The sequence below is a fragment of the Paraburkholderia antibiotica genome (genome assembly GCF_012927125.1).
GTDB lineage: Bacteria > Pseudomonadota > Gammaproteobacteria > Burkholderiales > Burkholderiaceae > Paraburkholderia > Paraburkholderia antibiotica.
In genome coordinates, this window is sequence record NZ_JABBFZ010000012.1 from 115,344 (window position 1) to 172,293 (window position 56,950).

Here is a 56,950-nt window from a genome sequence, read left to right on the forward strand (position 1 = left end):
GGGACCCTGTACGGAAATCACACGACGATGAATGACTTTTTTGCCCGTCTCTTTCATCTCCAACCGTCGCTGCTCGTTACGCTGACGCACGACGCCGTTCATATCGCGCTCGCCATGCTGATTCTCGTGATCGGCTGGTGGCTCTCGAACCGCATCGGCGCAATGTTTGCGAGGGCACTCGCGCGCACGCGCGCGGACCCGACGCTCGCACCGATGTTGTCGGCGATGGGCACGTGGGCCGTGCGTGTACTGGTGTTCATCGCGGCGCTCGGCGAGGTCGGCATCGCGACCGCCAGCGTGCTCGCGGTGCTCGGCGCGGCCGGCCTCGCGATCGGCCTCGCGCTGCAAGGCACGTTGCAGAACATCGCGGCCGGCATGATGCTGCTGTTGCTGCGGCCGTTTCGCGTCGGCGACGTGATCGAAGGCAGCGGCGCGGCGGCCGGCATCGTGCGCGAGGTTGGACTGTTCACGACACGCATCGAACGCAGCGACGGCAACGTCGTGTTCGTGCCGAACAGCCAGATCTGGAGCAATCCGGTGATCAATTACAGTTGCGGGGGCACCCAACGCATCGAGGTCGAGGTGGAACTGGCGCGGCGCAAGGACGTCGATGCGGCGATCGGGCAATTGCAGAAGCTCGTCGCCGAGGAGCCGCGCGTGTTGAGCGGGGCGACCCTCGCGCCGGTGGTGGCGGTGGCCGATTATCCGGAGGACGGCGGCGCGAAGCTGCGGATCGCGGCGTGGGTGAGGTCGCCGGATGCGTCGCTGGCCGGCGGGGACTTGCATCAGCGCGCGCAGGCGGTGTTGGCGGAGGCGGGGTGCGAAGTGGCGGCGTAGGGTGCATCAGGGCGTCAGGGGCGTCGGTGCCCTGATCGGTAAAGTCCCGATTGAGTGGTGAAGCGTTAGTCTTTTATTCTGACCGGATCGGGCATGACGGGGAAAATAGCGTGTCCAGAATCGCTGCCGTAAAAATGCCGACTAATATCGCGATGGGCGAATCTCGTAAATGAAAAATGTCATTAACGGTATAATCGGGCACCGACAGAATCCTCTGTATGTGAAAATGCTTCGGTGCCGGCATTAATGCGGATTCTTAAAATTCTAAAAAATCTCTTATGCGTTCGGCATTAAACACAAAAATGCCTGCTCATACTGCCTGTATTTTTAACGGAGCGCATACTGATAAACCTGTCATGGTGATAGAACACAGACTACCGTTCCGCCACACGGCCGCCTGCCGTGGCTCGGACAAACCCTGGTAAAACTCCACGCGCCCCATGTCTTATCACGATGCCCCACTCGCTCGCGACCTTCCGCCGCTGCTGACGCTGCGCGTCTTCGAAGCAGTCGCGCGCAATCTCAGCTTTATCCGCGCGGCCGATGAACTCGCCGTAACGCAAAGCGCGGTCAGTCATCAAATACAAAAACTCGAACAATATCTCGGCGTTTTACTTTTTGTTCGCAGAACGAGAAGTATCGAATTAACCGCCGAAGGTAATTCTTATTACGAAAAGGTACGCAAGGGACTGGAGTCGATTGCCGAAGGCACCCGGCAAATTCGCGGCATAAAAAGCCGAACCACGCCGTTGAAAGTCAGTCTCCTGTCGTCATTCGCCACGCACTGGCTCGCGCCGCGGCTCGTCGAGTTCAGCGCCGCCTATCCCGACATCCGTCTGCAGTTGATGCCATCGATCGAATTGGCGAATATCGGTGCGGGCGCGGCCGACATCGCGATACGGTATGGCGAGGGCCATTGGCCGAACGTCGCCTCGACGTTGCTGATGCGCGAACGTATCGCGCCGGTCTGCAGTCCCGCCTATCTTGCCGAGCACGGACCTTTCAAAAGCGTGAACGACATGCGCGAGGGTCCGTTACTGATGTCTTACGCGCTTCGTCATTTCGAGTGGGATGCATGGAGTTCGCATGTTCAGTGGGATCTGACGAGCGTTCCCAAAGTCATGCTGCACGACTACAACATCGTGCTGGAGGCGGCGGTTGCCGGCAATGGCATTGCGATGGGCCGGCATCGCCTGATCGAAAAACGCCTCGCGGCGGGCACGCTGGTCGAGATCTTTCCCGAGTTGGCGTATGAAGGAACGATCGGTTACTGGCTCGTCACGCCCGACGCTCCGCTCGATAGCGTCGTGAATCAATTCCTCGGATGGATTAAGGAAGCCGCGATCGCGCATGCACTCGCTCCGCTCAAACCCGCGAGCCATTAGCGGATTGGATGCGTTGAATTCAAACGTTTGATTTGTCGGCGAATGGTCCGCCTAGCTACGATGGCCCGTCAATTTAGAGAGACGGCCTCATGCCAACCACCATATCGTCGCGTCTATTTGCACTGAATCCCAAACTGCCGGTCGCAAGCAAGCCCGTTGCGAATTACCTTTCCTATACGCAGGCCGGCAATCTTCTTTTCATCTCCGGACAGATCCCGCTCAAAGACGGGCAGCCCGCCTTCAAGGGAACGGTGGGCGACACGTTGAGCGCGGAAGAGGGCGCGCAAGCAGCCGAGCTCGCCGCACTCGGCGTGCTCGCTCAGCTGATCGACGCAACCGACGACGAATTCGAACGCGTGAAACAGGTCGTGCGCGTCGGCGTATTCATCGCCAGCATTGATGGCTTCGATCGCCAGAGCGCGGTTGCAAACGGCGCATCGGATCTGATCGTCAACGTGCTGGGCAACCGGGGACGGCACACGCGGACGGCGATCGGCGTTGCCTCGTTGCCGTCGGGCGTCGCGGTGGAAGTCGAAGCGATCGTTCAACTGCGCGACTGAAGGGGGCGACATGTCTCGAGCCCTCACTCTCGCCGACGTGCAGGCGATGCGCGCGAAAACGCCTGGCTGTGCGCAGGTGGTCCATTTCAATCATGCCGGCGCATCGTTGCCGTCGGCCGCCACGCTGGACGCCATCACGTCGCAACTGCGGCTGGAAGCGCAAAGCGGCCCGATGGAAGCGTCGATGCAAGGCACGCAGGCGGCCGAATCAGCGCGCGCGAACGCGGCAGCCCTGTTCAATGCGACGCCCGCGGAAATTGCGTTCACGAGCAGCGGCTCGGCGGGTTGGGGCATGGCATTTGCCGCACTCGGACGCTGGCAGGCTGGCGACCGGATTCTGGTCGGCCGCCACGAATGGGCGGGTAATCTCGCCACGATGCATCACGTCGTAGACGCAGCGGGTGCGCACATCGAGACCATTCCCTGCGAGGACGACGGCACGGTGTCCGTGCGCGCGCTCGACAACATGATCGACTCGCGCGTGCGTCTGATCGCGTTGACATGGGTTCCCGCCAACGGCGGCGTGATCAATCCCGCCGAAGCCATCGGCGATATCGCGCGACGCCACGGCATTCCCTATTTCATCGACGCGGGTCAGGCGCTCGGTCAGATGCGCATCGACGTTCAGGCGCTCAACTGCGATGTACTGAAAGGAGCCGCGCGCAAGTTTCTGCGCGGCCCGCGCGGCACTGCGCTGCTGTATGTGAAGCAGTCGTCGTTGAAGCGGTTCGCGCCGCCTTATGTCGATGTTCTCTCCGCGCCGTTTGCTGGCGACACCTTCTCGATACGCGATGACGCACGGCGCTTCGAGACTAGTGAAGTGTCCACGGCGCTGCTGTGCGGTTTGTCGAACGCGCTCGCAGAAGCGCGCGAAATCGGTATCGATCGAATCGAGAACTGGGTGAGACCGCTTGCACGGAACCTGAGAGAAAGACTCGCGGCTATTCCCGGTGTCGTGGTTCGAGACCTTGGCCATGCGCATGCGGCACTCGTGTCTTTTACCGTCGACGGCATCGCGGCGGCCGAAGTCAAGTCCGAACTCGCGAGCCGCGGCATCAACGTCGGCGCGAACGGCGTCGCCTATACGCCGCTGGATATGCAGGCGCGCGGCCTGACCGATATTGTCCGAGCATCGATCAGCTATCTGAATGTACCGGGCGAAATCGACATCCTCGTCGATGCGGTGGCGGAAATCGCAGCCAGCTCGGCACAACGAATTGACGGGGTCCGCGAATGCATAAGCTGACGTTACTACCGCAGAACCTTGAAGTCCTGCTGCCTACGAATAGTCCCTTAACCGAACTGGAATTTGAGTTGCATGGTCAGGAGTCCATTCCATTCGGTTGCCGCTCGGGCGCCTGCGGTGCCTGTGTGATCGAAGTGCTGAGCGGCACCGATGCGCTGGGCACTCGCCATGAACCCGAAGCCACCTTTCTGCAAAAGCTCGGTTTCGCGGGCGAGCAGTTCAGGCTTGCATGTCAATGCCGCCTCGCCGGCGATGTCACGGTGTCCGCGGCGGCCGGCAACTGAGCTTGCTACCACCGCCGCGCGAATAAGTCGCAACAGTCGTTTGTTCCTGTCTTGATGGGACAGGCTCGGTCTTCGCTCGAGCCTCGACCTTTCTTTCTCGTGATTTTTATGGAGGCAATAGTGATGAATCGCGTCAAACACGTTGGTTTGGAAAACAGAGCGCCGTTTCTGAGCGCAGTCGCGTCGGAGAAGTTGCGCGCGGAAATCGACTCGCTGATCGATCGGCAGATCGAGCAATGGTACGAAACGGTGCCGTATGCCGCGCACCTCGAAGGCAAGACGATCGACTCCGATTATTACCAGCGTCACCTCATTGAAACCGCATGGCGCATTCGTCTTCTGCGCGTGTCGGAATCGAAAGCGCTGGCGGAGATTGCCAAGCGTAGCCCCGAAGCCGCGCAGATCTGGGCGAATTACGAACGCGAAGAAATGCTTCACGACGAATTGTTCATTCAGGATCTGGCACGTGCCGGCGTCACGCGCGAACAATTCCTCGCCACCGAACCCTATCTGTCGACCAAGCTGTTGACCGGCTTCTTCTCCTATCTGCTCGATCACGAAGGTCCGCTTGGCGTCGTCGCGTACTCGTACCTCGTCGAGTACGTGAACGTGAAACTGGAGCCGAAAAAGCTGCAGGCGCTGAAGGAATCGGTTGGTGAAGCGAACATCGCGGGGCAGGTGTCGCATTCGCATACCGACATCAACGACGATCATCCGGGCGAAGTATGGCAAGCCATTCGTCATCTGATCCGCAGCGATAGCGACGTGCACAGCCTGAAGCGTTATCTCGACGAACATCAGACCGTGCTCGCGCTGTACTTCAAGGAACTGCACGACGACAAGATCCTGAACAAGCAGTTGAAGGCCGCCTGATGGAGATCACGACAATGGCGAATGACGGGGTACTGCTTCTCAGCCACTGCGGCTTTTCCTTTCTGGAGGATCTGGTCGCGGCACTCAACGCGCGCGGCTTGCGCAGCTTCGTGCTGTCGTCGTCGCCGTTGTCGGAGCATCGGGAGCAGCGAATCGACGTGCTGTCGCGGCTGGTGGATCGGCTCATCGTCACCGGGTCGACCGAGCTGACGGCGGACGATGTCGACTCAGCGTTGAACACGTTGCGTGAAAACGGCTTGAACGTCGTGAGCTGCATCTCGGTTTGGGAGGGCTACCGTGAATTGATGGCGCGAGCGAATTCGAGGCTCGGTGTGCCGGATCTGACGGTAGCGCAGGTGAACGTGTTGCGCGACAAGCTTCGCCTGAGAAACCGGCTGGCCGACGCCGGCCTGTCTCAGGCGAGAGCGGTCGAAGTGACGCGCGAAAACTTCGAATCGCTGAAAAGCGACGGCCGGCGCTATTTCGTCAAGCCGGTGTGCGGGATTGCATCGTACGGTGCGTTCTCGCTGCGCGCCGACTCGGCGTGGAGCACGCTGGAGCGCATCGCCAGCGAAGCACAGGATGACGAAATTTATCGCTCCGCGTTCGGCTCGGGTCTGACGTTCATGGCGGAGGACTATGTCGCGGGGCGTGAATATAGTCTTGAACTGATTGTCGTCAGCGGTCGGATTCATTGCATGGCGATTCATGAGAAATGCGTGGTGACCGAGACGGGCGGCACGGTACTCGAGGATTGCTGCACGAGCCCGCCGGTGTCGATCGATGCCTATTCGTGCGCGACGGGCATCGAATGGATTGCGCGTGTATTCGGCGAACTCGGGCTGCGCTGGGGTTGCTTCCATGTCGAAGCACGACACGACGGTGTGCGCTGGGATCTGATCGAAATTAATCCACGCGTTGGCGGCTGCCTGATCTCGCCTAGCGTCAAGGCGCTGAATGGACTGTCGAGCGTGCTGGAGTTGTGGCTCGATCTTCTGATCGTATCGGCCACGACGGATCTGGCGGCGCTCAATGAATTCGAACGCGGCATTGCCGATCTCGCGTACAGGACGGACGGCTCACCCGCAACCGGATACGCGACTTTTTTCAGAGCCTATTTCGCGCGGCCCGGAAAGATCGAATTTGTCGGCTTGCGCAATATCGAGCCTGCGCCGATCGTCAGTCAGGTGTTTCTCAAAGCCGGCGACGAGATCACGCAATCCTCGCGAGAAGTCTTTCTCGGTCAATTGATGTGGTGCTTCCGGCGCGACCGGCGTGAGAACGACATTCCGAATCTCATGCGTCTTTCCGCCGAAGCCATCGAGGTGCGCTACGCGGATGCGACACATCCGGGCGCGCTGAATTCCAACGAAGCCGTCGAGGGCGCCGTATGACTTCACGTCGTGGGACCTTGCTGATCGTCGACTACAACCTGTCGCGCGTGGCGGACGTCATTCACATGGCCGACTACGCCGATCGCCGCTACAACATGGCGACGATTCTGATTCGCGCGAATCCGACTCAACTGGATCACGGTTTGTGCGATCACGTGATTGCACTCGACCCTCTGGCGCCGGATTTTGCCGAGGCGGCGTATGAAGCGCTGTCGCCGTGGTGTGACAGCATTCGCGGCGGTATCGTGTTTTCCGACAATGCGGTGCAAAGCGGCGCGGCACTGCTGGAGCGTCTTGGTTTGGATGCGGACTCCGCCGCATTGGCGCTCGGTGCATTCAGCAAGCTCGAATACCGGCGTGCCGAAGCGCGTTATCGCGAAGTACTGCAGGCGCAGCGCGTGATGGTGCCGGATTGCGTGCCGATTACTTCGTTAGTCGAATTGCAGCAATTCGCCGAAACGCATCCGGAAGGTTTTGTGATCAAGCCTTCGTGCGAGGGAAACAATCGCGGCGTCGTGATGGTGAAGGGCGGCGACGATCTGCCTCGCGTGCTCGACGAAGTCGCGCCCTATCTTGCGGGCGGCGTGATTTGCGAGCAGACGATTCCGTATCGCAGAGAGTTCTCATTCGACGGACTCGGCAGCCTGTCGTTTATCACCGAGAAGGTCAGCGCGTCGGGCCGCTATCCGGTCGAGGTCGCACAGATCATTCCCGCACGCGTCAATCAGACCGAGCGCGAAACCTTGCGACGCGCCGGCAGCCTCGCGAACTGGCTCGTCGGTCAGCGTGACGGACCGTTCCACAACGAAATCAAACTCAGCGACGACGGCCGGGTCGCCGCCGTCGTCGAGCCCAACCGCCGTCCGGCCGGAATGAAGATATGGACACTCGCGAACATGGTCTACGGGGTCGATTTCTATCATCTGTGGATCGACGCGGTGCTCGGTGACGGGTTCAAGCCCAGCACGCTGGAAGCGCGGTGCCATGCGGCGACCGTCATGCTCGGCGTGAAAAACGACTGCTGGTTCGTGCCGTCGGACGTGCCGGGCAGCAGGAAGCCGTTCGTCGAAGCGCTGGCGGAAACGGCATATCGACACCGGTTGCCCGAAGGTGCGCTGCGTCCGAACGAGTTTGCATGGTTGAGCCAGGAGCGTCGGTTCGTGGCGGCCATGCCGAAAGACAACGGCGACTTCGTCGCCTGTGCTTGCGTGTCGCTTCATGCCGGCAGCGCCGATATTCGCGACATCGTGTCGACCTTGCGCGAATGCTGGACAGAGGCACTCGAACGCGCGCTGTCGCCGGCGCTTCCGGCCACGTCGTCCAGAAGCGAGCGCACGGGCAGTCCGCTCCGGACTTTTGCCTGATAGAAAGGAAGGCTAATGAAAATCCTGATCCTGCATCGTATTCCCTATCAGAAGATCGATTATCACCGCGGCATCGATCACGAGCGCCACGACGTCGTCTACTTTGGCAAGAAGGAGGCGCTTCTCACGCTACCCGCTGCGTTGCGCTGCACGGCGGTCGAACGTCCGGGTGTAGCCTCTGCCCTCGATGAAGCGAGGCAATGGCTGCAGGCCAATCCACAGCATTTCGATCGAGTGATCTCGCTGTCGGAATACGAATTGCTCGATGCGGCTCATCTGCGCGAATGGCTCGACGTGCCCGGCGCGCCGGTTGAGCAGGTGCGGCTCGCGCGCGACAAGATGTTGATGAAGGAAGCGGTGGCACGCGCGGGGCTTCGCGTGCCGCGCTTTCTGTCGCTACCGGAATTTCTCGCCTCGGGCGGGCGCGCGCCATGGCAACCGGCGACCGTGCTCAAGCCGCATAGCGGCGCGTCGAGCGAGGACGTCGTCATTTTCCCGACCGCAGCCGAAGCCTTCGATGCGCTCGTTGCCAGGCGCTCGGGCGTGGTGTCGCTGGACACGTCGCAAGGCGATCCGAGCGGATACGAGGTCGAAGAATTCATCAGTGGTCCGATCCTTCATTTCGATGGCCTCGTCGACAACGGCCAGGTCACGGTGATGACCGCAAGTGAATACGTCGGCAATTGCCTGCTGTTCGCGAACGGACATCCGCTCGGCTCCTATCACTATCCGCTCGACGACGAAGAGCGCGAATGGGTGTGCAGCGCCTTGCGCGCAACGGGGATCAATAGCGGCAGCTTTCACCTTGAAGCGATCCGGCATGGCGAAGATCTGGTGTTTCTGGAAGTGGCGAATCGCGTTGGCGGGGCGGATGTCGTCAGGACCTTCGAGTTGGCCACGGGCATTCATTTGCCGTCGCAGGAGCTGAAGATCTTCATGAACGAAGCCGCTTATGCATCCGTGGCACCCGTGTCCGTTCGAGCGAACGACCGGTGGCATGGCTGGTTCGTCTATCCCGGTCACCATCTGAGCGACGAGTCGAATCCCGGCGTCGTCGGTACGGATGCGTTCCGGTATAGCGAGTCCATGGTCCATTGGCACGAGCTCGAGCAAGGCGCCGTGCTCAAGCGTCATATCACCTATCAGGCGCACGAGGTTCCGTTGGCCGGCGTCGTCGTCACCACCAGCGCGCAAACAACGCGCGCATGGATGAAGACGCTGTTCGACTCGGTTTCATATCGCACCACGACTTTGCCGCGCCACGCTGCGGAGGTTCAATGAATCTGTTTTTACTGGCTACGTTCGTCTATCGCTTTGCCAACGGTCTGCTGTTTCTGGCGGTCGCGTGGAGTCTGGTTCGCTCGGGCGACGGCGGCGCGATGCCGCTGGCGTTGTCCGCGATTGGCGGCTTCGTGCCGGCCGTGGTGGCCGCGCCGTTCGCGCGGCGACTGCTCGAGCGGGTCGATACCTGCAAGCTGACGCTGTGGGGCATAGCTGGGCTCTGCGTTTGCGCGTTGTCGTTCGTACCGCTGCTGCACGTTCCTTTCGCCGTGTTGGCGACCAACTTCGTCGTGCTGTCGATATTTTTTCTGCTCGAAGGCGCATGGGATGCGCTGCTGGCCGTCATCGCCAACGGTCTTCCGTCGGCTCAAGGCGATAAGCTCAATTCGCGCCAAAGCGCCGCGACCCAGGCGGGGCTCATGCTCGGCGGACTGCCGCTCGGCCTGCTGATCCGGACGGGGGGGAGCGCGGCGCCGTTTGTTGCCGCGGCAGGTCTGTACGTGATCGCGTTGTTGCTCTTCGCGCTGCCCGCGCTGCGCCGCGTCACGAAAAGCGCTCAGCGGAAAAATGCGGACCAGACGAACGCGGCACGCACCGCCGATTCCGACACGCAAGCGATCAAGCCCGCGTGGACCACGCTGGCGACGCTGGCACTCGTGTGGCCTTGCCTCACGCTCGTGAACATGGTGATGCCGCTCGTAGCGAATAGCCAGGGGGGCGGTACGGTCGAGCACGCGGCTGTGCTCGACGCGTCGATCGGACTTGGAATGGCGTGCATCGGCGTCGCGTACGAAAAGCTGATGCGTTTGCCTGTGCGCTCGCAAAAGTACACGATCCTCGTGGCGCTCGTGTTTATTCCGCTACCGTTCTTCGCTCTGCTGGCGATGTCTTACTGGCTGCCGGTGTTGGGCATCGCGTTCTTTCTATGCGGCGTCGGATTCGGCATGCTGCGCGTTAGCGTGCGCAAGCAGCTGATCGCGACCCAGCCCGCGCATCGTGTGGGGCAGATCGTCGCTTCGTGCAATGCCTATGGCTTTCCGGTACTTGCGCTGCTCGCGCTGCTGTATGCGCGTAGCTGGCAGCTGGGGCCTTTTGTTCCTTTGGCAGCGTTTTTTGCGATTGCGGTTATCGGTGGCGCGACGTTGCTGGGCAAACCGGTGCGCGAGCGCATTCGAGCGGGGGTCACGACGGACGTCGGCTAACGCGTATTCATCGTGTTTCGCTGTAGTGAAGCGTATTAAAGGAGTCTCCTGTCCGAACAATTACCGCCTTCGGTATGTGGAGGATGGGAGGCGAACCCGGCGGCGCGTGAGTGGTGCAGCGTGGCCGCGCCGGCGCGCGAATGACTGTTATCTATTGTTGCGGTTCTATCGATCTGTCGCCTGCCCTGTGCTACATATACCCGCTGCGAGTCGATCTAAAGAGCGTGCATGGTGATGGATTTACAAACCGATGGCGATTGACTTCAAAGTCGGCGCCAACCGAAGCTTCACGCTCTACTCGCGCCACGAGTATCGAGGGAACGCTTCAGGCAACGAGGTGCGTTCCGGCCAGCAGCTCATTGCCTCCGCAAGCGCGCGGGAGCTTACGCATGACACGCGCCAGTTACCGCGGCTCGTCGAGTTCCTGCGCGATGCACGCGTCGGCGCGACAGCGGGCGGCGCTGCACCGGAACAACTCTTGCGGGCGCTACAGGCTGCCGTCGAGCGCGGCGATGTAATTGCCGTCGCATTGAAGCCGTTCGCCTCGCCTCGAAGCACCGCGCCTGTTCAGCAGGAGATCCGGCCGTACTATGAGACCGTCACGCCGTCCCAACTCGTCGGACGCACGCAGCCGGTCGTGCGTACCGCGCGTTCGCCCGAACGCCCTAAATTGCCGCGCCTGCCCGCCGAAGATGGCCTTGCGATCTGGTTCGCCCGTCCCGGCGACGTGCTGCCGGATGGAACCATCGCCACGCCCGTATCAATGCCGCTCGGTGATGCGCAGCCATTCGACTATCAGCCCGATATGCCGGATGGCGATGTGGAAGAGCTGGCGGGCGGCGATGGCCGACCAGGGAACAACCAGGCGCAGAACAAACAATTCAAGGCCGTAGTGAAGGCGCTTGGCTTGAGTCAGGACCAGGCACGGCAGCTTCACGACGACATACAGGATGATGAGCCGATGAACTATCACGGCTTGCTTGACAGTGCGCGGAGTCTATTTGGAGGCCAGGACGAATGAATGAGCGGGGTTACCTCGAGCGGCAACTCTCGGCGCTGGTGGGACTCGATCTCAGCGGAGTCGGTTATGCGGCAGACATGCTTACGCTTCAATTTGGTCCGATCAGAGAGGCACCATCGCGACGCGGGACTATCAGGCACATAGGCCTATGGGCGTTGCATGTTCAATGTGATTGGAGGCTTGAGCAGGGCGGCCGCGTGCTGGCGTCCTACGCAGACTTTGCGATATCGGAGGACAGTATTCGGGAAACCGCACTGAGGATGCGAGAGATTGTATCGAGCAGATCGACTGCGGTTGAAAGTGTTGCTGTCGATGACAGAGCGGGCGTGATGCTTTTCCTGTCGCACGGTTTTCGCCTTGTCGTCGCGCCGAACGGTGCTGAGGACGATGAGGACTGGCGTTTTTTCGCGCCGGGTGTGCATGGTCTCCACCTTGTCATTGAAGGCGGCAGGATCGTGCCGGAGTCGTTCGACTGAGATGCGATCCACGGTCAGCCCGAATGCGCAGTGTTAGTGAGCCTGCGCGAATCTCACATCAGCACAATATGTCGGCGTGTTTAAGGGAATCGCTCGCCAGCGGGCGCACACGGCGACAGGGTTTCTGGTTGGCCATAACCGTGACGAGGGCGCGCCGGTCTCCCTGCTCCCTTGGTGAATCGATATGACAGAAGAAGTATTGAAGGCGTGGGGCTACTTCCACGATTGGTAGCTGGACGGCGTGACGGTTGGTCCGAACGTTGAACCCCGGACGCTGACGCTTGGTCTCTACCTTGGGCATAGGCGAGCGCTCGTCAGGTTCAACGGTGTCACATGCGTTTCGGTTGGGCACTTTGGCTTGCTGAATATCGTCCTCGGGGTCCATGTCGTTGCACCCGGTGACGCGAAGCACACTCGGGCCAGTAAGGTGCTTGAGGCCGGCGAGCGGCTAACGCACAGAAGGGCCGCGATGTTGGTTTGCGTCTATTCGACGCTGGGCGCGGAATTCGCCATTGAATGTGACTCGCTAGAGGTTCGAGAGACCGAAAGCGGCCCAATCCTGTGAGCGCGAAACGGAAGCAGGCTCGCCTGGCCGGCGAGCTGGGACGCTTCGTCCAGCAATACGGCCGCAAGGCACGTCCGGGCGGCCTTGACCCGAACGACCGCCGATACGACAGGAAGGTCGAGAAGGCGATGCGGGCGCTGCGCCCGGACGAGCTTTCTGAGCTCCTGTCTGGCGATGGCGATGAGCTCTTGCAGCCGGAAGCGACTGGCCACACGGTCGAGATTGACGAATACCGCTAGTGCGGGAACGAAGGAAAGAACAAGTGGAAATCGAAATACATGCTGGCGCGCGCCAACCCTGCCCGCTTTATGCGTGCGGGCAATAGCGGGGCAAGCCGACGGACGAGGTAGCGCTGACGGGCCGGGGCCATCGCTTATCTGGCAATGCTTCCGATTGGTAGCCAGGGCGACTACCGGACTGACGGGGCTTTGAGCGGTGTTAATGAACCGGATTGATCCGGTCCGATCCCTACATCAACACAATATCGTACTGCTCCTGACTCAAATTCGACTCCACCTGCAACGACACCGGCTTGCCGATGAAATCGATCAACATCGCCAGATGTTGCGATTCTTCCTCGAGAAACAGATCGATCACCTGCTGCGACGCGACTACGCGAAACTCGCGCGGATTGAACTGCCGCGACTCGCGCAGAATTTCGCGCAGCACGTCGTAACAGACCGTCCGTGCCGTCTTCACCTGCCCCTTGCCCTGGCAAACCGGGCAGGGTTCGCATAGCACATGCGCGAGCGACTCGCGCGTGCGCTTGCGCGTCATCTCGACGAGCCCAAGCTGCGAGAAGCCATTGACGGTCACCCGCGTGCGATCGCGCGACAGCGCCTTCTTCAGTTCCCCCAGCACCTGGTCGCGATGCTCGACATTCTCCATATCGATGAAATCGATGATGATCACGCCGCCCAGATTGCGCAGCCGCAATTGCCGCGCGATCGTGTGCGCCGCTTCGAGGTTGGTCTTGAAGATCGTGTCGTCGAAATTGCGCGCGCCGACGTAGCCGCCGGTATTCACGTCGATCGTGGTCATCGCCTCGGTCTGATCGATCACGAGGTAGCCGCCCGACTTCAGGTCGACGCGCCGCGACAGTGCGCGCTGAATTTCCGCTTCGATGTTGTACAGATCGAATAGCGGCCGCTCGCCGGTGTAGTGATGCAGCTTCGACGACACCGCCGGCGTGAACTCCGCCGCGAAGTCGGCGAGCATCTGATGCGTCTCGCGCGAGTCGACCTGGATGCGCGACGTTTCGTCGTTGACGAAATCGCGCAGCACGCGCTGCGCGAGATTCAGATCCTGGTAGAGCAGGCTGGTGGGCGGCATGCGCTGCCCCTGCGACAGAATCGTCGCCCACGTCTTGCGCAGATACGCGACGTCGGCGGCGAGCTCTTCGCTCGTCGCATCTTCGGCGATCGTGCGCACGATGTAGCCGCCTTTTTCATCGGCGGGCAGCACGGCGGTCAGACGCGCGCGCACGGCCTCGCGTTCGGCTTCGCTCTCGATCTTCTGCGAGATGCCGATATGCGGCTCCTGCGGCAGATAGACGAGCGTGCGCCCGGCGATGCTCACCTGCGTGGAGAGCCGCGCGCCCTTGGTACCGATCGGATCCTTGACGACCTGCACCATCAGCGTCTGACCTTCGAAGACGATTTTCTCGATCGGCTGATGCGGTGTTTGATGTTGCGCTTCGCCCGCGATGCGCGGATGCCAGATGTCGGCGACATGAAGGAACGCGGCGCGTTCTAGGCCGATGTCGATGAACGCCGATTGCATGCCCGGCAGCACACGCACAACCTTGCCGAGATAGACATTGCCGACGCGCCCACGCGACAGCGTTCGTTCGACATGAAGTTCCTGGACGGCGCCCTGTTGAACGAGCGCGACGCGCGTTTCCTGCGGCGTGACATTGATCAGGATTTCTTCATTCATGATGTTGTTCTAGAAGTCGATGCGCGCTGCACGCAGGAGGGCAGCGGTTTCAAAAAGCGGCAAACCCATGATACCCGAATAGGACCCGTCGATATGCTCTATAAACTCCGCCGCGCGTCCCTGCACGCCATACGCGCCGGCCTTGCCGAGCGGCTCGCCGCTCGCCGCGTAGCGCCGTAACGCATCTGCGTGCAGCGCAGCAAAACGCACCTTCGACACCGACAGCGCGGCGGGCAGCAACGTGCCGTCGGCGTCGATCACCGCGATGGCGGTTAGCACTTCGTGGCTGCGGCCCGCGAGGCGCGCGAGCATCGCGACCGCGTCGTCGGCATCGACGGGCTTGCCGAGAATCGCGTCGTCGATCGTGACGGTGGTGTCGGCCACGAGGATCGGCCGTGCCGCGTGCCCGCCATCGACGAGCCGCGCGCGCGCCGCATGCGCCTTCGCAATGCACACGCGCTGCACGTAGTCGCGCGCGTGCTCGCCGGGCAGTTCCGCTTCGAGCGCTTCGGCGTCTTCATCGGGACGCGGCAGCAGCAGTTCGAAACGCACGCCGAGCTGTTGCAGCAACTCCTGGCGGCGCGGACTTTGCGAGGCGAGATAGACGAACGGATGCAGCGAAGCGGAAGACGTTGGCATGAATGGGTCTCGATGGAACGGAGGCGGCTGATGCGACGGCGATGTGTGTAATGGGCGCGAAGCGCGAGCGTGGATGAAGGGGCGAAGCGGGCGCGGCTCCGGTGAAGCAGGGTATCGAACCAGAAGGTGTCGAACCAATATGTGGAACCGCGCGTCGATACGCTGCGAGCACATGGTTAGGCACCGCACGTGCGCGCAGATCGTTGCATGAAACGCCGCGCAGCGCAAATGCGCAGGCGCAAATACGCCGCCACAGCGCTGGCAAATAACCGGCGCATCACCGGCGCGCTATGTGCAATGGGATCGATCGGAGAGCGGGCAACGCGTTGCCGTGGCCAGCAGGAGGCAACGCACGACGGACAACGCATGTCAGCGCCGCGCGGGCCGCTCGCTGTGCGATACACGCCGTGCCACGCATCGCTTCATACGCCGACGGCTTACGCGCGGTGATACGGGTGGTTTTGCGTGATGGTCCACGCGCGGTAAAGCTGCTCGGCGAGCAGCACGCGCACCATCGCATGCGGCAGCGTCAGACTCGACACGCGCAGCATCATGTCGGCGCGTGCCTTCAGCTCGGGGTCGAGCCCATCCGCGCCGCCGATCAGAAAGGCCACGTCGCGGCCGTCCTGCTGCCAGCTGGGCAGCGCGCCCGCGAGTTGCATCGTGGTCCAGTCCTTGCCGCGTTCGTCGAGCGCGACGATGCGCGCGTTCTTCGGCAACGCGGCTTCGATCCTCTGACGCTCGGCGGCCATCACGCTTTCGGCCGACCGTCCCGACGAGCGCTGCTCAGGCTTGAGCTCACGCAACTCGATGCGCAGCTCGGGCGGCATGCGCTTCGCGTACTCGTCGAAGCCGGTCGCGATCCAGTCGGGCATCTTGTGGCCGACCGCGAGGATATGCAGTTTCATCGCGAGAGGAGCGAGCGTCTTACTTGCGACGCGCGGCGGTCTTGCGCGCGGGCTTCGCGGCCGGCGCTTCCTCGTCGTCTTCGTCTTCCTCGTCGCCCTCGCTCGCGTGTGCGCCGCCGAACGGGCTCGGCGTCGACAGCTTGACGCGCACCGGCTTGTCGCCCCAGATTTCCTCGAGGTTGTAGTACTGGCGCAGCGCCGGCTGCAGGATGTGGACGATTGCGTCGCCGCAATCGACCAGCACCCATTCGCCGATGTCTTCGCCCTCGGTGCTGACGATCTCGCCGCCGGCTTCCTTCACGCTTTCGCGCACGCTCGACGCGAGCGCCTTGGTTTGCCGGTTCGACGTACCGCTCGCGACGATCACGCGATCGAACAGCGAGGTCAGGTGGGTGGTGTTGAACACCTTGATGTCTTGCGCCTTGACGTCTTCGAGAGCGTCGACGATCACGCGCTGCAGTTTGCGAATATCCATGGAGTTACCGGTGGTACAGATGATGTTGAAGAATATAGTCCCACACCGCGGCGGGGACATGACTCGCGGCCTGATCCTGCTGCTGCGCCTCGCCGCCCGCGTGGGCGAGGCGGCGTTCGACCTGCTCGCGCAGATGCGCTCGAATTTCGGTGGCCGACACGTTGAACGCGAGCGTCGTGTCGATCAGCAGATGACCGCATGGCGTTGCCTGCAGCACGTCGGCGCTCGCGCGACGTGCTGCGATTTCCTCGGCGACCGCGGCCGGGATCGACGCGAGGTCGAAGCCGGGCCGCGTGGCCACGCCGATATGCGCAAGCTCGAACAGGCGCCGCCAGTCGCGCCACGTGTCGAGATGCACCAGTTGATCCGCGCCGATCAGTAGCGTGATCGACGCGTCGTCGCCTTCGCGCTCGCGCCAGCGCCGCAAGGTATCGACCGTGTAGGTCGGGCCGTCGTGCTCGATCTCGTCGGTGGCGACGCGCACGCTTGCGCCCGGCAGCGTCAGCGACGCGGCGGCCGCGCGCGTCATCGCCAGCCGGTGCTGGGCCGGCGACACGCCCGCTTTCTGCCACGGCTGGCCGGCCGGCAGCAGCACCAGTTCGGTCAGCCGCAACACGTCGGCGAAGCGCCGCGCGAGCGCGAGGTGGCCGTCGTGGATCGGATCGAAAGTGCCGCCGAGCAGACCGATCCGGCGAGGCAGGGCGACAGGGTGAGCGTTCGGCTTCAGGTGCAGATCCTTTGTCGTGACCGTAGGCGGGGCGGACGGCGCGTCACGCCCACTCGCGCGGCACGAGAAAATCGCTATACAAACGTGCTTCCGGTGTGCCCGGCTCGGGCTGCCAGTCGTAGCGCCAGTTCACCACGGGCGGCATCGACATCAGGATCGATTCGGTGCGTCCGCCGCTTTGCAGTCCAAATAGTGTGCCACGGTCGAAGACCAGATTGAACTCGACGTAGCGGCCGCGCCGGTATGCCTGGAACGCGCGCTCGGCTTCACCGTACGGCGTATTGCGGCGCCGCTCGATGATCGGCAGGTAGGCCTTCAGGAAACCCTCGCCGACGCTCTTGACCATCGCGAACGCTTGCTCGAAGCCGGAGGCCGAGAAATCGTCGAAGAAAATTCCGCCGATGCCGCGCGGCTCGTTGCGATGCTTGAGGAAAAAGTATTCGTCGCACCAGCGCTTGAAGCGCGGGTACAGGTCCGCGCCGTAGGGTGCGAGCGCGTCGCGGCAGACCTGATGGAAATGCCGCGCGTCTTCCTCGTAGCCGTAGTAGGGCGTCAGGTCCATGCCGCCGCCGAACCAGAACACCGGCTCTTCGCCTTCCTTCGTCGCGACGAGCAGGCGCACGTTCATGTGCACGGTCGGGCAATGCGGATTGTGCGGGTGCAGCACGAGCGACACGCCCATTGCTTCGAAGCCGCGCCCGGCCAGTTGGGGGCGCGTGGCGCTCGCCGAGCCCGGTAGCGCGTCGCCGGCGACGTCCGAGAAACCGATGCCCGCGCGCTCGAAGAACTGTCCGCCTTCGAGAATTCGCGTGACGCCGCCGCCGCGCAGCTTCTCGCCCGGCGCGCGTTGCCACGCGTCGGTCGCGAATGCGGTGCCGTCGAACGCGCCGAGGGTGTCCGCGATGTGCGTTTGCAGGCCTTGCAGCCAGCTGCGCACGGCCTGTGCGTCGTAGCTCGAATTGCTCATGAATGCAGGTGCTGAGGGCGGCACGCTCGTCGCGCCGCGGGTTGTTCGAAAGAGGGCGATGGCCACGGACGCGTCGGCGGGAAGCCGGCGCGGGCCGGATGCGCCGCTGAAGCGGAGCGTGGCGGCCGGTGTTGCCGATGCCGCCCGTGCGTTGTTACCGCGCGCCGTGGCGATTCGCCAGACCAGCCCGCGCCCACCCGTCGCGACGCGCGCGCAAGACGCAGTGTAGCGCCCGCGGCGTCACCGCCCTGCGCCGGCCGGTCCAGGCGGGCTCAAGCAGGCGAGGGCGGCGCGAGACGCTTATTACTTGCCGTCGGTGCGCGCGTCGAGCTTGCGATTGAGCGCGCGATAGCCGATGTCGCGGCGATACTGCATGCCGTCGAAGGCGATCTGGTTGATCGTTTCGTAGGCGGCCGCCTGCGCGGTGCGCACCGAATCCGCCAGACCGACGACGCACAGCACGCGTCCGCCCGAGGTGGTGAGCTTGCCGTCCGTCAGCGTGGTGCCGGCGTGGAACGTGACCGAATCCGCGGTTTCGGCGGGGATGCCGTTGATGCGGTCGCCCTTTCGCGGCGTGTCCGGATAGTTGTGCGCGGCCAGCACGACGCCGAGCGCGGTGCGGCGGTCCCATTCGAGCTCAACGGTATCCAGCGTGCCGGCGATCGCGTGTTCGACCACTTTCGAATAGTCGCCCTTCAGACGCGCCATGATCGGCTGCGTTTCGGGGTCGCCCATCCGGCAGTTGAATTCGAGCGTCTTCGGGTTGCCTTGCGCGTCGATCATCAGACCGGCGTACAGGAAGCCGGTGTAGCGGATGCCTTCCTTCTCCATGCCGCGCACGGTCGGCAGGATGATTTCGCGCATCACGCGTGCGTGCAGCTGCGGCGTGACGATCGGCGCGGGCGAGTAGGCGCCCATGCCGCCCGTGTTCGGGCCCTGGTCGCCGTCGAGCAGACGCTTGTGATCCTGGCTCGACGCGAGCGCGAGCACGTGCTTGCCGTCGACCATCACGATGAAGCTCGCTTCCTCGCCGGCGAGGAATTCCTCGATCACGACGCGCGCGCCGGCATCGCCGAGCTTGTTGTCCGACAGCATCATGTCGACCGCGGTGTGCGCTTCTTCCAGCGTCATCGCGACCACCACGCCCTTGCCGGCCGCGAGGCCGTCGGCCTTGATCACGATCGGTGCGCCCTTGGCGTCCAGATACGCGTGCGCGGCGGTGGCGTCGGCGAAGGTTTCGTATTCGGCGGTCGGAATGCCGTGGCGCTTCATGAACGCCTTCGCGAAGTCCTTCGAGCTTTCGAGCTGCGCGGCTTCCTTCGTGGGGCCGAAAATCTTCAGGCCGCGCGAGCGGAACAGGTTGACGATGCCCGCCGCGAGCGGCGCTTCCGGCCCGACCAGCGTGAAGGCGATCTGCTCCTGCTCGACGAAATCCGCGAGCGCGGCCGGCTCGGTGATGTCGAGATTGCGCAGACGTTCATCCTGAGCGGTGCCGCCGTTGCCCGGCGCAACGTAGACGAGCTGGACCCGCGGCGATTGCGCGAGCTTCCATGCGAGCGCATGTTCGCGACCGCCGGAACCGACGACGAGTAACTTCATGTGAATCCCCGAGACTTGAAAATCATAAACGGCTGGGCGAGGCGCCCAGCCGTGCAATAAACCATCAACTGCGTGGGCCGGCGAGGCCCGGATCCGGCGCCGCGGCGCGATCTGCGCGTCACGCGGGGCCGGTGCGCCGTCATTCGTCGGCGATCGACGCGTTCGTATAGACGTCCTGCACGTCGTCCAGATTCTCCAGCGCGTCGAGCAGTTTCTGCATCTTCGCCGCGTCGTCGCCGGTGAACTCGACTTCGTTCTGCGGCTTCATTGTGACTTCGGCCAGTTCGGCCTTGAAGCCCGCCGCTTCCAGTGCTGCCTTCACCTTCGAGAAATCGTGCGGCGGGCACAGCACTTCGATGCTGCCGTCTTCGTTCGTGACGACGTCGTCCGCGCCGGCTTCGAGCGCGGCTTCCATCAGCGTGTCTTCGGCGGTGCCGGGGGCGAACAGGAACTGGCCGACGTGATCGAACATGAACGCCACGGAGCCGTCCGTGCCCATGTTGCCGCCGTTCTTCGAGAACGCGTGGCGCACTTCGGCGACCGTGCGGGTGCGGTTGTCGGTCAGCGTGTCGACGATCACCGCCGCGCCGCCGATGCCGTAGCCTTCGTAGCGGATTTCCTCGTAGTTCGCGCCGTCCACGCCGCCGACACCGCGCTGGATCGCGCGGTTGATGTTGTCTTTCGGCATGTTGGCGTCGTACGCCTTTTCGACGGCGAGCCGCAGACGCGGATTCGAGTCGATTTCGCCGCCGCCCATGCGTGCCGCGACCTGGATTTCCTTGATGAGCCGCGTCCAGACCTTGCCGCGCTTGGCATCGGCCGCTGCTTTCTTATGCTTGATGTTGGCCCATTTCGAATGACCCGCCATACTTTTCTCCGTCGCGCGCGCCGCCGGGGCGCACGCATAGTGCAATTGTCGTCGCGATGTCGGGCGCCGGTGAGTCGCGCCGCGATGTCGAATCGTCCTGAAAGGCTGCCGGCGGGTCATCGTCCCCACCCGTTGGCAACCTGTCCGTCATGGCCGGCCCGCTCGGGGCTGGCCGCCATGCCGGCCGCCTGTTCCGGCCGCTTGCTTCGGCCACTCGTGCCGCCGACCGCTCGTGCCACGCTTGTGCCGACGACTGATACCGGTCGCTCGTCCCGACAGAACCCGGCCGTTCTCGCGCTCCTTGCCGCTTGCGCGCCGCCTGAATGCGTGGATGCCGGTTCAGACCTGGCCGGCCCGGCCAGGCGGGGCGGCAGGTGGCAGCACGGTTGGGGCAGGCGGCTTGCCGGCGAACGTGGCGCCGGTCGGACAGGCGCCGCGACGACGCGCGTTGCGCCTGGCGAGGTTGCAGGCAGTGGTGCGAGTGATCGTGCGGGTCTGGCCGCTCGTCGAGAGCGTCCTCAAGCGGATTTGAATTTTATCACGCCGCGCCCGCGCGGCAGAGGGGCTGTGGCATGGCGGCCCGCCCCCAATGCGTGGGGGCGGGCGTTGCGCTAGTTCTTTTCGTCAGTTCTTGGTGCCGAACAGCCGGTCGCCCGCGTCGCCGAGGCCCGGCACGATATACGCGTGCTCGTTCAGATGCGAGTCGAGCGACGCGACGAACAGCTTGACGTCCGGGTGGGCGTCCTGGAACACCTGCACGCCCTCGGGCGCGGCGACCAGCGCGAGGAACATGATGTTCTCGCCGGCGACGTTGCGGCGCTTGAGCACGTCGACCGCGTGCACGGCCGAGTAGCCGGTCGCGACCATCGGATCGCACAGGATGAACACGCGGTCCTCGAGGTCCGGCAGCCGCACCAGGTATTCGACCGGCCGGTGGTCTTCCGCGCGATACACGCCGATGTGGCCGACCCGCGCCGACGGCACCAGCTCGAGCAGGCCGTCGGACATGCCGACGCCCGCGCGCAGCACCGGCACGATCGCGAGCTTCTTGCCGGCGATCACCGGCGCGTCGATGTCGACGAGCGGGGTGGTGATGCGGCGGGTGGTCATCGGCAGATTGCGGGTGATTTCGTAGCCCATCAGCAGCGTGATCTCGCGCAGCAGGTCGCGGAACGTGCGCGTCGAGGTGTCCCGGTCGCGCATGTGCGAGAGCTTGTGCTGGATCAGCGGGTGATCGAGGATGAAAAGATTGGGAAAACGGCTGTCCTGGGTCATGGCGGGGCTCGCGCGTGGCGGCAAGGTGGATCGGTTCGGCGCGCTTTGCGTCGCTTTTCGTGCGTGCCGTCCATGCAAGGAGGGCTGGCGGAGAAAAGCGCGGGGCGCGCCACGCCGCAAGTTTACCGAAAGAGTGCCGCCACGCGATACCTGAGATTGCCGCCACGTTGTGGCTACTTCACTGCCACTTCGCCGCCGCGCCAACGCAACGGCGCCGCAAGGTCACCGCAACCGCGCCGTAATGTCACCGCAACCGCAACCGCCATCGCATCATGGCATTGCAGCAACGTGCCACAGTCCGCCCCCGATTCTTCTAGAATCGGGGAAAACTTTCGCAACGCCCGCGCGCACCGGCGCCGGGACTTCGCCACGAGGACATCACCATGGACATGGGAATTGCAGGACGTACCGCGCTCGTTTGCGCGGCGAGTAAGGGTTTGGGACGCGGCTGCGCGGAAGCGCTCGCCGCCGAGGGCGTCAATCTGACCATCGTCGCGCGCACCGCCGAGACGCTCGAGGCCACCGCCGCGGAAATCCGCAAGCAGAGCGGCGTCGAGGTCAAGACCGTCGCGTGCGACATCACCACGCCCGAGGGTCGCGCCGCGGCGCTCGCCGCCTGTCCGCAGCCGGACATTCTCGTCAACAACGCGGGCGGCCCGCCGCCGGGCGATTTCCGCAAGTTCACGCACGACGACTGGATTCGCGCGCTGGAAGCCAACATGCTGACGCCGATCGAGCTGATCCGTCAGACCATCGACACGATGAGCGCGCGCGGTTTCGGGCGTATCGTCAATATCACGAGCTCGGCGGTGAAGGCGCCGATCGACGTGCTGGGTCTGTCGAACGGCGCGCGCTCGGGGCTGACCGGTTTTGTCGCGGGCCTCGCGCGCAAGGTCGCGCCGACCGGCGTGACGATCAACAATCTGCTGCCGGGCCTGTTCGACACCGACCGCATCGCCGTCACCTTCGAGGCGCAGGCGAAGAGCTACAACATTTCCGTCGACGAAGCGCGCCAGCAGCGCATGCAGACGATCCCCGCCGGGCGTTTCGGCACGCGCGACGAATTCGGCCGCGCCTGCGCGTTCCTGTGCAGCGCGCATGCGGGTTACATCACCGGGCAGAACTGGCTGATCGACGGCGGCGCGTATCCGGGCACGTATTGAGGCGCTCGGGAGGCATTTGGGAGGCGCATCGGCGCGCCGCGCAGGCAATGCGCCCGCGCGGTGCGCATCACACCCCATCACAACAACGATAGTCACAACGGTTTGAGGAGTCTTACGTCATGAGCACCCGCATTGCGTTGATCGCGCACGATCACAAGAAGGACGACATCGTCAAACTGGCCGGCGAGTATGTCGACACGCTCAGGCGCTGCGACATCATCGCGACCGGCACGACCGGCGGACGCATCAGCGACGCGCATGGGCTGCAGGTCGAACGTATGCTGTCCGGGCCGCACGGCGGCGACCTGCAGATCGGCGCGCAACTCGCCGAAGGGCGCGTCGACATGGTGATCTTCCTGCGCGACCCGATGACGCCGCAGCCGCACGAGCCGGACATCAACGCGCTGGTGCGCGCGTGCGACGTGCACAACATTCCGTGCGCGACCAACATCTCGACCGCGCGCATGGTGCTCGACGTGCTGACGCTGCGCCTGAAAGGCGCGGCCTGACGGCGCGGCGGCCCGCGGCGCCCGCAGCCGAAGGCGCGGCAAAGGTGCCGAGAACGTGCCGCAAAGGAGCCGCAAAGGAGCCGCCAACGTGCGGCGCCGCACTGGCGATCACCGCGCGCCGCGCCCAGGCTTCCGCATGAACCCATACCCCAATTCGATCAAGGAGACATGATGGTCAAGGCAATCCGATTCGATAAAACCGGCGGCCCCGACGTGATGAAATGGGTCGACGTCGAAGTAGGCGAACCCGGCGCGGGCGAGATCCGCATCCGTCAGACGGCGGTCGGTCTCAACTATATCGACGTGTATTTCCGCACCGGCCTCTATCCGCTGCCGCTGCCGGGCGGCCTCGGCATGGAGGCCGCCGGCGAGGTCGTCGCGCTCGGCGCGGGCGTGAGCGACCTGAAGGTCGGCGATCGCGTCGCCTATGTTGGGCGTCCGCCCGGCGCGTATGCGCAGGAGCGCGTGCTGCCGGCCGCGCAGGTCGTCAGGCTGCCCGATGCGGTCAGCGACGAGCAGGCCGCGTCGGTGATGCTGCAAGGTTTGACCGCGCAGTATCTGCTGCGCCGCACCTATCGCGTGAAGGCCGGCGACACGATCCTGATCCAGGCCGCGGCGGGCGGCGTCGGTCTGCTGGTGTGCCAGTGGGCGAAGGCGCTCGGCGCGACCGTGATCGGCACGGTCGGCTCCGACGAGAAAGCCGAGATCGCGAAAGCGCACGGCTGCGATCACGCGATCGTCTACACGCGCGAGAACTTCACGAAACGCGTGCGCGAGATCACCAACGGCGCGGGCGTGCCGGTCGTCTACGATTCGATCGGCAAGGACACCTTCGAGAAGTCGCTCGACTGCCTCGCGCCGCTCGGGCTCTTCGTCAGCTTCGGCAATGCGTCGGGACCGTTGCCGCCGATCGATTCGTCGGAATTCGCCGGACGCGGCTCGCTGTTCTTCACGCGCCCGACGCTCTTCACCTACATGGCCAAACGCGCGGACTACGAGTCGATGGCCGCCGAGCTGTTCGACGTGCTGGGCTCGGGCAAGGTCAAGACGAGCATCAATCAGCGTTATGCGCTGTCGGACGTGGGGCAGGCGCATGCGGACCTCGAAGGGCGTCGCACGACCGGCTCGACGATTCTGTTGCCGTAAGGACGAACCGGGCTACCTGAAAGCCGACCGAGACCACTGCTGCAAGCAGCCGATACAGACAGCTCGAGCAGTCGCTACAGGCAACCGCGAAAACCTCTCGACCAGGGCCGCGCCACCGCAAGGTGGCGCGGCCCTATGCTTTTTGCGCACGGTTTTACGCGTTTTTTACGCACGATCCATCATCTTTGACCAGACCTTTAGGCCGATCGGCATACCGTTCGATTCATCCAAAGTCCGTCAATGGAGAACAAGAATGGATGTGCTGTATGTGGGGGGGCTGGTGCTGTTTGCCGTGCTGACCTTTGGACTGATCGGCGGCTGCGAGAAGCTGATGCAGTTCCGTCGTGGACAGGGAGCACGCTCATGACCTGGATGCTGTGGCTGGCCGGCGCGTGCACCGCGCTGCTTTTCGTCTATCTGGTCTATGCGTTGCTGCGCGCGGAGGACATCGAATGAACGCGAACAATGTCCTGCAGGCAACGCTTTTCATCGTCGTGCTGCTGGCTGCCGCGGTGCCGGTGTCCCGCTATATCGGTGGGGTGATGGACGGCAGCTCGCGCGTGCTGCGCGTGGGCGCGCCGTTCGAAAAGCTGCTGTACCGCATCGCGGGCGTCGATCCGACGGCGGAAATGAGCTGGAAGCATTACGCGATCGCCACGATCGCGTTCAACGTGTTCGGCGCGGCGTTCCTGTACGTGCTGCTGCGCGTGCAGGGCTGGCTGCCGGGCAACCCGCAGCAGTTCGGCGCGATGTCGGTCGACAGCGCGTTCAACACCGCGGTCAGCTTCGTCACCAACACCAACTGGCAGGACTACACGCCCGAGCAGGCGGTCAGCTATCTGACGCAGATGCTCGGCATGACCGTGCAGAACTTCCTGTCGGCGGCGACCGGCATCGTCGTCGTGATCGCGCTGATTCGCGGCTTTGCGCGGCATAGCGCGCAGACCATCGGCAACTTCTGGGTCGATATCACGCGCGTGACGATGTACGTGCTGATCCCGATGGCGGCGATCATCGCGGCGCTGCTGATGAGCCAGGGCGTGATCCAGAACTTCAAGGCGTACCAGGATGTGCCGACGCTGCAGACCACCACCTACGCCGCGCCGAAGCTCGACGCGCAAGGCAATCCGGTCAAGGACGCGAACGGCAATCCGGTGACGGTCGACACCCAGGTGAAGACGCAGACCATCGCGATGGGCCCGGTTGCGTCGCAGGAAGCGATCAAGATGCTCGGCACCAACGGCGGCGGCTTCTTCAACGGCAACTCCGCGCATCCGTACGAAAACCCGACGCCGTTCTCGAACATGCTGCAGATCTTCTCGATCCTGATCATTCCGGCCGCGCTCGCGCTCGTGTTCGGTCGCGTGATCGGCGATCGTCGGCAGGGCGTGGCGGTGCTCGCGGCGATGACGATCGCGTTCGGCGTGTGCGTGTTCGGCGAGATCAGCGCGGAGCAGGGCGGCAATCCGGCCTTCACCGCGCTCAACGTCGATCAGTCCGCGAACGCGCTGCAATCGGGCGGCAATGCGGAAGGCAAGGAAACCCGCTTCGGCATCGCCCAGTCGGGCATCTTCACGGTCGCGACCACGGCGGCATCGTGCGGCGCGGTCGCCAATACGCACGACTCGCTGACGCCGATCGGCGGCCTGTTCCCGATGCTACTGATGCAGCTCGGCGAAGTGATTTTCGGCGGCGTCGGCTCGGGCCTGTACGGGATGCTGGTGTTCGCGCTGCTCGCGGTGTTCGTCGCGGGGCTGATGATCGGCCGTACTCCTGAGTATGTCGGCAAGAAGATCGAGGCGTACGAGATGAAGATGGTGTCGATCGTCGTGCTGCTCACGCCGCTGCTGGTGCTGGTCGGTACCTCGATCGCGGTGCTCACCGAAGCCGGCCGCGCGGGGATTTCCAACCCCGGCGCGCACGGCTTCTCCGAAATCCTCTACGCGTTCAGCTCGGTCGCGAACAACAACGGCAGCGCGTTCGCGGGTCTGTCGGTGAACACGCCGTTCTACAACTGGCTGACCGGCATCGCGATGTGGTTCGGACGCTTCGGCACGATCGTGCCGGTGCTGGCGATCGCCGGCTCGCTCGCGTCGAAGAAGCGCATCGGCGTGACTGGCGGCACGCTGCCGACGCATGGACCGCTGTTCGTCGTGCTGCTGCTTGGCACCGTGCTGCTGGTCGGCGCGCTGACCTATGTGCCGGCACTCGCGCTCGGTCCGGGCGTCGAGCATCTGATGATGATGGGCGCGCATTGACGCGGCCTTTTTCGAATCGGACTGAACCGAACCAGCGACTGAACAGCTGAAAGAAGCGCGCCGGCGCGAAGCCGGCTCAAGGTAAGGCAACGCAGGCGAAAGCCCCGGCGCGCACAGCGATATTCGAGGATTCAATGACTGAACATAACGCTACGCGGTCCATGTTCGACCCGGCGCTCCTGCGCCCGGCGATCGTGGACTCGTTCAAGAAGCTCACGCCGCGCACGCAGTTCCGCAACCCGGTGATGTTCTGCGTGTACGTCGGCAGCATTCTGACCACCATTCTGTGGATTGCCGCGCTCGGCGGCCAGGCCGAGGCGCCCGCGGGCTTCATTCTCGCGGTCACGCTATGGCTGTGGTTCACCGTGCTGTTCGCGAACTTCGCGGAGGCGCTCGCCGAGGGCCGCTCCAAGGCGCAGGCCGCGTCGCTGCGCAGCGCGAAGAAAGACGTGATGGCCAAGAAGCTCAACGAGCCGCATCCGAAGTCGCCGATCCGCGTCATGACCGCGTCGGATCTGCGCAAAGGCGACGTCGTGCTGGTCGAAACCGGCGACGTGATTCCGGCCGACGGCGAGGTGATCGACGGCGTCGCGTCGGTCGACGAATCGGCGATCACCGGCGAATCGGCACCGGTGATCCGCGAGTCGGGCGGCGACTTTTCGTCGGTGACGGGTGGCACGCGCGTGCTGTCGGACTGGATCGTCGTGCGCGTTACCGCGAACCCGGGCGAGGCGTTCCTCGATCGCATGATCGCGATGGTCGAAGGCGCGAAGCGGGCCAAGACGCCGAACGAAATCGCGCTGACCATTCTGCTGGTCGCGCTGACGATCGTGATGCTGCTCGCCACCGCGACGCTGCTGCCGTTCTCGATGTTCTCCGTCGAGGCCGCGAAGGCCGGGCACGTGGTGACGATCACCGCGCTCGCCGCGCTGCTCGTGTGCCTGATTCCGACCACGATCGGCGGGCTGTTGTCGGCGATCGGCGTGGCCGGCATGAGCCGCATGATGCAGGCGAACGTGATCGCGACGTCGGGCCGTGCGGTCGAAGCGGCCGGCGACGTCGACGTGCTGCTGCTCGACAAGACCGGCACGATCACGCTCGGCAATCGTCAGGCTTCGCAGTTCCTGCCCGCGCCCGGCGTCGCCGAAGAGGCGCTGGCCGATGCCGCGCAACTGTCGTCGCTGGCCGACGAAACGCCGGAAGGCCGCAGCATCGTCGTGCTCGCGAAGCAGCGCTTCAACATCCGTCAGCGCGATATGGCGTCGCTGCACGCGGTGTTTCTCGCGTTCAGCGCGCAGACGCGGATGAGCGGCGTCGATCTGGCGCCGCAGGGCACGCCCGCCGGCACGCACGGTCGCGAAATCCGCAAGGGCGCGGCCGACGCGATCCGGCACTACGTCGAAGCGCATGGCGGCCGTTTCCCGAACGAAGTCAACAGCGCGGTCGCCGACGTCGCGCGTCGCGGCAGCACGCCGCTCGTGGTCGCCGAGAAGGGCGAGCAGGGTGCGCGCGTGCTCGGCGTGATCGAGTTGAAGGACGTCGTGAAGGGCGGCATCAAGGAGCGCTTCGCCGAGTTGCGCAAGATGGGCATCAAGACCGTGATGGTGACGGGCGACAACCGCCTGACCGCCGCGGCGATCGCCGCCGAAGCGGGCGTCGACGACTTCCTCGCCGAAGCCACGCCCGAAACCAAGCTCGCGACGATCCGCGCGCACCAGGCCGAAGGCCGTCTCGTAGCGATGACCGGCGACGGCACCAACGACGCCCCCGCGCTCGCGCAGGCCGATGTCGCGGTCGCGATGAACACCGGCACGCAGGCCGCGAAAGAGGCCGGCAACATGGTCGACCTCGATTCGAATCCGACCAAGCTGATCGAGATCGTCGAGATCGGCAAGCAGATGCTGATGACGCGCGGCTCGCTGACCACGTTCTCGATCGCCAACGACATCGCCAAGTACTTCGCGATCATTCCGGCCGCGTTCGCGTCGACCTATCCGGCGCTGAACGCGCTGAACGTGATGCATCTGGCGACGCCGACCTCCGCGATCATGTCGGCGGTGATCTTCAACGCGCTGATCATCGTGCTGCTGATTCCGCTGGCGTTGAAGGGCGTGCGCTATCGCGCGCTGGGCGCGGCGATTCTGTTGCGCCGCAATCTGCTGGTCTACGGTCTCGGCGGGATCATCGTGCCGTTCATCGGTATCAAGCTGATCGATATGGTGCTGGCCGCGTTCGGCTGGGTTTGAGTGCGCAGCGTCCCGCTAAGCCGCGGTGACGCCATGCAGTATTGAAAAGGGAAAGAGACCCATCATGAAAAATCTGTTCCGTCCGCTGATCGTGATCTTCGCGGTGCTGACCGCGATCACCGGGCTTGCCTATCCCGCGGTGATGACCGCGTTCGGCCAGGCGGCGTTTCACGACAAGGCCAACGGCAGCCTGATCGAGCAGAACGGCAAGACGGTCGGCTCGCAGCTGATCGGCCAGCAGTTCGACGCGCCGCAGTACTTCTGGGGCCGTCTGTCGGCGACCAGCCCGATGCCGTACAACCCGCTGGGTTCGGGCGGCTCGAACCTCGGGCCGAACAATCCGGCATTGCTCGACGAGATCAAGGGCCGGCTTGCCGCGCTGAAGGCGGCGGGCACCGACCTGTCGAAGCCGGTGCCGGTCGATCTGGTCACGTCGTCGGGCAGCGGTCTGGATCCGGAGATCAGTCCGGCCGCCGCCGCGTATCAGGTCGAGCGCGTCGCGCAGGCGCGCCATCTCGCGGCGAGCGACGTGCAGGCGCTCGTCGAGCGCAACACGACGGGCCGCCAGTTCGGCGTGTTCGGCGAGCCGCGCGTGAACGTGCTGAAGCTCAATCTGGCGCTCGACGAACTGAAGCGCGGCTAGGCTTCGTTCAGTCCGGTCTTCAGTTCCGTCTTCCATCCCGTCGGGCATCGTCGCCGACGGTGCATCGAACAGGCGCGGCGCCCCCGGTGGCGCCGCGCCGCCATTTGCGGGCCGGCGCGGGCCGTGCCACCATGCAGGCACCGCCGCTCGCACGACTACGATAATCATTGAGCATGAACCGCCCTGATCCAGACGAACTGCTCGACAAGCTGCAGCGCGACGAAGAAAAGCGTCAGCGCGGCCGGCTGAAAATTTTCTTCGGCGCGTCGGCCGGCGTCGGCAAGACCTATGCGATGTTGCAGGCCGCGAGCCGCCGTCAGCAGGAAGGTCTCGACGTGCTGGTCGGTATCGCCGAAACGCACGGTCGTAGCGAAACCGCCGCGCTGCTCGCCGGGCTCGAGGTGCTGCCGCTCGCGCAGATCGAATATCGCGGCCGCAAGCTCGGCGAGTTCGATCTCGATGCCGCACTCGCGCGCAAGCCGCAACTGATCCTCGTCGACGAGCTCGCGCATTCGAACGTGCAGGGCGCGCGCCATCTGAAGCGCTGGCAGGACGTGTACGAACTGCTCGACGCCGGCATCGACGTCTATACGACGGTCAACGTGCAGCACCTCGAAAGCCTGAACGACGTGGTCGGCCAGATTACCGGCATCCGCGTATGGGAGACGGTGCCCGACCGCGTGTTCGACCAGGCCGACGAGGTGACGCTGGTCGATCTGCCGGCCGAGGAACTGCTCGACCGGATGCGCGAGGGCAAGGTGTACATGGCGCAGCAGGCCGAACGCGCGGTACGCAATTTCTTTCGCAAGGGCAATCTGATCGCGCTGCGCGAACTGGCGCTGCGCCGTACCGCCGATCGCGTCGACGCGCAGATGCGCGAGTACCGCGCCGACCGTTCGATCCAGCGGGTCTGGCAGGCGCGCGAGCGGCTGCTGGTGTGTGTCGGCCCCGGTCCCGAAGCGCCCGCGCTGGTGCGCGCGGCGGCGCGTCTCGCCGCGAGTCTGAAGGCCGACTGGCTGGCCGTCTATGTCGAAACGCCGGCGTTGCAGCGGCTGCCCGATGCGCGCCGCGAACGCACGCTGAACGCGCTGAAGCTCGCCGCCGAACTCGGCGCCGAAACCGCCACGCTCGCCGCGACCGATGCGCTCGACGCGCTGATCGGCTACGCGCACGCGCGCAACGTGTCGAAGCTGGTGGCGGGCGCGTCGTCGCGCACCGGCATCAGCCGCCGGTTGCGTCGGCCGCTGGGCGAGCAGATCGCCGAGAAGAGCGGCGAACTCGAACTGACGCTGATTCGCGCATCGTCCGAACGCGACGGCGGCGCGCAGAAGCGGCTGCTGAGCACGACCGCGAACGCGTGGCGCGACGCGTTGAACGCGACCAGCGAGCAGCGCTCGCCGCCGCGCGCGTATGCGTACGCGCTGGCGATCTGCACCGCCATCACGCTGCTGTCGAGCCAGCTGATCGACCATATCGATCTGACCAACCTCGTGATGCTGTACCTGCTCGGCGTGATCTTTGCCGCGGTGAAGCTCGGGCGCGGGCCAGGCGTGGTGCTGTCGTTCGCGAGCGTCGCCGCGTTCGATTTCTTCTTCGTGCCGCCGCGCATGTCGCTGTCGGTGTCGGATACGCAATACTTGCTGACGTTTCTCGGCATGCTGCTGACCTCGCTCGTGATCAGCCATCTGACCTCGAGCCTGCGCCGTGAGGCGAGTACCGCGCGCCGTCGCGAGCAGCGCACCGTCGCGATGTACGGGATGGCGCACGAACTGGCCGCCGCGCTGACCACCGAGCAGATCGTCGGCATCGGCAGCCGGCACGTGAGCGAGGTGTTCGGCGCGCGCGTCGCGATCCTGCTGCCGGATAGCGCCGACCAGATCCGCCAGAAGATCGAGGACCCCGACGCGGCGATCACGCTCGAAGGCGACGCGCTGGATCTCGATGTCGGCCAATGGGTCTACGACCAGCAGAAGCCGGCCGGCCACGGCACCGACACGCTGCCCGCGGCGGCGGCGCTGTATCTGCCGCTGAAGGCGCCGATGCGCACGCGCGGCGTGCTCGCGACCGTGATGCGCGACGAGCGCGACCTGAACGTGCCAGAGCAGCGCCGCATGCTCGACGCGTTCGCCGCGCAGATCGCGCTGGCGCTCGAACGCGTGCATTACGTCGAGATCGCGCGCGACGCGCTCGTCAACATGGAGTCGGAGCGGCTGCGCAATTCGCTGCTGTCGGCGATTTCGCACGACCTGCGCACGCCGTTGACGACGATCGTCGGCTTTTCGTCGATGCTCGCGCAGTCGCGGGACGGCCACGGGCCGGGGGCGCAGCATACCGACGAACTGGTCGACGCGATTCACGACGAAGCGCTGCGCATGACCGGCATCGTCACGAATCTGCTCGACATGGCGCGCCTGCAGGCCGGCAAGCTGCAGCTGAACCAGCAATGGACACTGCTGGAGGAAACCGTCGGCGCCGCGCTGCGTGCGTGCAAGCGCGTGCTCGCGGGGCGCCCGGTGCAGGTCAGGCTGCCCGCCGATCTGCCGCTGCTGCATCTCGACGCGGTGCTGATGGAGCGGCTCTTTTCCAACCTGTTCGAGAATGCCGCGAAGTACACGGCGGCCGGCACGCCCCTGACGATCGGCGCGCAGCAGCTCGACGCGGACGGCGTGTCGTTCGTGCGCGTCACCGTCGACGACAACGGGCCCGGCCTGCCCGCTGGTATGGAAGCGCGTGTGTTCGAGAAATTCACGCGCGGAGAGAAGGAGTCGGCGAAGCCGGGCATCGGCCTTGGGCTCGCGATCTGTCGCGCGATCGTCGACGCGCACGGCGGTACAATCGGCGCGCTCAACCGGCTCGCAGCGGATGGCCGTATCGAAGGCGCGCGCTTCTGGTTCACGCTGCCGGTGAAGACGCCGCCCGACGCGCCGGATGCGCTTGATACACTCGAAGCGCTCGAGGCGCTCGAAGACGAAGGCCGCGCGGAGTTGTCGTATCGTGCCGGGCCTTCCGCGCACGTGCTGCCGGGCGCGTCTGCCGCGGCGCGTGCCGACATGGATGTCGATGCGAGTGGCGCAGCGCACGCCGACGCGCGTGGCGAAACGCATGCCGAGCCTACCGAGCCCCAGCCCGACGCCGCCGCCAACTTAAACAACCCGCCCAACCGACCCGCCCATGAGTGACCTGAGCATCACCGTCGTTCTGATCGAAGACGAAAAGCAGATTCGCCGCTTCGTGCGCGCCGCGCTCGAGGAGGAGGGGATCGTCGTGTACGACGCCGAGACCGGCAAGCAGGGGCTCGTCGAAGCGGCCACACGTAAGCCCGATCTGGTGATCGTCGATCTCGGCCTGCCCGATACCGACGGCCTCGACGTGATCCGCGAGTTGCGCGGCTGGAGCGAGCTGCCGGTGATCGTGCTGTCGGCGCGCACCCAGGAGAGCGAGAAGGTCGCCGCGCTCGACGCCGGCGCCGACGACTACCTGACCAAGCCGTTCGGCGTGTCCGAGCTGCTCGCGCGGATTCGTGCGCATCTGCGGCGGCGCAATCACGGCGGCGCGAACGAGTCGCCGCTGGTGCATTTCGGCGAGGTCACCATCGATCTCGCGCTGCGCCAGGTGACGCGCGACGGCGTCGCGATCCATCTGACGCCGATCGAATACCGGCTGCTCGCGACGCTGGTGCGCCACGCCGGCCGCGTGCTCACGCACCGGCAGTTGCTGCGCGACGTGTGGGGGCCGTCGCATGTCGAGAGCCATCACTATCTGCGCATCTACATGGGGCATCTGCGTGGCAAGCTGGAGCGCGATCCCGCGCAGCCGGAGCATATCGTCACCGAGACGGGCGTCGGGTATCGGCTGGTCGGCGCCGCGTAGCGGGAGTGAAGTGGAGAAGGTGAGACGGGCGCAAAGCGCATGTCGGGCGCATGCGCGGCGCGGGCGATGCCCGTCGCGACGGTGGGGCGCAGGCCTCCAACCGGCCACTCGGCTATAATCTGTGGGGCGCGAGGACGACCTTGCGTTCGTATCGATCATCGGGGACGGCCCCATTTTTATGGGAGCTGCTCGATGTCCTGGTTTCTTCTGCTGATTGCCGGTTTGCTCGAAGTCGCGTGGGCGGCCGGTCTCAAAACCTCCGAAGGTTTCACCCGTTTCTGGCCCTCCGTGTTCACGATCGTGACCGCGCTCGGCAGCTTCGTGCTGCTCGCTCTCGCGATGCGCCAGTTGCCGCTCGGCACCGCCTACGCGGTCTGGACGGGAATCGGCGCGGTCGGCGCGTTCGTGTTCGGCATCGTGATGATGGGTGAGGCGCTGACGCTCGCGCGCGTGCTGAGCGCATCGCTGATCGTGGTCGGGCTGATCGGGTTGAAGCTGTCGTCGGGTCATTGACGCGCAGGGCGCTGTGGCCGCGGTGGGTCGTTGCCGCGGCGGCCTTTGTCGTACAACCCTTTTCGGTCCCGCCTTTGTCTCGCGCGCCACAGCGTCCCTTCGCCGCTCTACGTTCTGCGAATTAACGTGGCTATAATGGGACAGAAGCGATCCTGACTTTGTCCGCGGCCCGGCTGGCGCGGCCGGCCGGTGGATCCGACGGCATCGACGGGCATTTCACGTTCTCCGCGTCGGCTCCCGGCATGCATACAGCGCATGGAGGCGGCCATGCTTGAATCCCTTTCGCTTGCTGCTGGCCTTTCCTGGGGCAGCGGTCTGCGCCTCTATCTGACGGTCCTGCTGGCCGGCGTGTTCGAACGTCTCGGCCTCATTCATCTGCCCAACACGTTGTCCGCGCTGTCGTCGCCGTGGGTGATCGGCGCGGCGGCGGTGCTGACGCTCGCCGAATTCCTCGCCGACAAGATCCCCGCGTTCGATTCGCTGTGGGACGCGATCCATACCTTCATCCGCATTCCGGCCGGCGCCGTGCTCGCCGCCGGCGCGCTCGGCCACGCCGATCCGGCGCTGCTGACGGTCGCCGCGCTCGCGGGCGGCACGCTCGCCGGCACCGCGCATCTGGCGAAGGCGGGCACACGTGCGCTGATCAACCTGTCGCCGGAGCCGGTGTCGAACGTCGTGACCTCGACCGCCGAAGATGGCCTCGTGTTCGGCGGCGTGCTGCTCGCGCTGTTCGTACCGCTCGCGTTTCTCGTGCTAATGGTAGGCTTTCTGCTGCTCGCGGCGTGGGCGTTGCCGCGATTGTGGCGTGGCGTGCAGGGCGGTTTTCGCGGCATGGCCACGCACATGGTGTCGCGATTTGCGAGGAGCAGGCACGATTGAGCGAAGCAATACGAAGTAAGACGGCGAGTAAGACGGCGCGCGCTGAAACAGGGCCGGCGCGCCGGCTGGGCGGCATGGATCTGCTGCGCCAGGCGATCCGGATGACCGCGCGCGACTGGCGCGCGGGCGAGTTGACGATGCTGCTGCTCGCACTCGTGCTGGCCGTCGCGGCGTTGTCGAGCGTCGGTTTTCTGGCCGACCGGCTCCATCAGGGACTCGAGCGCGACGCGCGGCGCATGATCGCCGCCGACTTCATCGTGCGCGCCGATCATCCGGTCGATCCGCAATTCGCGGCCGAGGCGCAGCGGCTCGGCCTGCGCACCGCCACCACCGCGATTTTCCCGAGCATGATCAATTCGACCGGTGCGCAGCCGGCGTCTCGGCTCGCGGCCGTCAAGGCGGTGTCGCCGGATTACCCGTTGCGCGGCGCGTTGCGGATCGCGTCGGCGCCGGGCGCGGCCGATCGTCCGGCGACGTCGATCCCGGCGCCGGGCACCGTGTGGGTCGACCAGCAACTGCTCGACGCGCTGAAGCTGAAGATCGGCGACACGGTGAAGGTCGGCAATCGCAGCTTCACGGTCGGCGCGCTGATCACGCGCGAACTCGATCGCGGCTTCTCGTTCGTCAACTTTTCGCCGCGCCTGATGCTGCGCGCCGACGACGTGCAGTCGACCGGTCTCATCACCTACGGCAGCCGCGTCACCTACCGTCTGCTGGTCGCCGGTTCCGACGATGCGGTCGCGCGTTTCGCGCAGTTCGCGCATGAGCACGTCGACGGCGGCAAGATGCGCGGCGTCGCGCTCGAATCGCTGCACGACGGCCAGCCGCAGGTGCGTCAGACGCTCGACCGCGCCGGCCACTTCCTCACGCTCGTATCGCTGCTGACCGCGCTGCTCGCGGCGGTTGCGATCGCGATGGCCGCGCATCGCTACATGCGCCGGCATCTGGACGGCTGCGCGGCGATGCGCTGCCTCGGCGTCAGTCAGACCACGCTGCGCGCGCTGTTCACGCTCGAATTCGTCGGGCTCGGGGTGATCGGCGGCGCGCTTGGCGTCGCGCTCGGCTATCTCGGCCATCTGGCGCTGCTGACGTGGCTCGGCGGCCTGATCGACGTGGTGCTGCCGCAGCCGACGCTGTGGCCCGCGCTCGAAGGCATCGCGGCCGGCCTCGTGCTGCTGCTCGGTTTCGCGCTGCCGCCGCTGCTGCCGTTGACGCGCGTGCCGCCAGTGCGCGTGCTGCGTCGCGAGTGGGGCGAAGCGGGGCGCACCGCATGGGCCGCGTACGCGCTCGGCATCGTGCTGTTCGCGGGACTGCTGATCGTCGCGGCGGGCGAGCTGAAGCTCGGCGGCATCGTCGCGGGTGGCTTCGCGGGCGGGTTGCTGGTGTTCGCGGTGATCGCGCGGCTCGCGTTGTGGGGCTCGGCTCGGGTGGTGCGCAGCGAGCGCGTCAACGCGGGCATCGGCTGGCGCTATGCGCTGGCGTCGCTGGAGCGGCGCAGCAGTAGCAGCGCGCTGCAGATCACCGCGCTCGGCATTGGCCTGATGTGTCTGCTGCTGATCGCGATGACGCGCAACGACCTCGTGCAGGGCTGGCGCAAATCGACGCCGCCCGATGCGCCGAACCAGTTCATCATCGATATCCAGCCCGATCAGCGCGACGCGGTCACGCATTATCTCGACGCGCACGGCATCACGGATGTGGCGCTGTCGCCGATGGTGCGCGGGCGGCTCGTCGCGATCAACGGCAAGCCGGTGAATCCGGATTCGTTCAAGGGCGACGACGCGCGGCGTCTGGTGGACCGCGAGTTCAACCTGTCGTACACGACGCAGTTGCCCGACGACAACCGGATCGCCGCGGGCACCTGGTTCGGCGACACGACGAAGCCGCAGATTTCGATCGAGCAGGGGCTCGCGAAGCTGATCAACGTGAAGCCCGGCGACACGCTGCGCTTCGACGTGACAGGTCTCACGATCGACGCGCCGGTCACGAGCGTGCGCAAGCTCGACTGGGGGTCGTTCAAGGTCAACTTCTTCGTGCTGATGCCGCCGGCCGCGCTGCAGGATTTCCCGGCGACCTTCATCACGAGCTTCCATCTGCCGCCCGGGCAGCAATCGACGATCGACGGTCTGATCGCCGCCTATCCGAACCTCACCGCGATCGACACCGGCCCGATTCTCGCGCAGGTGCAGCGCGTGTTGGAGCAGGTGATCGGCGCGGTGCAGTTCCTGTTCGCGTTCACGCTCGCGGCCGGCGTGCTGGTGCTGTACGCGGCGCTCGCCGGCACGCGCGATGAGCGTATGCGAGAATCCGCGCTCCTGCGCGCGTTGGGCGCGTCGCACCGGCAGGTGCGCGCGGTGCAGGTCGCCGAGTTCGTCGCGGTCGGTGCGCTTGCCGGCCTGATGGCGGCGGTGGGCGCGCAGATCGTCGGTTCGATATTGGCCACGCGCGTGTTCGAGTTCTATCTGGACTTCGATCCGTGGCTGCTGCCGGCGGGGATTGCCGCCGGTATCGCGTGCGCGGGCGTCGGCGGCTGGCTGAGTCTGCGGCATGTGCTGGCGCGGCCCGCGCTGCAATCGCTGCGGGATGCATGAGAGCGGCCGACGGTCGCGCGAATTTTTCTGATGATGATTTTTTGCGGTTGAGCAGGGTATGAGCGATCTGAACGACGAAGCGGCCACGGACAAGCCGACGGCCTTCGACCTGGTGGGCGGCGAGGCGCGCGTGCGCGAACTGGTCGACCGGTTTTACGACCTGATGGATCTCGAAGCGGATTTCGCCGGGATTCGCGCGCTGCATCCGGACTCGCTCGACGGCTCGCGCGACAAGCTGTTCTGGTTCCTGTGCGGCTGGCTCGGCGGCCCCGATCACTACATCAGCCGCTTCGGTCATCCGCGTCTGCGCGCGCGGCATCTGCCGTTCGCGATCGCGTCGAGCGAGCGCGATCAGTGGCTGCGTTGCATGGCGTGGGCGATGGAGGACATCGGCCTCGCGGAACCACTGCGCGAGCGCCTGCTCGGCTCGTTCTTCGAAACCGCGGACTGGATGCGCAACCGCAATGGCTGACCAGCCGCCGCCCGCCGCGCCGTATTCGTTCACGGCCGACTACGCCGCGCTGCCATCACGCGCGCGCGACGTGCTCGACTGCTGGTTCGGCGCGCCGGGTTCGCCGGAGCATGGCCGCGAGCGCAAGCTCTGGTTCGCCCGCAGCGATGCCACCGACGCGATGCTGCGCGAACGTTTCGGCGACCTGATCGACGCGGCCAACGCGGACGAACTCGACGCGTGGCAGGCCACGCCGTTAGGCGCGCTCGCGCTCGTGATCGTGCTCGACCAGTTCTCGCGCAACTGCCATCGCAACACGCCGCGCGCCTTCGCGTCGGATCGCAAGGCGCTGCATACCGCGCAACGGATGATCGCGAGTGGCGCCGATCGGCTGTTGCCGGACGTGCAGCATCGCGCGTTTGCCTATCTGCCGTTCGAGCACGATGAAACGCTCGCCGGTCAGCACGAGTCGCTGCGCCTGTTCAAACAGCTCGCGGCGGAGCCGGGCGGCGAAGGCTATTACCAGTACGCGCTGCGGCACGCGAAAGTGATCGAGCGGTTTGGACGCTTTCCGCATCGCAATGGGGTGCTCGGGCGGGCATCGAGCGATGAGGAGGCTGTGTTTCTGCGCGAGCCGGGGTCGTCGTTCTGAGCGTCGTTGCGGCGTCGCTCCGAAGCGAGGCGAACGCCTCGCGCGTAAATGACCGCTCGCCCGCGCGATATTAGATTCCGTCGCTCCGCTCAATCGTCGCCGCTGATCGTGCCCGCTGCCGGCGTGCGCACAAACACGCGCAACAGCTCATCCGAATCGCCCGGCCGTGCGCCGGACCAGAACAGTCGCCATTCGCCGGCCGGCGGTTTGGCGTTGTCGCGGCGGCTTTCCTCGATCAACCACGTGCAGGCCGTGGTGCGCGGGTCCTCGCTCGGCTGATGCTCGATGCCGGTGTAGTAGTAGAGCATCGGCGCTTCGGATTCGCCGAGTCCGACGCTGGCCATACAGTCGCCGTCATTCCATTCGATGTTCATCTGTGCGCCGAGATTCGTGAACACCGAGCGGTAGCTCTTCGCGTAATCGAGCCACGGCAGCAGCAGTGTGCTGACGAGTCCCCATGCGAGCATCGCGCCTGCGCACCAGCTGAGCGCGCCGCGCCATTTGCCCGCGTACTTGAACGATGGCAGCAGCCACAGCCAGCCGAGCGTCAACAGCAGCGCGCCAACGATCATCACCGGCTGGATCGGCAGGACCCAGTCGAGCGGTAGCCAGCGGCCGAGCCGATGCAGCGACGCGTGCGTGCCGGCGGGGCTCGTCATGATCGACCAGATGAGCCACGTGAGCGCGGCCGTGCTGCCGAACAGCACGCGGCTCGTCATGTCCCAGCCGGTGGCGACGCGCGTGGGTAGTCGTTCGACGCCGGCCATCGCGACCAGCGCGAGCGGCGCGATGAACGGCAGGATATACAGCTCGCGCACCGTCGCCGAGCTTTGTAGTACCGCGAAGCCGATCCCCGCGAACAGCACCGGCAACGCGATGCGCGGATCGCGCCAGCGCCGCCACGCGCCGCCCACGAGCGCGGCCAGCGCCAACGGCACGACCGGGAAGCCGACGCTCAGTGCGGCACGCAGCACGAACAGGCGGCTCTCGTTTTCGGAGCCGAGCTGGGCCACCGAGAAACCGAAGAAACGTCCGATGTTGTTATCCCACAGCCACACCTTGAAGAGCGACTCGGAGCGCAGGTAAAAGCAGATCGGCCAGATCAGCGCGAACGGCGCGCAAACGAGCACGGCGACGCCGAGCGCGCCCGAGAAGCTGCGGCTGCGGCAGGCGGGGTAGAGCGCGAGCGCGGCGCAGATCGTCGCGCCGAACACGAGCGGCACGAACAGGCCCTTTGCCAGCAGCGACACGCCGATGCCCGCGCCGAGCATCGCCGCACCGCTGAGAATCGCGTGGCGGCGCTCGCGCGCACCGGCGGTTGGCGTTGATTGCACGGCCTGCGTGCGGACCGGACGTGTGGTCTGCGAGTCGTCGCGCAGATGCGCGAGCACCAGTTCGAACAGCCCGCAGAAGCCGAGCGCCGCGCCTGCCATCAGCGCGACGTCTGTCATCATGTCGTGCGCGTGTTTGACGACGACGAGCGTGCCGCCGAACAGCGCGAGCGTGCCGATCACGCGCAGGTCGAACCAGCTCGACGCATCGACCGCGCGGCGTGCGACGCGTGCGGTGTAGTAGACCGTCAGGCCGGCGAACAGCGCGCTCGCGAGCCGTGCCGCGTCGTGCAGCGGCAGGTAGCGGCCCAGCATCCACGCGAGACAGGTGGCGACCCAGTCGTAGATCGGCGGCTTCTCGACGAACGGCTGGCCGGCGTTGGTCGGCACGACGAAGTCGCCGGTATCGAGCATGTGCTGGATGATGCCGAACGTGTAGGTCTCGTCCTGTTTCCACGGTTCGTGGCCGAGGATGCCGGGCAGCAGCCATGCGCACAGGATCGCCAGCGCGACGAGCCAGCGCAGCGGACGGATCGCCGCGAGTGCGCGCCAGCGCTGCAGACCGCGCGCGCCGCGGCCGGTCGAGGCGTCGGCGGATGCGGTATCAGACGCGTTGGCGGTGTCGGACGCGTGAGGCGCCGGCGCGCCAGCGGGAGACGTGGCCGAGGTGGTGGCCGTCGCTATCGCGTGGTCCGCGCGCCAGTGCGCGGGCTGCTTGTCTCGCATGGAAATCTCTGTTCAGCGTACGCGGCGGCGTTGGCTACGCACTTATGTTTCTTGTAGGCGTCGCCGGCCGGATGCAGGCGCGCTGAACGATTGTAGCGCCAGTTTATTACTGAAGATTACAGGTTTGGAGCGAGCGTCGCGCGATGCCGACGCGGCCGCGCCGGCTGGACGTCAGCGGGACGTCGAAGCAACGGAAATTCGTAGTAGAGAGGGCGGGGCGGAACGAGGAAAGGCAGGAAAGACAGAAGCGCGACCGCAAGGGGCCGCGCCCGATTCGAGCGGCGCGCTGGCGCCGCCTAGCGACCGCCGGCGACGTCGAGCACTGCGCCGGTCACGTAGGAGGCCGCATCGCTCAACAGCCAGACGACCGCCTCGGCCACTTCGTCCGCGCTGCCGGGGCGGCCGAGCGGCGTGGTCGCGCCGAGCTGGGCGGCGCGATCGGGCTTGCCGCCGCTCGCGTGAATCTCGGTATCGATCAGGCCTGGCCGGATCGCGTTCACGCGCACACCCTGCGGGCCGAGTTCTTTCGCGAGGCCGAGCGTCATCGTGTCGATCGCGCCTTTCGAGCCTGCGTAGTCGACGTATTCGTTCGGCGAACCGAGTCGTGCCGCCGCCGACGACAGATTGACGATCACGCCGCCCGCGCCGCCGCGCTGTGTCGACATGCGCCGCGCCGCTTCGCGCGCGCACAGGTAGGCGCCGAGCACGTTGACGTCGAACATGTGCTTCAGGCGGTCGAACGTCATGTCGGCGAGCTGGCTCGACGGCGCGACGATGCCGGCGTTGTTGACGAGCGCATCGACGCGGCCGAAGTTCTGCTGCAGCGTATCGAACATCGCGATCACGTCGGCTTCGCTGGCGACGTCGCCGGCGATCGCCACCGCGCGGCCACCCGCGCGTTCGACTTCGGCGACGGTCTGCTGCGCGGCCGCGAGGTCACGCACGTAGTTCACGCCGACGCACCAGCCGCGCGCGCCGAGCAGGCGTGCACTCGCGCGGCCGATGCCGCGGCTGCCGCCGGTGATCAGAACTGCTTTCGTCATCGCAACCTCATCGTGTGGGGGCAAACGCGTGTGGGCCGGCCGAGGTTCAGACCGCGCTGCTCTGCACCGCGGTCCACTTGTCGCGCACCGGCGGCTGGTAGCGTTGCAGCTTGCCGAGCAGTGCGAGCGGATCGGCGTCGATCTGCAGCATGTCGAGATAGGTCTTGCTCATGAAGCCTTCGTCGACCGTGTGTTGCAGCAGACGGATCAGCGGCTCATAGAAATTGCCGGTATTCAGGAGTGCCACCGGTTTGCCGTGGTAGCCGAGCTGGGCCCACGTGAACACCTCGAACAGCTCTTCGAGCGTGCCCGCACCGCCCGGCATCGCGACGAACGCATCGGACAGTTCGGCCATCATCTTCTTGCGATGATGCATGTCGGGCACCACGTGCAGCTCGGTCAGGCCGTTATGGCCGACTTCCTTGTCGACCAGCAACTCGGGAATCACGCCGATCGCGCGGCCGCCTTCGGCCATCACGGTGTCGGCGATCACGCCCATCAGGCCGACCTTGCCGCCGCCGTAGATCAACGCGAGATCGGCTTTAACCAGTGCGCGGCCGAACGCGCGCGCCGCTTCCGCATAAACCGGGTTGGCTCCCATCGAGGAGCCGCAATACACACACACCGACTTCATTGTTCAAACGTCCTTCGATTCGTTGCGAGGCGCGCCTTCGCGCGGCGGCAGGTAGTCGTAGAACTCGCGCTTGGGCAGCTTGCCCGACACGAGGTCGTCGAAGATCTGTCGCGAGCGGCCGCGCAGATAAGGCGCCATCAGCGACACGATCTGCACGCTCACCTGATGCAGTTCGTCGCGGATCGCTTCCTGCTCGTTGTATTTGCGCGGGTTCATCACGAACTGGTACGACAGCCAGTACGTGCCGATCACGCCGACGTTGGTCGCGATCACCTGCAACTCCTGCGGCGTCGCGACCATTTCGCCGTCGGCGACGAGCTGCTCGCAGAACTGGCTCGCGAAACGCACCTTGTGGCTGATGATCTGCTTGAAGTGCGTCTCGAGCGTGCGATTGCGCGCGAGCAGGTCGTTCAGGTCGCGATACAGGAAGCGGTAGCGCCATGTGAAATCGACCATGTACTGCAGATACGACCACATTTCGTCGATGGTCGCGCGATGGTCGTCGGGGAAACGCAGACGCTTCTCGATCTCCTGCTCGAACTGGCTGAAGATGCTGTTGATGATGTCGTCTTTGTTGCGGAAGTGGTAGTACAGGTTGCCTGGACTGATTTCCATTTCCTCGGCGATCGTCGTCGTCGTGACGTTCGGCTCGCCGATTTCGTTGAACAGCTTCAACGACAGTTCGAGAATCCGTTCGCGCGTGCGGCGGGGAGGTTTGGCTTCCATGTCGTCCGGCCCTGGTTATGCCGGGCTGGGCGCATGGCGGCAAGCCGCTATTGCGTGTTCCACCCGGATGCGGTTGGTATATTGAGCGCTCCCGAACCCGCCGCCACGCGGCAGGCCCCTCGAAAGGACAGGAGAGTGCGGGGCAGTGCTGCGTGTGCGCCGACGCTTTCCCGTGGGACTGTCAAACGATTATAAACCGAGCGTTCTAATACCCAACCGCCTGCGCGGATTTTCATTCTATGGGACGGTTTGGCGCTGAATTGGAGGCGATCCTGGAGGCGATCGATTCAGCCTGCATCGAAGCTCAAAGCCACGCGCGAATCCAGCCGACCACGAGCGGCCCGACGATCACGATCCACGTCATCAGACACATGCCGAGCGCGACCATTACGGCCGCGCTACCGAGGTCTTTCGCGCGCCGCGACAACTCGTGGCGTTCGAGCGAGATCCGGTCGATCGCGGCTTCGACGCTCGAGTTGAGCAACTCGACGATCAGCACCAGCAGCACCGAGCCGAGCAGCAGCACGCGCGAAACCGGATCGACGGGCACGATCAGCCCGCATGGAATCAGGATCGCGGCGAGTGTCAGTTCCTGACGAAACGCGCTTTCCTCGCGAATCGCGACGCGAAAGCCGGCCAGCGAATTTTTCATCGCGTGCCACGCGCGCGTGAGACCGCGGTTGCCCTTGTACGGATTGAACGGCAGCGGCGCGAGCGGATCGTCGGGACTGAGCGGTTCGTGCGGGGCGTCGTGTGCGTTGTTATGGGGCGCGGTGTGCTGCGGGGCGGAGGTGTTGCCGGCAGGAATGCGCGTGGTGTGCGCGTTGTTTCTGCCATTTACCGTGTTCGACACGTGGGCACCACGTGCGGCATCGACGTCACTCACACCCGCTCCTCCGTTCACACGCTGTATCGCATCGGCATGCTCGGGCGCGTCCGGTTCGCGCACGTCGTCGAACGGTTCGATGCCGGTGGTTTCGCGCGCGGCCTCGATGGCCCGCAACGCGGCGTTCGATGCGGGCCCGGCGCTGGATCGGCTGCTTCGCATGGGAGGCTTCGCGCGCGCCGCATCACGCGGCCGCGCTTTCCTCGCGATACGTCGCGCCGCTCAGCGGCTTCAGATGCGCGGCGAACTGCGCGGACGCCGCCGCCCACGAGAAGCGCTCGGCCCACGCGCGTGCATGCGCGCGATCGATCTTCAGCGCTTCGAGGCAGGCCTCGCGCAGATCCTCGTGCATCGCACCCGCGCCGCCGTCGCCGAGCACATCGATCGGGCCGGTGACCGGATAGGCGGCCACCGGCGTGCCGCACGCGAGCGCTTCGAGCAACACCAGCCCAAAGGTATCGGTGCGGCTCGGAAACACGAACACGTCGGCGGCCGCATAGACCTTCGCGAGTTCGGCCTGCGACAGCACGCCGAGATAGTTGACCTCCGGATAACGCGACTTCAGTTCGGCGAGCGCCGGACCTTCGCCGGCGACCCACTTCGAGCCGGGCAGATCGAGTTGCAAAAATGCCTCGACGTTTTTCTCGACCGCGACGCGCCCGACGTACAGGAAGATCGGCCGCGCGGTGTTGAGCACCTTCGAGTCCATCGGCCGGAAGATTTCCAGATCGACGCCGCGCGTCCACAGCACCACGTTCGTAAAGCCGAATTTTTCGAGGTCGTGTTTGACCACGGGAGTCGGCGCCATCACCGCGAGCGACGGCTTGTGGAACCAGTGCAGAAACTTGTAGGTCGCCGCGAGCGGAATCCGGAAGCGCGCCTGCACATACTCGGGAAAGCGCGTGTGATACGCGGTCGTGAACGGCAGCTTGTGTTGCAGCGCGTACGCGCGCGCGGCCATCCCGAGTGGACCTTCGGTGGCGATATGCAACGCGTCGGGCGCGAACTTGTCGATGCGCGCGTGCAGCTTGCGGCGCGGGAACAACGACAGACGGATCTCCGGATAGGTCGGGCAAGGCACCGTTTTGAATTCGAGCGGCGTCAGCAGATCGACCTGATGGCCGAGCGCGCCGAGTTCGCGCCGGGTGTTCTTGAGCGTGCGCACGACGCCGTTGACCTGCGGCTCCCATGCGTCGGTGACGATCATGATCTTCATCGCTTTGTTCATCGCTGCGGGCCCTGTGGAAGTGGAGGGTGGAAGCGGCCGACGGTAATCAGGTGGTGGCTCGGGCTTTTTGTGCGTCTGCTTGCGGCGCGCGCAGCGCGGTCCAGTAGATCACCTTGAGTTCGCCTTCGTAGGTCTCGACGAGTGCCGACAGGCTCTCGACCCAGTCGCCGTCGTTGCAATAGAGCACGCCGTCGATCTCGCGCATCTCGGCTTTGTGGATGTGTCCGCAGACGACGCCGTCACAGCCGCGGCGGCGCGCTTCGTCGGTCATCACGCGTTCGAACGACGAGATGAAGTTCACCGCGTTCTTGACCTGATGCTTCAGGTACTGCGACAGCGACCAGTACGGGAAGCCGAGCTTGCTGCGGATCCGGTTGAACCAGCGATTCAGCACGAGGATCATCGTGTAGAGGGTGTCGCCGAGATAGGCGAGCCATTTCGCGTGCTGGATCACGCCGTCGAACAGATCGCCGTGCACGATCCACAGCCGCTTGCCGGCGAGCGTGGTGTGAAACGCTTCGCCACGTACGTGGATGTCGCCGAATGCGAGGTCGCAGAACTGGCGCGCGGCTTCGTCGTGATTACCGGGCACGTAGATCACCTGGGTGCCTTTGCGCGCCTTGCGCAGCACTTTCTGCACGACGTCGTTGTGCGCCTGCGGCCAGTACCAGCCCTTCTTCAACTGCCAACCGTCGATGATGTCGCCGACGAGGTACAGGTACTCCGATTCGTTGTGGCGCAGGAAGTCGAGCAGATAGCCCGCCTGGCAGCCGCTCGATCCGAGGTGGATGTCGGAGAGCCAGATCGTGCGATAGCGGTGCGGGTCGGCGTGACTGTCGTCGGGGTGATCGGCGGGGGCGTCGAGCGGTGGTGCGATTGGCAGCGGCAAGCCGTGATGAGCGGAACCGGGGGCGGGCCGGAACGCGACGGGGTCGACGCTCGGGCCGGTCTGGCGGAACAGGGACGTCGCGGACGTTTTGGGGTCCATGGCTCACGCGTCGAGTGGCGGTGCCCGTATTGGGCCGCGCGCGCGTTACTGTGGCGTGACAGTCATGAGAAGTTCTTATTAAAGGGGCCTTCGCGGGGCGTGGTTTTTTCGTTGTGCCTGGCTTTTTGGCTTTTTTTGTTGTTCTGGCTTTGTTGGCCTTTCCTTGATTTGCTTTCGGTCTATTAGCGTTGCCCCTGTGCGGGGCGGCACCTACTTTCTTTGCTTGCTGCAAAGAAAGTAGGCAAAGAAAGCAGCTTCACACCGCTAATTCTTAAGCGGGCACCCCGGTCAACCACCGGTAGTGGTGCATCTGGAATCTGTCATCTCGCACACTCCCCGTTAGTGACAAGGCAGTCATCCTTCCGGCGACGCTGCGCGCGCCGACACTCTGCTCTCAAACCATCGGTCTTTCCGACATGTCGCCAAAGCGCAAGCCCCGGTCTAACCGATTGGTTGTTTTGGCGTGTCACTACGCACGGCCTTGATCTAACCACCGGTCTCTTAGGTCACCAGGCCGAGGCGAAGCCGACGGCCCCCACAGAGCAACCAACTCCACTGGTTTCCCAGGCAGACCCGTCCACGACGCACGCAGTGCGCAGTGGGAAGCATGACGGCTTTGTCACTACCGTCGAATGTGCGGGGGCACAGATTCCAGATGCACCACTACCCCCTCCAAGCCAGGGGACCCACTTAAGAGCTTGCGGTTTGAAGCTGCTTTCTTTGCCTACTTTCTTTGCAGCAAGCAAAGAAAGTAGGTGCCGCCCCGCACAGGGGCAACGCTAATAGACCGAAAGCAAATCAAGGAAAGGCCAACAAAAGCCAGAACAACAAGGAAAAGCCAAAAAGCCAGACCAACGAAAAAACCGGGCCGCGCGCCCTCAGCGCAAAACCACCACGACTTGAGTCCCCGCCAACCGATCATGCAAAAACCGCCGCTGCGGATCAAACCGCCCGGTCGCAGCCCACAGGAGGAACCAGACGCCGGCAATCAGAAGCGTCTGCGGCACACGCAACCCGAACAAAGGATGCGCCGCGAGCGGCGGCAAAAACCAGAACCACGCGAACACATAACGAATGATCGCCCGCGCGACGGAAACCGGTCCGCCATCGGCAGCGACGAGCCGCAACCGCCAGGTTTTCATCGGCAGGGTCTGGCCGCCGTGGGTCCAGAACCACACGAAGTACACGCCGACCACGAGGCCGATCCAGCCGGCGAGCAGGTTGTGATGCGTGAGTCCGTTACGCTGCTGCGTCAGTGTGCTGAACAGATAGCCGGCGAGAAACACGACGCCGAACAGGATGACCGCCTCGTACAGCAGCGCCGCGAGCCGCCGCCGCACGGTGGGCGTCGTGTCGCCTGGCGTGGCGGTGGGCAAGGTCGGGGTGGCGAGGGGTTGGGACACGAAAGGGGATTAGAAGCGGGATCAGGAGCCGTTGAAAATCGACGGCGCCTCGGCCGGCGACACCGGCACCGGCGTGGCCGGCACGAAGCTGCCGGCTGCGGGAATGGCAGGCGGCGACGGCAACGCGGCCGCGTCCGGCGCCGAAGCGGGCGCCGCGGCGTTCGCCACTGCCGCCGCGCTTGCGCCATGCTCACGCGCATTGACGAGGCGGTCGATGCCCTTGAGTTCGTTGCGTCCCGACGGCGGCGCGCTGACGACGCTCGGCCGGCGCCTGTGCTCGCTCGCGGCAAGCCGCTCCTTCAGTTCTTCCGGCAGCTGCTGGTACGCTTTCCACGCGTTCTGGCGGGCTTCGCGCGGCAACTCCTTCGAAACCTGATAGTTTTCACGCGCGACGCGGCGCTGATCGGGGGTCATGCGCGCCCATTCGCTCATGCGATCGTGCAGGCGCTTTTGCGCTTCCGGCGACATTTTCGCGTAACGCGACGCGATCTTGATCCATTTGCGCTTGCGCTCCTCGCTAAACGAGTCCCATTGGGATTCGAACGGGGCGAGCGCGAGATGTTCGGCGGCACTCAGGCGCGTCCACGCGAGCGGGCTGTTGCTGCCCGGCAGATCGGGCAATTCGACGGACAGCGCGGGTGCCGGGGCGTGAGCGGCAGCGGCGCCACCGGCCGTCGGGGTGGCCACGGAGCCCGGATGAAAGCGCGGATACGTTGCGGCGAACGACACCAGAGCCGCGATCGTGCATCCGAAAACAACGGCGAGGCCGCGCTTATAGCTCACCCGAAGAATCTCCCGCTCAGTGGGCGCGTGAAAGATACGCGTTGAAGCCGTGGTCGAGATAGGCATTGAGCGGCAGGTCGTCGCTAAGCATCGCGGCATCGATATCGGCGAGTTCGGCGGTGCGCTGGTGATCTTCCCAGTACGCAATGCCGATCAGACTCACCACCAGCGCGGCGAGCGGCCACGCGAGCGCAAAGCGGCGCAGCGGCGAACGGCGACGCGGACCCGCTTCGGTTTGCGGCAGGCCTCCCATGCCGGCAGGCATGCCGGCGAAGGCCGGCACGAACACCGGAGCGCTGACGGCCTCGGGCTTCTTGCGCGCGAGTGCGGCACGGCGCGCCACGGCGAGCCGGTCGACGGTGGCGGGGGGGAGATCGGCGGTGTTTTCGTCGAGCGCGCGGCGCACCTGGCGGGCGAACTCGAGTTCTCTGTTTTCAAGGGAGCTCATAGCGTAATTCCTTTCGCCTTGAGCGCTTGCGCCAGCGTGTGGGTGGCCCGGGAGCAGTGCGTTTTCACGCTGCCTTCGGAGCAGCCCATTGCGGCGGCAGTCTCGGCGACATCCATATCCTCCCAATAACGCATGAGAAACGCCTCCCGTTGACGTGCCGGTAATTTCTGGATTTCGTCGTCGATCAACTGCAGGACCTGCTCGCGCTCGAGCTTCTGTTCGTTGCTCTCGGCGCCGGCCGAACCTGATTCGGCCTCGAAGGTTTCCAGTGGGTCGAATTCGTCGTCGTCGGCATTGCCGAGCGACGAGAACAGCGTGACCCACGTGTTGCGTACTTTCGCACGACGGAAATAGTCGTGCATCGCATTCTGCAGAATACGCTGAAACAGCAGCGGCAATTCGGCCGCGGGCCGGTCGCCATATTTCTCGGCGAGCTTGATCATCGCGTCCTGCACGATATCGAGCGACGCGTCGTCGTCCCGCACGGCGTAGACCGTCTGCTTGAACGCGCGCCTTTCGACGCCCGCCAGAAAATCGGCGAGTTCCTTGTCTGATGCCATCCGTTGGGGGTCGGCGCAGCAAGCGTGCGCGTAATCGGTCGAAAAATGTCGTAAAACTCGCGGATGCTAACAAACTTTTGCACCGACAGGGGCGAAACGTGCGTCAGCTTGCATTTGCATAACAATTCTGGTCGTTCCGCCCGATTCCGCGTTCCGCCGACGCTCGCGAGGCAATATTTGCTTGACCGCGTGCGCGTCTCCCGCTATCTTCGCTGGTTCGCAACATAAGTGAGTTGTCTCAATTGAGGTGCGGCCCAAGAAGCCCGCCTGTCAACTGGACGCGCCGCTTGAACCCGAGTCACGAGCCCGGCAGAGAGCACCCGATCAATTTTTTGCCGAAAATTCGAAAGGTCAAACAATGAATATGCCCAGCGCGGAATTCTCCACGTCGGATACGACCCTCCCACACGAAGCAGACTCTATCGGCGCCACCGTGCTCATGAAGGCACTGGCCGACGAAGACGTCGAATTCATCTGGGGCTATCCCGGCGGCTCGGTACTCTACATTTACGACGAGCTGTACAAGCAGGACAAATTCCAGCACGTGCTCGTGCGCCACGAACAGGCTGCCGTGCATGCGGCTGACGCCTATGCACGTTCCACCGGCAAGGTCGGCGTGTGTCTCGTGACCTCCGGCCCCGGCGTCACCAATGCGGTGACCGGCATCGCCACCGCGTACATGGATTCGATCCCGATGGTGGTGATCAGCGGCCAGGTGCCGACTGCCGCGATCGGTCAGGACGCCTTCCAGGAATGCGACACGGTCGGCATTACGCGCCCCTGCGTGAAGCACAACTTCCTCGTGAAGGACGTGCGCGATCTCGCCGCCACCGTCAAGAAAGCTTTCTATATTGCCCGTACCGGTCGTCCCGGCCCGGTGCTGATCGACATTCCGAAGGACGTGTCGAAAGCGCCTTGCCAGTACGAACCGCTCAAGACGGTGTCGCTGCGCTCGTACAACCCGGTCACGAAGGGCCACTCCGGTCAGATCCGTAAGGCTGTATCGCTGCTGCTGTCGGCGAAGCGCCCGTACATCTACACCGGCGGCGGCATCATCCTCGCGGATGCGTCGCGCGAGTTGAACCAGTTCGCCGATCTGCTCGGCTATCCGGTCACCAACACGCTGATGGGCCTGGGCGGCTATCGCTCGAGCGACAAGAAATTCCTCGGCATGCTCGGCATGCACGGTACGTACGAAGCCAACATGGCGATGCAGCACTGCGACGTGCTGATCGCGATCGGCGCGCGCTTCGACGACCGCGTGATCGGCGACCCCGCGCACTTCGCGTCGCGGCCGCGCAAGATCATCCATATCGACATCGATCCTTCCTCCATTTCCAAGCGCGTCAAGGTCGACATTCCGATCGTCGGCGACGTGAAGGAAGTGCTGAAGGAGCTGATCGAGCAACTGCAGACGGCCGAGCATGGCCCGGATACCGCGGCGCTTGCCGACTGGTGGAAGGACATCGAAGGCTGGCGCGCGAAAGACTGCCTGAAGTTCGACCGCAAGAGCGACATCATCAAGCCGCAGTACGTGGTCGAAAAGGCGTGGGAGTTGACCGACGGCAATGCGTTCGTCTGCTCCGACGTCGGTCAGCACCAGATGTGGGCCGCGCAGTTCTACAAGTTCAACAAGCCGCGTCGCTGGATCAATTCCGGTGGCCTCGGCACGATGGGCTTCGGCCTGCCGGCGGCGATGGGCGCGAAGATGGCGCATCCGGACGACGACGTGCTGTGTATCACCGGCGAAGGCTCGATCCAGATGTGCATCCAGGAGCTGTCGACCTGCAAGCAGTACGACCTGCCGATCAAGATCATTTCGCTGAATAACCGCTATCTGGGCATGGTGCGCCAGTGGCAGCAGATCGAATACAGCAAGCGCTATTCGCATTCGTACATGGATGCGCTGCCTGACTTCGTGAAGCTCGCCGAAGCGTACGGTCACGTGGGCATGCGCATCGAGCGCACCGCCGACGTCGAACCGGCGCTGAAGGAAGCGCTGCGCCTGAAAGATCGCACCGTGTTTCTCGACTTCCAGACCGATCCGACCGAAAACGTCTGGCCGATGGTTCAGGCCGGCAAGGGCATCACCGAGATGCTCATGGGTTCGGAAGATCTATAACGACGGTTCATGGGCTAAGCCCGGCGTCGGCTTCGTCGCGCGCGTCCCCAAAAAGGGCGACAGCGGACGAAGCGGCGCGGAACCGGTCGCAGACATCGACACAACATCTGGAAGAAGCGAAACATGAGACACATTATTTCCGTTCTGCTGGAAAACGAACCGGGCGCGCTGTCGCGCGTGGTGGGTCTGTTCTCCGCACGCGGCTACAACATTGAAACCTTGACGGTGGCTCCGACCGAAGATCGTTCGCTGTCGCGCATGACCATCGTCTCCGTTGGCTCGGACGACGTGATCGAACAGATCACGAAGCATCTGAACCGCCTGATCGAGGTGGTGAAAGTGGTCGACCTTACCGAGGGCGCCCACATCGAACGCGAGCTGATGCTGATCAAGGTGAGGGCGGTCGGCAAGGAACGTGAGGAGATGAAGCGGATGTCGGACATTTTCCGCGGTCGCATCATCGACGTCACCGAAAAGACCTACACGATCGAACTGACGGGGGCGAGCGACAAGCTCGACGCCTTCATCGAGGGGCTCGACTCCACGGCGATTCTCGAAACGGTCCGCACGGGCAGCTCGGGCATCGGTCGCGGCGAGCGTATTCTGAAGGTCTGACGTCACGATCTCGAGGCCGGGCAGCGCGGTATCGCCCGGCCGGCAACACCCACATTCGCAGTACCTGAATTTCTCTGAATTGAATTTAGCCTAAGGAACCGACATGAAAGTTTTCTACGACAAGGACGCCGATCTCTCCCTCATCAAGGGCAAGCAGGTCACCATCATCGGCTATGGCTCGCAAGGCCATGCGCACGCGCTGAACCTGAAGGAAAGCGGCGTGAACATCACGGTCGGTCTGCGCAAGGGCGGCGCATCGTGGAGCAAGGCTGAAAACGCCGGCCTGCAAGTGAAGGAAGTCGCGGAAGCGGTCAAGGGCGCGGACGTCGTCATGATGCTGCTGCCGGACGAGCAGATCGCCGACGTGTACGCGAAGGAAGTCCACGCGAACATCAAGCAGGGCGCAGCCCTCGCATTCGCGCACGGCTTCAACGTGCACTACGGTCAGGTGATCCCGCGCGCTGATCTGGACGTGATCATGATCGCGCCGAAGGCTCCGGGCCACACGGTTCGCGGCACCTACTCGCAAGGTGGCGGCGTGCCGCACCTGATCGCGGTTGCACAAGACAAGTCGGGCGCAGCGCGCGACATCGCGCTGTCGTACGCAGCAGCTAACGGCGGCGGCCGTGCCGGCATTATCGAAACGAACTTCCGCGAAGAAACGGAAACCGACCTGTTCGGCGAACAGGCTGTTCTGTGCGGCGGTACCGTCGACCTGATCAAGGCTGGCTTCGAAACGCTGGTCGAAGCAGGTTACGCGCCGGAAATGGCGTACTTCGAGTGCCTGCACGAACTGAAGCTGATCGTCGACCTGATCTACGAAGGCGGCATCGCGAACATGAACTACTCGATCTCGAACAACGCCGAGTACGGCGAGTACGTGACGGGTCCGCGCATCGTGACGGCTGAAACGAAGAAGGCGATGAAGGCCGTGCTGACCGACATCCAGACCGGCGAATACGCGAAGAGCTTCATCCTCGAAAACAAGGCTGGCGCACCGACGCTGCAGTCGCGTCGCCGTCTGACGGCCGAGCACCAGATCGAGCAGGTTGGCTCGAAGCTGCGCGCGATGATGCCGTGGATCGCGAAGAACAAGCTGGTCGATCAGTCGAAGAACTAAGCGGTTCGACGCAACGAAATCCGGCGCCGTGCGTTCGCGCGGCGGCCGGATCAGTCAAAAAGCCGTCCAAGGGTGCTGAACCCTGGGCGGCTTTTGCTATCCTACGGTTTTACAAAAATACAGAAGCCATCCATGAATTACCCTCATCCGATCATCGCGCGAGAAGGCTGGCCGTTCATCGCCATCGCGGCCGTCGTTGCATTACTGGTTCACGCGTTCGCGGGGTTCGGCATTGCGTGGATCTTCTGGCTGCTCCTGATCTTCGTCGTGCAGTTCTTCCGCGACCCGGCCCGGCCGATCCCGACTCAGGCGAACGCGGTGCTGTGTCCGGCCGACGGCCGCATCGTCGCAGTCGAAACCGCGCACGATCCTTATGCGAATCGTGAGGCGCTGAAGATCAGCGTGTTCATGAACGTGTTCAACGTGCACTCGCAGCGCTCGCCGGTCGACGGCGCGATCTCGAAGGTCGAGTATTTCCCGGGCGCCTATCTGAACGCGGCGGTGGACAAGGCCTCGACCGAAAACGAGCGCAATGCGGTCGTGATCGAAATGGCCGGCGGCCAGACGGTCACGTCGGTGCAGATCGCCGGTCTGATCGCGCGGCGCATTCTCTGCTACGTGCGTGCCGGCGAGCCGCTCACGCGCGGTCAGCGCTACGGCTTCATCCGCTTCGGTTCGCGCGTCGACGTGTATCTGCCGGTCGGCAGCCGTCCGCGTGTGTCGATCGGCGAGAAGGTCTCGGCGTCGTCGACGATCCTCGCCGAGCTGTAAAGCGGCATACAGGAGGTTGTCCGAATGGCCGCATTCAAACCGCGTCGACCGCGCAGCAGTGGACCGCTGCCGCGGCCGTTTCGCCGCAACAAGCCGCCGGTAGTCACCGATTCGCCGGTCGCCGACAGCCGGCGCGCGCAGCGTCAGCAGTTCCTGCGCAAGCGCGGCATCTATCTGCTGCCGAACGCCTTCACCACGGCCGCGCTGTTCTGCGGCTTCTTCGCCGTCGTGCAGGCGATGAACGTGCGCTTCGAGATCGCGGCGATCGCGATCTTCGTGGCGATGGTGCTCGACGGCATGGACGGCCGCGTCGCGCGTATGACGCATACGCAAAGCGCGTTCGGCGAGCAGTTCGACAGTCTGTCGGACATGGTGTCGTTCGGTGTCGCGCCGGCGCTTGTGATGTACGAGTGGATCCTGAAGGATCTCGGCCGCTGGGGCTGGCTCGCGGCGTTCGTCTACTGCTCGGGCGCGGCGCTGCGGCTCGCGCGTTTCAACACCAACATCGGTGTGGTCGACAAGCGTTTCTTCCAGGGCATGCCGAGCCCGGCCGCGGCCGCGCTGATCGCCGGTTTCGTGTGGCTCGCTACCGACAACCGCGTGCCGCTGAAGCTCGTGTGGCTACCGTGGGTCGCGTTCGTGCTGACCATTTATGCGGGCGTGACGATGGTGTCGAACGCGCCGTTCTACAGCGGCAAGGCGCTCGACGTGCGGCATCGCGTGCCGTTCGGCGTGATCCTGCTGGTGGTGGTCGCGTTCGTGCTGGTGTCGTCCGATCCGCCGCTGATGCTGTTCGGCCTGTTCGTGCTGTACGGCCTGTCGGGCTATGTGTTCTGGGCGTACCAGGCGCTGCGCGGCCGGGCCAATCCGGCTCGTTCGATGTCGCACGATCGCTGACGATTCTGGCCATCGGTTGAGGCGCCTTGTCGCCGCGAGAAATAAAAAACGGCAGCCTTCGGGCTGCCGTTTTTTATGGGCGCTAGCGTGGCTTCAGGCGCGATCCTGCGCGCCCCGCGCCGACCGCGGAAGGCCGTCCGGGCGTGCATTGCGTGGCCGCTGGAATGTCGTTATAGTCGTCGGATCAGTGCGTGCGCGTGGCCGATCGAGTCTGATTGTCACGCGCGTTCGTTGCGCCGCGACATCCATCGTTCTCGCCTTGATGCGCTGCCGGCCGCCGTCCGTTTCGGTCGCGATCGCGCAAACTCGCCCGCGGCGGCGCCCATCTTCGAATACCAATACCGATCCCCCAATCCGAACGACTGCCGAGGAGGCCCGACATGTCCGACAAACTGATCATTTTCGACACCACCTTGCGCGACGGCGAGCAATCGCCCGGCGCATCGATGACGAAGGAAGAGAAGATCCGCATCGCGCGGCAGCTCGAGCGGATGAAAGTCGACGTGATCGAAGCCGGCTTCGCGGCCAGCTCGAACGGCGACTTCGACGCGATCCACACGATCGCGGGTCTCGTGAAGGACAGCACGATCTGCTCGCTCGCGCGTGCGAACGATAAAGACATCCAGCGTGCCGCCGACGCGCTGAAGCCGGCCGATCACTTCCGCATCCATACGTTCATCGCGACCTCGCCGCTGCACATGGAGAAGAAGTTGCGCATGACGCCGGAGCAGGTGTTCGAGCAGGCGAAGCTCGCGGTGCGTTTCGCGCGCAAATTCACCGACGACGTCGAGTTCTCCCCCGAAGACGGCAGCCGCTCGGACATGGACTTTCTGTGTCGCGTGCTCGAAGCGGTGATCGCCGAGGGCGCGACCACGATCAACATCGCGGACACGGTCGGCTATGGCGTGCCCGAACTGTATGGCCAGCTCGTGAAGACGTTGCGCGAGCGCATTCCGAACTCGCACAAGGCGGTGTTCTCGGTGCATTGCCATAACGACCTCGGCATGGCGGTCGCGAATTCGCTCGCCGGCGTGCAGCTCGGCGGTGCGCGGCAGGTCGAGTGCACGATCAACGGTCTTGGCGAGCGCGCGGGCAATACGTCGCTCGAAGAAATCGTGATGGCGGTGAAGACCCGCAAGGATTACTTCGGTCTCGACGTCGGTCTCGATACGACGCAGATCGTGCCGGCGTCGAAGCTGGTGTCGCAGATCACCGGTTTCGTCGTGCAGCCGAACAAGGCGGTGGTCGGCGCGAACGCGTTCGCGCACGCATCGGGCATCCATCAGGACGGCGTGCTGAAGGCGCGCGACACCTACGAAATCATGCGCGCCGAAGACGTGGGCTGGGCCGCGAACAAGATCGTGCTCGGCAAGCTGTCGGGGCGCAACGCGTTCAAGCAGCGTCTGCAGGAACTTGGCATCGCGCTCGACAGCGAAGCCGAACTCAACCTCGCGTTCGCGCGCTTCAAGGAGCTCGCGGACCGCAAGGCCGAGATCTTCGACGAAGACATCATCGCGATCGTCAACGAGGAATCGGCGCAGGCGCAGGAGAAGGAACACTACAAGTTCCTGTCGATGTCGCAGCATTCGGAAACCGGCGAGCAGCCGCACGCGAAGGTCGTGTTCTCGGTCGAGGGCAAGGAGATCACCGGCGAGGCGCGCGGTAACGGTCCGGTCGACGCCACGCTCAACGCGATCGAAACGGAAGTGGGCAGCGGCTCCGAGCTGCTGTTGTACTCGGTCAACGCGATCACGACCGGTACTCAGGCGCAGGGCGAGGTGACGGTGCGGCTGTCGAGGAGCGGACGCATCGTCAACGGTGTGGGCACGGATCCGGATATCGTCGCGGCGTCGGCGAAGGCGTA

Annotated in this window: 54 protein-coding genes (1 of these 54 running past the window's edge); 34 read left to right on the forward strand and 20 right to left on the reverse strand. The window is 64.6% G+C overall.

Annotated elements, in window-relative coordinates; all coding sequences use genetic code 11:
- Window positions 1–27: 27 nt before the first annotated feature.
- The 13 genes from HHL14_RS19725 (at window position 28) to HHL14_RS19785 (ending at window position 12,727) form a co-directional block, all read left to right on the forward strand.
- Window positions 28–837 carry a mechanosensitive ion channel family protein gene (locus HHL14_RS19725; protein WP_169499302.1) on the forward strand — a complete coding sequence of 270 codons (810 nt, stop codon included), beginning with the start codon at window positions 28–30 and terminating at the stop codon, window positions 835–837.
- A 440-nt stretch (window positions 838–1,277) separates the two neighbouring features.
- Window positions 1,278–2,222, forward strand: coding sequence for a LysR substrate-binding domain-containing protein (locus HHL14_RS19730; RefSeq protein WP_169499303.1), 945 nt, complete (start codon window positions 1,278–1,280; stop codon window positions 2,220–2,222).
- A gap of 89 nt (window positions 2,223–2,311) precedes the next feature.
- Complete coding sequence (locus HHL14_RS19735; protein WP_169499304.1) at window positions 2,312–2,782, forward strand: RidA family protein; 471 nt, start codon at window positions 2,312–2,314, stop codon at window positions 2,780–2,782.
- A gap of 10 nt (window positions 2,783–2,792) precedes the next feature.
- Window positions 2,793–4,028 carry an aminotransferase class V-fold PLP-dependent enzyme gene (locus HHL14_RS19740; protein ID WP_169499305.1) on the forward strand — a complete coding sequence of 412 codons (1,236 nt, stop codon included), beginning with the start codon at window positions 2,793–2,795 and terminating at the stop codon, window positions 4,026–4,028.
- Entirely contained in the window at window positions 4,016–4,312 is a 297-nt protein-coding gene (locus HHL14_RS19745) for a 2Fe-2S iron-sulfur cluster-binding protein (RefSeq protein WP_169499306.1), read from the forward strand. The genes HHL14_RS19740 and HHL14_RS19745 overlap by 13 nt, the downstream gene beginning before the upstream one ends.
- Before the next feature lie 120 nt (window positions 4,313–4,432).
- Window positions 4,433–5,185, forward strand: a complete 753-nt coding sequence (locus tag HHL14_RS19750; protein WP_169499307.1) for a hypothetical protein — start codon at window positions 4,433–4,435, stop codon at window positions 5,183–5,185.
- Window positions 5,185–6,579, forward strand: a complete 1,395-nt coding sequence (locus HHL14_RS19755; protein ID WP_230413137.1) for an ATP-grasp domain-containing protein — start codon at window positions 5,185–5,187, stop codon at window positions 6,577–6,579. The genes HHL14_RS19750 and HHL14_RS19755 overlap by 1 nt, the downstream gene beginning before the upstream one ends.
- A complete protein-coding gene (locus HHL14_RS19760; RefSeq protein ID WP_206002416.1) occupies window positions 6,576–7,943 on the forward strand; it encodes an ATP-grasp domain-containing protein in 1,368 nt (455 codons plus the stop codon). The genes HHL14_RS19755 and HHL14_RS19760 overlap by 4 nt, the downstream gene beginning before the upstream one ends.
- Before the next feature lie 15 nt (window positions 7,944–7,958).
- Entirely contained in the window at window positions 7,959–9,224 is a 1,266-nt protein-coding gene (locus tag HHL14_RS19765) for an ATP-grasp domain-containing protein (protein ID WP_169499308.1), read from the forward strand.
- Window positions 9,221–10,426, forward strand: a complete 1,206-nt coding sequence (locus tag HHL14_RS19770; RefSeq protein WP_169499309.1) for an MFS transporter — start codon at window positions 9,221–9,223, stop codon at window positions 10,424–10,426. The genes HHL14_RS19765 and HHL14_RS19770 overlap by 4 nt, the downstream gene beginning before the upstream one ends.
- A 250-nt stretch (window positions 10,427–10,676) precedes the next feature.
- A complete protein-coding gene (locus HHL14_RS32870) occupies window positions 10,677–11,447 on the forward strand; it encodes a hypothetical protein (RefSeq protein ID WP_206002417.1) in 771 nt (256 codons plus the stop codon).
- Window positions 11,444–11,923 (forward strand): hypothetical protein, encoded by a 480-nt coding sequence (locus HHL14_RS19780; protein WP_169499310.1) that lies wholly within the window; start codon window positions 11,444–11,446, stop codon window positions 11,921–11,923. The genes HHL14_RS32870 and HHL14_RS19780 overlap by 4 nt, the downstream gene beginning before the upstream one ends.
- Window positions 11,924–12,484: 561 nt before the next feature.
- A complete protein-coding gene (locus HHL14_RS19785; RefSeq protein WP_169499311.1) occupies window positions 12,485–12,727 on the forward strand; it encodes a hypothetical protein in 243 nt (80 codons plus the stop codon).
- Between the two features lie 229 nt (window positions 12,728–12,956).
- Here HHL14_RS19785 and rng read toward each other — a convergent pair whose 3' ends face one another.
- The 9 genes from rng to upp form a co-directional block, all read right to left on the reverse strand.
- The gene (rng, locus tag HHL14_RS19790) at window positions 12,957–14,426 is read right to left on the reverse strand and encodes a ribonuclease G (RefSeq protein ID WP_169499312.1); all 1,470 of its coding nucleotides are present in this window, start codon (window positions 14,424–14,426) and stop codon (window positions 12,957–12,959) included.
- A 9-nt stretch (window positions 14,427–14,435) separates the two neighbouring features.
- Window positions 14,436–15,065: a Maf family protein gene (locus tag HHL14_RS19795; RefSeq protein ID WP_169499313.1), complete on the reverse strand. Its 630-nt coding sequence runs from the start codon at window positions 15,063–15,065 to the stop codon at window positions 14,436–14,438.
- Window positions 15,066–15,502: 437 nt separating this feature from the next.
- On the reverse strand, window positions 15,503–15,973 hold the full coding sequence (gene rlmH, locus HHL14_RS19800) for a 23S rRNA (pseudouridine(1915)-N(3))-methyltransferase RlmH (protein WP_169499314.1): 471 nt from the start codon (window positions 15,971–15,973) through the stop codon (window positions 15,503–15,505).
- Window positions 15,974–15,992: 19 nt separating this feature from the next.
- The gene (rsfS, locus tag HHL14_RS19805) at window positions 15,993–16,448 is read right to left on the reverse strand and encodes a ribosome silencing factor (protein ID WP_169499315.1); all 456 of its coding nucleotides are present in this window, start codon (window positions 16,446–16,448) and stop codon (window positions 15,993–15,995) included.
- 4 nt (window positions 16,449–16,452) lie between these two features.
- Entirely contained in the window at window positions 16,453–17,148 is a 696-nt protein-coding gene (locus HHL14_RS19810; protein ID WP_230413142.1) for a nicotinate-nucleotide adenylyltransferase, read from the reverse strand.
- A gap of 70 nt (window positions 17,149–17,218) precedes the next feature.
- The gene (gene hemF, locus HHL14_RS19815) at window positions 17,219–18,142 is read right to left on the reverse strand and encodes an oxygen-dependent coproporphyrinogen oxidase (RefSeq protein WP_169499316.1); all 924 of its coding nucleotides are present in this window, start codon (window positions 18,140–18,142) and stop codon (window positions 17,219–17,221) included.
- 303 nt (window positions 18,143–18,445) lie between these two features.
- Complete coding sequence (gene purD, locus HHL14_RS19820) at window positions 18,446–19,741, reverse strand: phosphoribosylamine--glycine ligase (protein WP_169499317.1); 1,296 nt, start codon at window positions 19,739–19,741, stop codon at window positions 18,446–18,448.
- Between the two features lie 139 nt (window positions 19,742–19,880).
- Window positions 19,881–20,609, reverse strand: coding sequence for a YebC/PmpR family DNA-binding transcriptional regulator (locus HHL14_RS19825; protein WP_169499318.1), 729 nt, complete (start codon window positions 20,607–20,609; stop codon window positions 19,881–19,883).
- Window positions 20,610–21,233: 624 nt separating this feature from the next.
- Entirely contained in the window at window positions 21,234–21,884 is a 651-nt protein-coding gene (gene upp / locus HHL14_RS19830; protein ID WP_169499319.1) for a uracil phosphoribosyltransferase, read from the reverse strand.
- Window positions 21,885–22,267: 383 nt separating this feature from the next.
- On the opposite strand from upp, the gene HHL14_RS19835 reads away from it, so the two are divergent.
- The 15 genes from HHL14_RS19835 (at window position 22,268) to HHL14_RS19905 (ending at window position 38,805) form a co-directional block, all read left to right on the forward strand.
- Window positions 22,268–23,047: an SDR family oxidoreductase gene (locus HHL14_RS19835; protein ID WP_169499320.1), complete on the forward strand. Its 780-nt coding sequence runs from the start codon at window positions 22,268–22,270 to the stop codon at window positions 23,045–23,047.
- Window positions 23,048–23,166: 119 nt separating this feature from the next.
- Window positions 23,167–23,556 (forward strand): methylglyoxal synthase, encoded by a 390-nt coding sequence (locus HHL14_RS19840; RefSeq protein ID WP_169499321.1) that lies wholly within the window; start codon window positions 23,167–23,169, stop codon window positions 23,554–23,556.
- Between the two features lie 171 nt (window positions 23,557–23,727).
- Window positions 23,728–24,702 (forward strand): quinone oxidoreductase family protein, encoded by a 975-nt coding sequence (locus HHL14_RS19845; RefSeq protein WP_169499396.1) that lies wholly within the window; start codon window positions 23,728–23,730, stop codon window positions 24,700–24,702.
- Window positions 24,703–24,955: 253 nt separating this feature from the next.
- Complete coding sequence (locus tag HHL14_RS19850) at window positions 24,956–25,069, forward strand: potassium ABC transporter ATPase (RefSeq protein ID WP_169499322.1); 114 nt, start codon at window positions 24,956–24,958, stop codon at window positions 25,067–25,069.
- Window positions 25,066–25,158 (forward strand): K(+)-transporting ATPase subunit F, encoded by a 93-nt coding sequence (gene kdpF / locus HHL14_RS19855; protein WP_027197179.1) that lies wholly within the window; start codon window positions 25,066–25,068, stop codon window positions 25,156–25,158. Before HHL14_RS19850 ends, kdpF begins: the two co-directional genes overlap by 4 nt.
- Window positions 25,155–26,960: a potassium-transporting ATPase subunit KdpA gene (gene kdpA, locus HHL14_RS19860; protein WP_169499323.1), complete on the forward strand. Its 1,806-nt coding sequence runs from the start codon at window positions 25,155–25,157 to the stop codon at window positions 26,958–26,960. The genes kdpF and kdpA overlap by 4 nt, the downstream gene beginning before the upstream one ends.
- A gap of 134 nt (window positions 26,961–27,094) precedes the next feature.
- Window positions 27,095–29,206, forward strand: a complete 2,112-nt coding sequence (gene kdpB, locus HHL14_RS19865) for a potassium-transporting ATPase subunit KdpB (RefSeq protein ID WP_169499324.1) — start codon at window positions 27,095–27,097, stop codon at window positions 29,204–29,206.
- Window positions 29,207–29,270: 64 nt separating this feature from the next.
- The gene (gene kdpC / locus HHL14_RS19870; protein WP_169499325.1) at window positions 29,271–29,849 is read left to right on the forward strand and encodes a potassium-transporting ATPase subunit KdpC; all 579 of its coding nucleotides are present in this window, start codon (window positions 29,271–29,273) and stop codon (window positions 29,847–29,849) included.
- 173 nt (window positions 29,850–30,022) lie between these two features.
- On the forward strand, window positions 30,023–33,028 hold the full coding sequence (locus HHL14_RS19875) for a DUF4118 domain-containing protein (protein WP_230413138.1): 3,006 nt from the start codon (window positions 30,023–30,025) through the stop codon (window positions 33,026–33,028).
- The gene (gene kdpE, locus HHL14_RS19880) at window positions 33,021–33,719 is read left to right on the forward strand and encodes a two-component system response regulator KdpE (protein WP_169499326.1); all 699 of its coding nucleotides are present in this window, start codon (window positions 33,021–33,023) and stop codon (window positions 33,717–33,719) included. The genes HHL14_RS19875 and kdpE overlap by 8 nt, the downstream gene beginning before the upstream one ends.
- A 192-nt stretch (window positions 33,720–33,911) precedes the next feature.
- Entirely contained in the window at window positions 33,912–34,232 is a 321-nt protein-coding gene (gene sugE, locus HHL14_RS19885; RefSeq protein ID WP_169499327.1) for a quaternary ammonium compound efflux SMR transporter SugE, read from the forward strand.
- Between the two features lie 267 nt (window positions 34,233–34,499).
- Window positions 34,500–35,111, forward strand: coding sequence for a DUF4126 domain-containing protein (locus HHL14_RS19890; protein WP_169499328.1), 612 nt, complete (start codon window positions 34,500–34,502; stop codon window positions 35,109–35,111).
- A gap of 74 nt (window positions 35,112–35,185) precedes the next feature.
- The gene (locus HHL14_RS19895; protein WP_230413139.1) at window positions 35,186–37,702 is read left to right on the forward strand and encodes an ABC transporter permease; all 2,517 of its coding nucleotides are present in this window, start codon (window positions 35,186–35,188) and stop codon (window positions 37,700–37,702) included.
- A 58-nt stretch (window positions 37,703–37,760) separates the two neighbouring features.
- Entirely contained in the window at window positions 37,761–38,174 is a 414-nt protein-coding gene (locus HHL14_RS19900) for a group II truncated hemoglobin (protein WP_169499330.1), read from the forward strand.
- Window positions 38,167–38,805 (forward strand): DUF924 family protein, encoded by a 639-nt coding sequence (locus HHL14_RS19905; RefSeq protein ID WP_169499331.1) that lies wholly within the window; start codon window positions 38,167–38,169, stop codon window positions 38,803–38,805. Before HHL14_RS19900 ends, HHL14_RS19905 begins: the two co-directional genes overlap by 8 nt.
- An 89-nt stretch (window positions 38,806–38,894) precedes the next feature.
- Here the strand turns inward: HHL14_RS19905 and HHL14_RS19910 are convergent, their stop codons facing one another.
- The 11 genes from HHL14_RS19910 to HHL14_RS19960 form a co-directional block, all read right to left on the reverse strand.
- Entirely contained in the window at window positions 38,895–40,862 is a 1,968-nt protein-coding gene (locus HHL14_RS19910) for an ArnT family glycosyltransferase (protein ID WP_169499332.1), read from the reverse strand.
- Between the two features lie 296 nt (window positions 40,863–41,158).
- The gene (locus HHL14_RS19915) at window positions 41,159–41,905 is read right to left on the reverse strand and encodes an SDR family oxidoreductase (protein WP_169499333.1); all 747 of its coding nucleotides are present in this window, start codon (window positions 41,903–41,905) and stop codon (window positions 41,159–41,161) included.
- A gap of 46 nt (window positions 41,906–41,951) precedes the next feature.
- Complete coding sequence (locus HHL14_RS19920; protein ID WP_169499334.1) at window positions 41,952–42,539, reverse strand: LOG family protein; 588 nt, start codon at window positions 42,537–42,539, stop codon at window positions 41,952–41,954.
- Window positions 42,540–42,542: 3 nt separating this feature from the next.
- Complete coding sequence (locus HHL14_RS19925; RefSeq protein ID WP_169499335.1) at window positions 42,543–43,265, reverse strand: TetR/AcrR family transcriptional regulator; 723 nt, start codon at window positions 43,263–43,265, stop codon at window positions 42,543–42,545.
- Window positions 43,266–43,569: 304 nt separating this feature from the next.
- Window positions 43,570–44,313 (reverse strand): diacylglycerol kinase, encoded by a 744-nt coding sequence (locus HHL14_RS19930; protein ID WP_169499336.1) that lies wholly within the window; start codon window positions 44,311–44,313, stop codon window positions 43,570–43,572.
- A 22-nt stretch (window positions 44,314–44,335) separates the two neighbouring features.
- Window positions 44,336–45,367, reverse strand: coding sequence for a glycosyltransferase family 4 protein (locus HHL14_RS19935; protein ID WP_169499397.1), 1,032 nt, complete (start codon window positions 45,365–45,367; stop codon window positions 44,336–44,338).
- Between the two features lie 58 nt (window positions 45,368–45,425).
- A complete protein-coding gene (locus HHL14_RS19940; RefSeq protein ID WP_169499337.1) occupies window positions 45,426–46,367 on the reverse strand; it encodes a UDP-2,3-diacylglucosamine diphosphatase in 942 nt (313 codons plus the stop codon).
- A gap of 878 nt (window positions 46,368–47,245) precedes the next feature.
- Complete coding sequence (locus HHL14_RS19945) at window positions 47,246–47,770, reverse strand: RDD family protein (protein WP_169499338.1); 525 nt, start codon at window positions 47,768–47,770, stop codon at window positions 47,246–47,248.
- A 21-nt stretch (window positions 47,771–47,791) separates the two neighbouring features.
- Window positions 47,792–48,553 carry a DUF3106 domain-containing protein gene (locus tag HHL14_RS19950; protein ID WP_169499339.1) on the reverse strand — a complete coding sequence of 254 codons (762 nt, stop codon included), beginning with the start codon at window positions 48,551–48,553 and terminating at the stop codon, window positions 47,792–47,794.
- 16 nt (window positions 48,554–48,569) lie between these two features.
- Window positions 48,570–49,001 (reverse strand): DUF3619 family protein, encoded by a 432-nt coding sequence (locus HHL14_RS19955; RefSeq protein ID WP_169499340.1) that lies wholly within the window; start codon window positions 48,999–49,001, stop codon window positions 48,570–48,572.
- Window positions 48,998–49,561 carry an RNA polymerase sigma factor gene (locus HHL14_RS19960; protein ID WP_169499341.1) on the reverse strand — a complete coding sequence of 188 codons (564 nt, stop codon included), beginning with the start codon at window positions 49,559–49,561 and terminating at the stop codon, window positions 48,998–49,000. Before HHL14_RS19960 ends, HHL14_RS19955 begins: the two co-directional genes overlap by 4 nt.
- A 358-nt stretch (window positions 49,562–49,919) precedes the next feature.
- On the opposite strand from HHL14_RS19960, the gene HHL14_RS19965 reads away from it, so the two are divergent.
- The 6 genes from HHL14_RS19965 to HHL14_RS19990 form a co-directional block, all read left to right on the forward strand.
- Window positions 49,920–51,683 (forward strand): acetolactate synthase 3 catalytic subunit, encoded by a 1,764-nt coding sequence (locus HHL14_RS19965; RefSeq protein ID WP_169499342.1) that lies wholly within the window; start codon window positions 49,920–49,922, stop codon window positions 51,681–51,683.
- A gap of 123 nt (window positions 51,684–51,806) precedes the next feature.
- A complete protein-coding gene (gene ilvN, locus HHL14_RS19970; RefSeq protein WP_008920618.1) occupies window positions 51,807–52,298 on the forward strand; it encodes an acetolactate synthase small subunit in 492 nt (163 codons plus the stop codon).
- Between the two features lie 103 nt (window positions 52,299–52,401).
- Window positions 52,402–53,418: a ketol-acid reductoisomerase gene (gene ilvC, locus HHL14_RS19975; RefSeq protein WP_075296448.1), complete on the forward strand. Its 1,017-nt coding sequence runs from the start codon at window positions 52,402–52,404 to the stop codon at window positions 53,416–53,418.
- A 132-nt stretch (window positions 53,419–53,550) separates the two neighbouring features.
- A complete protein-coding gene (locus tag HHL14_RS19980; protein WP_169499343.1) occupies window positions 53,551–54,189 on the forward strand; it encodes a phosphatidylserine decarboxylase in 639 nt (212 codons plus the stop codon).
- 24 nt (window positions 54,190–54,213) lie between these two features.
- Window positions 54,214–55,086: a CDP-diacylglycerol--serine O-phosphatidyltransferase gene (pssA, locus tag HHL14_RS19985; RefSeq protein WP_169499344.1), complete on the forward strand. Its 873-nt coding sequence runs from the start codon at window positions 54,214–54,216 to the stop codon at window positions 55,084–55,086.
- 380 nt (window positions 55,087–55,466) lie between these two features.
- Window positions 55,467–56,950, forward strand: the 5' portion of a protein-coding gene (locus tag HHL14_RS19990) for a 2-isopropylmalate synthase (RefSeq protein WP_169499345.1). Its footprint extends 70 nt past the window's final position; the window shows 1,484 of its 1,554 coding nt (coding positions 1–1,484); its start codon is at window positions 55,467–55,469; its stop codon lies off the right edge, out of view.

Coding starts and splice junctions, on each gene's coding strand:
- HHL14_RS19850 (WP_169499322.1), top strand. CDS start 24,956: ATGGATGTGCTGTATGTGGGGGGGCTGGTGCTGTTTGCCGTGCTGACC.
- HHL14_RS19965 (WP_169499342.1), top strand. CDS start 49,920: ATGAATATGCCCAGCGCGGAATTCTCCACGTCGGATACGACCCTCCCA.
- HHL14_RS32870 (WP_206002417.1), top strand. CDS start 10,677: ATGGCGATTGACTTCAAAGTCGGCGCCAACCGAAGCTTCACGCTCTAC.
- HHL14_RS19835 (WP_169499320.1), top strand. CDS start 22,268: ATGGACATGGGAATTGCAGGACGTACCGCGCTCGTTTGCGCGGCGAGT.
- HHL14_RS19725 (WP_169499302.1), top strand. CDS start 28: ATGAATGACTTTTTTGCCCGTCTCTTTCATCTCCAACCGTCGCTGCTC.
- HHL14_RS19875 (WP_230413138.1), top strand. CDS start 30,023: ATGAACCGCCCTGATCCAGACGAACTGCTCGACAAGCTGCAGCGCGAC.
- HHL14_RS19930 (WP_169499336.1), bottom strand. CDS start 44,313: ATGCGAAGCAGCCGATCCAGCGCCGGGCCCGCATCGAACGCCGCGTTG.
- purD (WP_169499317.1), bottom strand. CDS start 19,741: ATGAAGTTACTCGTCGTCGGTTCCGGCGGTCGCGAACATGCGCTCGCA.
- HHL14_RS19760 (WP_206002416.1), top strand. CDS start 6,576: ATGACTTCACGTCGTGGGACCTTGCTGATCGTCGACTACAACCTGTCG.
- HHL14_RS19980 (WP_169499343.1), top strand. CDS start 53,551: ATGAATTACCCTCATCCGATCATCGCGCGAGAAGGCTGGCCGTTCATC.
- HHL14_RS19795 (WP_169499313.1), bottom strand. CDS start 15,065: ATGCCAACGTCTTCCGCTTCGCTGCATCCGTTCGTCTATCTCGCCTCG.
- HHL14_RS19910 (WP_169499332.1), bottom strand. CDS start 40,862: ATGCGAGACAAGCAGCCCGCGCACTGGCGCGCGGACCACGCGATAGCG.
- HHL14_RS19780 (WP_169499310.1), top strand. CDS start 11,444: ATGAATGAGCGGGGTTACCTCGAGCGGCAACTCTCGGCGCTGGTGGGA.
- kdpA (WP_169499323.1), top strand. CDS start 25,155: ATGAACGCGAACAATGTCCTGCAGGCAACGCTTTTCATCGTCGTGCTG.
- HHL14_RS19900 (WP_169499330.1), top strand. CDS start 37,761: ATGAGCGATCTGAACGACGAAGCGGCCACGGACAAGCCGACGGCCTTC.
- ilvC (WP_075296448.1), top strand. CDS start 52,402: ATGAAAGTTTTCTACGACAAGGACGCCGATCTCTCCCTCATCAAGGGC.
- ilvN (WP_008920618.1), top strand. CDS start 51,807: ATGAGACACATTATTTCCGTTCTGCTGGAAAACGAACCGGGCGCGCTG.
- HHL14_RS19915 (WP_169499333.1), bottom strand. CDS start 41,905: ATGACGAAAGCAGTTCTGATCACCGGCGGCAGCCGCGGCATCGGCCGC.
- HHL14_RS19955 (WP_169499340.1), bottom strand. CDS start 49,001: ATGAGCTCCCTTGAAAACAGAGAACTCGAGTTCGCCCGCCAGGTGCGC.
- kdpB (WP_169499324.1), top strand. CDS start 27,095: ATGACTGAACATAACGCTACGCGGTCCATGTTCGACCCGGCGCTCCTG.
- HHL14_RS19840 (WP_169499321.1), top strand. CDS start 23,167: ATGAGCACCCGCATTGCGTTGATCGCGCACGATCACAAGAAGGACGAC.
- HHL14_RS19925 (WP_169499335.1), bottom strand. CDS start 43,265: ATGGAAGCCAAACCTCCCCGCCGCACGCGCGAACGGATTCTCGAACTG.
- HHL14_RS19765 (WP_169499308.1), top strand. CDS start 7,959: ATGAAAATCCTGATCCTGCATCGTATTCCCTATCAGAAGATCGATTAT.
- HHL14_RS19905 (WP_169499331.1), top strand. CDS start 38,167: ATGGCTGACCAGCCGCCGCCCGCCGCGCCGTATTCGTTCACGGCCGAC.
- rlmH (WP_169499314.1), bottom strand. CDS start 15,973: ATGAAACTGCATATCCTCGCGGTCGGCCACAAGATGCCCGACTGGATC.
- upp (WP_169499319.1), bottom strand. CDS start 21,884: ATGACCCAGGACAGCCGTTTTCCCAATCTTTTCATCCTCGATCACCCG.
- HHL14_RS19770 (WP_169499309.1), top strand. CDS start 9,221: ATGAATCTGTTTTTACTGGCTACGTTCGTCTATCGCTTTGCCAACGGT.
- HHL14_RS19755 (WP_230413137.1), top strand. CDS start 5,185: ATGGAGATCACGACAATGGCGAATGACGGGGTACTGCTTCTCAGCCAC.
- kdpC (WP_169499325.1), top strand. CDS start 29,271: ATGAAAAATCTGTTCCGTCCGCTGATCGTGATCTTCGCGGTGCTGACC.
- HHL14_RS19960 (WP_169499341.1), bottom strand. CDS start 49,561: ATGGCATCAGACAAGGAACTCGCCGATTTTCTGGCGGGCGTCGAAAGG.
- HHL14_RS19935 (WP_169499397.1), bottom strand. CDS start 45,367: ATGAAGATCATGATCGTCACCGACGCATGGGAGCCGCAGGTCAACGGC.
- HHL14_RS19895 (WP_230413139.1), top strand. CDS start 35,186: ATGGATCTGCTGCGCCAGGCGATCCGGATGACCGCGCGCGACTGGCGC.
- HHL14_RS19825 (WP_169499318.1), bottom strand. CDS start 20,609: ATGGCGGGTCATTCGAAATGGGCCAACATCAAGCATAAGAAAGCAGCG.
- HHL14_RS19920 (WP_169499334.1), bottom strand. CDS start 42,539: ATGAAGTCGGTGTGTGTGTATTGCGGCTCCTCGATGGGAGCCAACCCG.
- HHL14_RS19730 (WP_169499303.1), top strand. CDS start 1,278: ATGTCTTATCACGATGCCCCACTCGCTCGCGACCTTCCGCCGCTGCTG.
- hemF (WP_169499316.1), bottom strand. CDS start 18,142: ATGAGCAATTCGAGCTACGACGCACAGGCCGTGCGCAGCTGGCTGCAA.
- pssA (WP_169499344.1), top strand. CDS start 54,214: ATGGCCGCATTCAAACCGCGTCGACCGCGCAGCAGTGGACCGCTGCCG.
- HHL14_RS19940 (WP_169499337.1), bottom strand. CDS start 46,367: ATGGACCCCAAAACGTCCGCGACGTCCCTGTTCCGCCAGACCGGCCCG.
- HHL14_RS19740 (WP_169499305.1), top strand. CDS start 2,793: ATGTCTCGAGCCCTCACTCTCGCCGACGTGCAGGCGATGCGCGCGAAA.
- HHL14_RS19745 (WP_169499306.1), top strand. CDS start 4,016: ATGCATAAGCTGACGTTACTACCGCAGAACCTTGAAGTCCTGCTGCCT.
- HHL14_RS19845 (WP_169499396.1), top strand. CDS start 23,728: ATGGTCAAGGCAATCCGATTCGATAAAACCGGCGGCCCCGACGTGATG.
- kdpF (WP_027197179.1), top strand. CDS start 25,066: ATGACCTGGATGCTGTGGCTGGCCGGCGCGTGCACCGCGCTGCTTTTC.
- HHL14_RS19890 (WP_169499328.1), top strand. CDS start 34,500: ATGCTTGAATCCCTTTCGCTTGCTGCTGGCCTTTCCTGGGGCAGCGGT.
- kdpE (WP_169499326.1), top strand. CDS start 33,021: ATGAGTGACCTGAGCATCACCGTCGTTCTGATCGAAGACGAAAAGCAG.
- rsfS (WP_169499315.1), bottom strand. CDS start 16,448: ATGGATATTCGCAAACTGCAGCGCGTGATCGTCGACGCTCTCGAAGAC.
- HHL14_RS19735 (WP_169499304.1), top strand. CDS start 2,312: ATGCCAACCACCATATCGTCGCGTCTATTTGCACTGAATCCCAAACTG.
- rng (WP_169499312.1), bottom strand. CDS start 14,426: ATGAATGAAGAAATCCTGATCAATGTCACGCCGCAGGAAACGCGCGTC.
- sugE (WP_169499327.1), top strand. CDS start 33,912: ATGTCCTGGTTTCTTCTGCTGATTGCCGGTTTGCTCGAAGTCGCGTGG.